Raw genomic sequence first — 47,169 nt, forward strand, 5'->3', positions numbered from 1 at the left:
ACCTCGCGCACCGCCCCGCCCGCCGCCCCGAAGACGATGCCCGGTAGGAGCGACGTGGCGCCCGCGCCCACCAGCGACGGATGGTTCACGTCCACCGTGAAGAAGTCCGCGGGCGACCCCGGCGAAAGGGTGCCCGTGCCCATCCCCAGGCTCCGCGCGCCCTGCACCGTGGCCATGTCGAAGAGCCGCGCCGCCAGTCCGTCCAGCGTTCCCGTTCCCGGGTCCAGCACCGCCCGGCGCAGCCGCACCAGCCGCAGGTGCTGCTCCAGTTGGCGGGCCTCGTCCAGCAGGTCCACCACCGTCTGGCTGTCCGAGCCGAAGCTCACGCGCGCCCCGGCCTTCACCAGCGCGTCCGCCGGCACGATGCCGTCCCCCAGGTTGCGCTCCGTGGACGGGCACGCGCACACCGTGGCCTGCGCGCGGCCCAGCAGCGCCACCTCGTCCTCCGTCAGGTGCACGCCGTGCACGGCCGTGAAGCGCGGCCCCAGGAGGCCCACGTCCGACACCAGCTCCACCGGGCGGCGGCCGTGCTCCGCGAGGCACGCCTCAATCTCCTTCGGCTGCTCCGCCACGTGCATGTGGATGGGCATGCCGGCGGGCGCGGCGCGGGCCACCTGCGTCAGCCAGTCCCGCGACACCGCGCGCACGCTGTGCGGCGCGAGCCCCACGTTCACTCGCGCGTCACCTCGCGTCGCGTGGGCCAGCGCCTCCGTGGTGGACAGGAACGTGTCCACGTCCGCGTCAATGAAGCGGCGCTGGCGCGGGTTGGCGGGCACGTTGAAGCCCGCGCGCGCGTAGCCCACCCGCAGCAGGCAGATGCGCAGCCCCACGTCCGTGGCCGCGCGGATGACCGCGTGCGCCAGCGCGTTGCGGTCCGCGTAGGGCGTCCCATCCGACTGGTGGTGGAGGTAGTGGAACTCGCCCACCGTGGTGATGCCCGCGAGCACCATCTCCAGGAACACCTGCCGGGAGGCGACGTGGATCTCCTCCGGCGTGAGCGCCTCCGCGGCGCGGTACATCGCCTCGCGCCAGGACCAGAAGTCGTCCTGCCCTCCGGCGGATGCCACGTATTCGGTTCGCCCGCGGATGAGCCGCTGGAACGCGTGCGAGTGGCCGTTGACGAGCCCCGGCAGCAGCGCCCGCCCCGCGAGCCGCTCCACGCGCGCCCCTTCAGGCACCGCGTCGAGGACCCTGCCATCCGCGCCCACCGCCAGCGCACGGCCTTCGTGGAAACGCCCTTCCGCGAAGAGGAAGTCGGGTTGGTAGACAGTGATGTCGCTCACGCGCGGCAGCGTATGCCAGTTCGCCGCGACGCGCGGTAGCGGCTTCAGGCGCCCATTTCGGCCGTGTCCATGAAGGAGGGCAGACGGCTCTCCGCCCAGGGACGGGTGCGCACCGCGTCGCGGATCCACGTGCCGTGGCGCCGCTCGTCCTCGCGGTGCTGGCGGATGAGGACCTTCACCTCCGGGGTCCACTCGAACTGGAGCGCCAGCTCATAGGCCCGGTCGAACAGCTCCTCGTTGCCGAGCATGGCCCACAGCGTGGCCTCCGTCCCCATCAGCCCCGTCATGGCCGTCAGGCCCTTCATCGCGGAGCCCTTCAGGTCCGGGCGCAGCGCCACCGGCTCGCCCCCGAAGTGGCGGATGAGCGTGTTGAGGTCCTGCACGTGGCGCAGGTGGTCCGCGCGGAAGCTGTTGAGGCGCTCGCGCACCAGGGCCGGCCCGATGCGCGCGATGGCGACGTCATACGCACCCACGGCGTCGGCATCGAGCTGAGCCAGGCTGTGCAGGCGAGCGACTTCGGACTTGTCGGCCATGGGTGCCTCCTCCAACCGGGCACGGTGAGTGCTCGGGCCCGAACAATGTGGGGATTCCTCCCCCTGAAACCAACCGCCTTGCCCCCTCTCATTCCCCTGCCGCACCCAGGGCAGGCGGACGGCCTGTGGCCCTTTCGCGGCGTGTGGCCGGAAAATAAGACTCGGGGTCCGGGGACCGCAGGGAGGCGCCTGCCCTCCTGCCCGCCCACCAACCGATGTGAGGAATTGCGCGCCCGCCCTCCTGTGCAGAGCGTTGGAGGGTGAAGAACTCAGAGACGCAGAAGCGGCTGCGCCGCTACCGGATGAAGCGCGACTTCCAGCTCACCTCCGAGCCGTCCCCGGACGTGGTGGCTCCCAGGTCGAACGCTCCCGTATTCGTCATCCACAAGCATGACGCCACGCGGCTGCACTACGACCTGCGGCTGGAGATTGGCGGCGTGCTGGTGAGCTGGGCCATCCCCAAGGGCCCCAGCCACGACCCGTCCGTGAAGCGGCTCGCGGTCCAGACGGAGGACCACCCGCGCTCCTACGCGGACTTCGAGGGCCACATCCCGGATGACCAGTACGGCGGCGGCGATTCGCTGCTCTGGGAGTCCGGCACCTTCGAGGTCGTGCCTCCTGGCGACGCCGAGGCGCAGCTGAAGCGCGGGCACCTGGAGGTCCTGCTGCACGGCGCGAAGCTCAAGGGGCGCTGGCACCTCATCCGCACGCGTCCGCGCGGCGGCAAGGCGCAGTGGCTCTTCTTCAAGGCGAAGGACGAATACGCCGACGCCGGCTACGACGTCACCGTGGAGCGCCCCGAGTCCGTGAAGAGCGGCCAGGTGGAGACGCAGGGCCCGCGCAAGCCCGGCGTGCTGCGAAACAAGAAGCCCGCGGCGCCCGTGCGAGCGGCGCCCAGGGCCCGTGTCCAGAAGACCGCGCGCAAGTCCGCGAAGGCGGCGCGTCCGCCAGCGACGCCGGAGAAGCTGCTGGAGCGCGTGTGGCCGCCCATGCTGGCGCGGCTGGCGGTGTCCGACGAGGTGCACGACGAGACGCACGCCTACGAGGTGAAATACGACGGCTTCCGCGCCGTGTGCGCCGTCACGCAGGGGAAGCTCGCCTTCCAGAGCCGCCGGGGCAACGACCTGGCGGGCCGCTTCGCCCGGCTCGCCGCCGCGCTTCGCGAGCTGACCACGAAGGACGTGGTGGTGGACGGAGAGATTGTCGCGCTGGATGCGAAGGGCCGCTCGCGCTTCCAGATTCTCCAGAACACGGAGGAGGGCGCGGAGCAGCGCTTCATCGTGTTCGACCTCTTGTGGCTGGACGGCGAGGACCTGCGCGAGCTTCCCTACGTGGAGCGCCGCGCGCGGCTGGAGAAGCTGATGGCCAGGGCGCAGCTGCCCTTGCAGCTCTCCGAGAAGGTGGACCTGCCGATGTCACGCGCGCTGCTGGAGGCGCGGCGCAAGGGGTGGGAGGGGCTCATCGCCAAGCGCAAGGACTCGCCCTACACGGGCTCGCGCTCCGGGGACTGGCTGAAGCTGAAGGTGGTCGCGGGCCAGGAGGTCGTCATCCTGGGCTACCTGCCCATCAAGAACGAGCGGGCACAGTCGGAGATTGGCGCGCTGCGCGTGGGCGTGCGGGGCAAGGACGGCTTCCACGACGTGGGCAAGGTGGGCACGGGCTACACGTCGAAGGACCGCCGCGAGCTGCGCTGGCTGCTGGACGCCACGCGCGTGAAGAAGCCCTCCGCCGTGGATGCCCCGAGGAGCGCGGACACCGTCTGGGTGAAGCCGAAGTACGTGGCCCAGGTGAACTTCACGGAGTGGACGAAGGACGGCCGCCTGCGCCACCCCGTGTACCAGGGCCTGCGCAACGACAAGGTGCCCAAGGAGGTCGTGCGGGAACATCCGGCCCCCATCGAGGGCGCCGCCAGCCGGGGCTCGCGCCGCGCGCCAGCCCAGGCCGCCGCCCGCACCGCGACCCAGAAGGCGTCCGCGGTGAAGACAGCGCGAGGCAAGGCCTCACGCGCGCCGGAGGTGGCCCTCACGCACGGCGACCGCGTGCTGTTCCCCGGCTCCGGCCTGACGAAGGCGGACGTGTTCGCGTACTACGAGCAGGTGGCGCCGCTGCTCTTGCCCGTGCTCGCGGACCGGCCGCTGTCCCACCAGCAGTGGCCGGCGGGCATCCAGGCCCCGGGCTTCTTCCGGCACGAGCTGTCCGGCATCCCGTCATGGATGCCTACGCTGCGCGTGCGTCACGAGGACAAGACGCTGCGCCATGTGAACGTGAAGGACACGTCCGCGCTCCTGTGGCTGGCCAACCAGTCCGCGCTCACGGTGCACATGTGGCTGTCCCACGCGCCCCGGCTGGCGCAGCCGGACTTCGTGGTGTTCGACCTGGACCCCGGCGAGGGCGGCTGGAAGGACGTGGTGAAGGTGGCCACCCTGCTGCACGCGCGCCTGGATGAGCTGGGCCTGAAGTCCTTCCCCAAGACGTCCGGCAAGCGCGGGCTGCACGTCCTGGTGCCGCTGGCACCGGGCCACACCTACGCGCGCACCCAGGCGTTCGCGGACGCAAGGGCGCGGGAGCTGGAGGAGGAGCTGGGCGACATCGCCACCACGGAGCGCTCCATCCGCGAGCGCGGAGGGCGGCTCTACATCGACGCGGGCCAGAACGCGCGCGGCAAGACGGTGGTGGCGCCCTACTCCCTGCGCGCCGTGGAGGGCGCGTCCTTCTCCGCGCCGCTCGAGTGGAGCGAGGTGAACGGCCGCCTGGACCCGCGCCGCTTCCGCCTGAAGACGCTGCAGAAGCGCCTGGACGCCGTGGGGGACCTGTTCGCCCCCGTGCTCCAGGTGAAGCAGGTGCTGCCGGACGAGTAGACGGGCGGCTGACGCGCCGCGCCCCGAGCGGAGTTTCCCCGAAGGGGCGGCGCGTGCTACCTCCCGCGCCGCCATGTCGTCCGTGACCGTCGTGACCCCGGCCGTGAAGCCCGCGCCGCGGTGGAAGGTGTCCCTGGCCTACGCCACCTGCTTCATCCTCTGGGGCTCCACCTGGGCCGCCGTGAAGGTGGGGCTGGAGGACCTGCCGCCCCTGCGCTTCGTAGGCACGCGCATGCTCGTCGCCGGGGTGGCGCTGCTGCCCTTCGCGCGCTCGCGCGGGACGGCGCTGGGGGGCGGCACCGGGTGGCGCATCGCGGGGCTGGGCGTGCTCCAGCTGGCGGTGCCCTTTGGCCTGCTCTTCGTGGCGCAGCAGTGGATTCCCTCCAGCTGGTCCGCGCTCCTCTTCTCCACGTTCCCCGTGTGGCTGCTGCTGGTGGGCCGCATTGTCCTGCCCGACCAGCCGCTCACCGGGCGGAAGCTCTTCGCCGCGGCGCTGGGCCTCACGGGCGTGGTGGCGCTCCAGCACCAGGAATTGGTGTCGCTCAGCTTCTCCGGGCAGGTGCTGCTGGGCTGCGCGATGACGCTGTTCGCGGCGTCGGTGGTGGCGGTGGCCAACGTGCTGGTGCGCCAGCACATGACGCACGTGCCGCCGCACCTGCTCACGCTGGTGCAGACGCTGAGCAGCGCGGCGCTGCTGCTGTCCGCGTCCGCGCTGCTGGAGTGGAACCAGCCCTCGCACTGGACGCCCAAGGCCATTGGCGCGCTCCTGTACCTGGCGCTGGGCGGGACGGTGCTCACCTACCAGTGCCTGTACTGGCTCCTGCCGCGCATCTCGCTGGCGGCGCTGGGCGCCATGGCGCTCCTGGACACGCTGGTGGCGGTGACGCTGGGCGTGGCGCTGCTGGGCGAGGCGCTCACGCCGTCGCTGCTGGCGGGCGGCGTGCTCATCCTCACGGCGGCGGCGCTCGCCAACCGCGGCGAGGCCCCGGAGGCGAAGGCACCTCCGGAAGCCCCACCCGCGGTGTGAATCAGAACGGCAGGGGCAGGGAGAACGCCGTGCCGTTCTGCGTGCCGGTGCGGTAGCTCCTGGGCGCGCCGATGACGGCCGTGGGCGGAGAGCCTCCAGAGCCGGGGACGACGGCGATGGACTGCCCCAGGTAGGAGCGCTCGGCGCCGTCGCCCACCACCAGCAGGAAGGGCGACAGCGGGCCCGTGGACTTCGCGCCGCCGGCGAAGAGGAACGCCGCGCCGTCGCCGTCCGAGGCCACCGACGCGTTGGGCGCGCCCACCCAGAGGTCCGGCACGCCGTCGCCGTTGAGGTCCTTGCCGCCCGCGAGCGACGTGCCGAAGCTCACAGCGCGCGAGCGATAGGTGAGGTTCAGCGGGGCCAGCGAGCCCACGTCCACCATCGTCTCGCCATCAGCGGGAGGGGTGAGCTTGGAGGTCTGGAGGAGCAGCACCGCCGGCTGGCTCACGCCCTCCACCAGGTAGTTGTTGGCGCTCACCGCGAGGAAGTCCCGCGAGTCGCCCAGGAACCTCCCCGCGCGCGTGGTGGCCACGCCCAGGTTCATCAGCGAGCGCGACACCTCCCCGTCGCCCGCGATGCGCACGGTGCCCCCCGTCGTGCGTCCCCCGCATCGCGTGCCGCCCGCGTCGTGACCGTAGACAATCACGATGCCCGAGTGCGTGCTGTCCGCGTAGCGCCACGCCACCTCCTCGCAGCCGTCCCCGTTGAGGTCGCCCACGGAGGCGATGGCGGAGGTCTGCGGCAGCGCGGTGTTGTTCCACTGCGCGGGCGGCCAGACGCTGGTCTTGTTGGGCCAGGAGTACGCGGGGTCACACGCCAGCGTGAGCTTCGCGAGCGACGCGTCCTCCGGCGCGCGGCCCAGGAACACGTCCATGCCGCGGTCGCGCAGCACGGCCACGTCCTGCTTGCCGTCGCCGTTGAAGTCGAAGCCGCCCACCACGCCCCGGCCGATGGTGGTGCGCTTGCACTTCGTGGCCGCCGCGTCTTCGCAGGTGTCGACCACGGAGGGCGCGAACACGCGGTATGCCGGCTTGAAGGTGCCGTCCGCCTGCCCCGCCGACACCAGCAGTCCGCCCAGCGACTGCGTGGCCGCCGTCATGCACGCGTTCTGCACATAGGGGTCCCGCTCCGTCGCGGCGGAGTTCGTCGCCGGGATGACGAGCCCCGTGGCGCTGGCCACCAGGTCCGGCCGGCCATCGCCGTTGAAGTCCGTGAACGCCACGTCCACGCCCACGTTGCGGCCGCCGTACCAGGGCGAGCTGGCGCCCTCTCCCGCCACGGTGGCCTTCCCGGGCTCCGCGGTGTCGAAGGTGTACGCGCGGCCCACGGTCATGTCCGCGCCGTCGTTGTTGGGACCCGGGCCGGAGAAGCCCGGCGAGCCCACCAGCGCCATCACGCGGCTGCCCAGCCGGGTCACCGCCACGGTCTCACCGAAGCGCTCCACGCTGGCCTTCGCCGTCACGGCCAGGCCGCTGCGCGACCAGTCCGCGAGCGTCGCACCGGCCTTCTGGAAGACGTCCACGCGGCCGGTGAACGCGCCCGTGTCGGACGACGCGCGGCCGGAGAAGCCCACCAGCACGGGGCCGGAAGGCAGGGGCCACGCCGCGAGGCCCGCGCCCAGCACCTCCGCCTTCGCCGCGCCGCCCAGCGCCGCGAGCGGCTTGTTCATCACCGTGTCCTTGGACAGGCCGGTGAGCGGGTACACCAGCACCTTGCCCGCGTTGCCCAGCGACGTCGTGCCCGCGGTCACCGTGGCATAGGGCGCGCCCAGGAGCAGCTCCGGCCCCGCCGTGCCGTCCACGTCCATCACCGCCCAGCTGCGCGTCGCGGTGATGCTGCGCGCGTCGCCGTAGAAGCGCGCGAACGCGTTCGCCAGCGGCACCGTCGGGGGGTTCACCGCCGCCGGGTCGGCCACCAGCTTCGCGCTGCGCAGGTCGAAGAGGTACGCGCCGCCCGCGTCCTGCTGCGACGCCACCCCGCCCGACGTGCGCAGGTCCGGCGCGTCCGCCCTGTCCGCCATCACGACGAGGAACGGGGGCCGGCCGCCCTCGCCGGGGACGGCGCCCAGGCGGAAGGTGCCCTCGTTGTTCATCGTCTCCACGGCGGTGTTGGACACCAGCACGTAGAGGTCCGCGGCGGAGCGGTAGCGGGCTCCCGTGTCGCGCGCGAAGTACACCGCCACGGCCATCTGCTGGCCGTTGGTGCTGCCGTCCGCGTTGTAGCGGGTCAGCCGGTGCAGCGCCGCCAGGTCCGGGCGGCCGTCGTCGTTGAGGTCCGCCACCACGAGCGCACGCCCCAGCTCCGTCGTGCTCCGCAGCGTGAACTTGCCGTCCTTGTCGATGTCCTGACCGCCCAGGCGCACCGCCGGCAGGTCCGGGACGGGCTGCCCCTTGGCGAGGATGAAGATGTCGATGACGCCGCGCCGGCTGATGCCGGAGATGGAGGACAGGTCTCCGCCGGGCGAGCCCACGAACAGGTCCATGTCCCCGTCGCCGTCCGCGTCCGCGATGGCCATGCCCGTGCCGAACCCGCCGCGTCCCAGGCCGGTGAGCGCGGGCCTGAGCAGCGCGGGCGCCTGGCCCGGCTTGAACGTGTAGAGGTACACCGCGCCCGAGTCACCGATGGTGACGTCCGCGCCCGGCGAGGACACCGCCAGGTCCGAGCGCCCGTCGCCGTCCAGGTCGCCCACGGCCAGCATGTCGCCGAAGAGCGCGCCCTCCGTCTCCCCCGTCAGCACCCAGGTGGGCTTGGAGGGCAGGCCGGAAGTGCTGCCCTTGTAGATGAACACCGCGCCGCCCGTGGGGCGCGACAGCTCGCTCTCGCGCTGGCCCACCGCCAGGTCATGGATGCCGTCGCCGTCGAAGTCCGCGGTCACCAGCGTGGCCACGTCCGACAGCTTGCCGTGCGCCAGCAGGGGCCGCGTCAGTTCGTCCAGCACGCGCACCGACACCGTGGCCACGTCCGGGGTGAAGACGTCCTTCGCCTCCAGCACGATGGTGCCGGTGGCCCCCGCCTCCACCACGATGCGGCCGTTCACGATGGAGCCGGGACCGGACTTCTTCGTCCACGTCACGCGGTCCGTGCCGCCCGCCGTGCCCAGCGGCGCGGAGGAGCCCGACGGCACGCCCAGGTACTGCGGGTCGCCCACCAGCTTCGCGGCCTTGCTCACGGTGTACTGGAGCAACTCCGTATCGCCGGACTTCGTGTCGCGCACGGTGACGACGTCCTGCGCCTCCACCTGCCCCGCCGTGTAGACGCCCGTGTCGGTGAGCGTGGCGCCGGAGCCGTTGGTGGTGAGCGTGAAGGCCGCCGTGCCCACCAGCCCTTCGAGGGCGATCTGGAAGGACGTGCCCGGCCGCAGCATCGCGCGCGCGGGCGCGACGCCGAAGCCCTTGATGACCTTCACGCGCACGCTGGTGGAGCCGCCGCACTGCTCGTCCACCACCGTCAGCGTGTCCTCGCCGGGCGTGGCGCCCGCGACGAAGCGGTTGCCGCGCATGTCGCCGGAGGAGCCGCCCGGCTCCGCGCGGAAGCTGTAGTGGCCGCTGCCGCCGCCCGCCGTCAGCGTGGCCACGCCTGCGGAGCGCACCGTCGTGGGCTCCGCCGACAGCGTCAGCGGGGCCAGGCCCTCGCAGGGGCCCACGTAGGGAAGCTGGTCGGCGGGCTTGAGCTCACCGTCACAGGCCAGGGTCAGCAGCGCGGCGAGGGGGGTCGCGCGGAGGAGACGTTTCATGGGGGTGCCTCGGAAGGGGGCGCCCGTCCTCCGCCGGGACGGGAGGAGGACGGGCGCATGCACTCAAAGGGAAGCAGTCGTGAAGCAGGGACTTCAGGGCCGCGCGCCGGACGACACCCAGCGCTGGATGAGGGCGATGCCCTGCTGATCCAACGGCCCGTCCGCGGGCATGCGCAGGTCGCGCACCGCCGCGTTGATGCTCTGGGCGTTGGACTTCCACAGCTCGTAGGTGTTCAGCGGCCGGCCCGGGCTGGTGGTGTGGCACTTGGCGCAGCGGGCCTCGTGGATGGGCCGGATGTCGCGCGCGTAGCTGGGGGTGGTGGTGAGCGGCTGGTAGACGAAGGGCAGCTGCCGCCGCGCCTCCGTGCCGTCCTCGAAGCGGGACACCACGCCCAGCGTGTGCCCGCCCGGCGTCAGGTTGGCGAAGGAGAACGCCCTGAGCGTCTCCCCGTCCGCCTCCAGCCCGCCGAAGCTGTACGAGGGCCCGGCCGCCTGGACCTCCTGGCCCTCCAGCTGGAAGTGGACGCTCTTGGGCGCGTTGCCCGGCGGCAGCTGGGCCTGGACCACCAGCCCGTCCTCCACCACCAGCATGCCCTGGTGCATGCCCGTCACGCGCGGCGCCGGCGTCTGGCTGATGGCCAGGGCCTTGTCGCCCACGCGAATCCACGCACAGCCGCTCTCGTCCGCGGCCAGCAGCGTCACCGGCCCGGAGGGCAGCCCCTCCGCGGAGCCCCACACCTTCGCGTCCGCGTCGTAGGTGAAGAGCCGGTCACCCGCGCGGGCCCAGAGGTAGCGCCCCGCGCCCAGCATTTGCTGGGGCTGGGACGGCAGCTCCACCGTGCTCCAGCCGTCCGTGTTCCGGCGCAGCAGGCGGGTGCTGGTGAGCACCCAGACCTCGCCCGGCGCGCCCGTGCCGGCGCCCAGCCCCGCGAGCGCCTGCACCGTCTCGCCGCCGGCGAGCGGCGCGTCCGTGCCGCGCACCTGGTAGACGCCCGGCGCGGACGCCACCACGACGTTGAGCTTGCCCTCGCGCGCGAACCACAGGCCCGCGAGGCCGTCCTCCGCGGGCGCGGCCGTCATCGTGGTGATGCCGGTGAGCGGCAGCCCGGACAGCTTCAGCGACGCGAGCACGCCGCCTTGAATCTGGAACAGGCCCGTGGGGTGGGCAATCCACGCGGCGCCGTCCGCCGTCTGCGCGGTGGCGACGATGCCGGTGCCCAGCACCTCCTGCCACAAGGGCTCGATGAGCCAGCCCTGATCCGCGAGGAACAGGCCCCGGTCCGTCTCCACCAGGGCGCTGTGCGGCCCCAGGCGGAAGGTGGCGCGCACGGCGCCCAGCTGTGCCTTGTTCCGCGGGTGGGCGGCGAGCGCCGCCTTGGTGCCGTCCAACCGCAGGCGCACGGCCTCACCGCCGGCGGTGGCGAAGATGCCGCCGCCGGACTGGTCCGCGAAGCCAGGCATCGCGGCCAGCGACTGCGCCGTGGTGACCTGGGTGGCCGTGAAGGATGCGGGCTTCGCCGGGTCACTGCCCGGCGGTGCGTCCTCGCCGCACGCGGAGAACAGCACCGCGGACAGGAGCAGGAGCGAGGGGGGGAGGAAACGCGCCACGGTGGGGGAACCATGGCGCTGCCGGGGACGCAGAAGGGAAGTGCTCATCAAGGTTCAGGCAAGGAGGAACCGCAGCGGGTCCACCCGCGTGATGCTGTAGTCCAGCTTCGCCGAGGCCAGCACCGTCGCGATGATGTGCTCGGGGAAGATGTTGGAACCGTTCGGGTCGTTGGCGCCGGTGCGCAGGTCCACCTGGCCCGGCGACATGCCGATGTCACCGCTGCGGCCCACCACCTGGTTGTGCTTGATGCCCGCGCCCATCAGCAGGCAGCTGTTGGACAGGTGGTGGTCGCGCCCGCCCGTGGCGTTGATGGTGGGCGTGCGAGCGAACTCGCTGAACACCAGGATGGTGGTGTGGTCCATGAAGTTGCCGCCGCCGGGGTGCGCGGTGGCGCGCAGGTCCGTCACCAGCAGGTTCAGCGCGTTGAAGCCCGCGCGCTGGTTGGTCGCGTGCGTCTGCTGCGTGCCGAAGTGGGTGTCCAGGCCGCCCGCCAGGTTGATGGACACGCACTGGCTGATGCCCTTCTTCAGGGCGGTGGCCACCATGGCGGCGCGGCCCGCGGCGCTGTTGTACGGGTAGGCCTGGTTGTTGAGCCCGTAGAAGTCGCGCACGGACTGGTTGGCCGCCAGCTGGAAGCGGAACGAGTCCGACAGCTTGTTCTCCATCACCGTCTGCATCTGGCCGCGGCTGCTCTCATACGCCGTGCCCACGCCCCGCGCGGTGAGCGCCTGCTCCTCGCAGGTGATGGGCTGGCCGTTGAGGTCGATGAGGCTCTTCTCGATTTCGCTGTCCAGCTGGCGCGCCGCGCTGGGCGGGTCCAGCGTGAGCACCAGGTCCGCCAGGCCGCTCACGCGCAGCGCGTTGGCGTAGCCGCCGTAGCGGTCGTTGTAGGACTCCACGCCCTGGGCGATGGACGGGATGGGCACCGTGGGCTTCATCTGGCCCACGATCTCCGTCGCGGTGGAGGACCCGCGCGCCGCGCTGCCGATGGGCATCTTCCCGGTGAGGAAGTAGCGGTAGCCCACCTCGTGGGTGAGCGTGCTCATGTTGATGCCGCGCACCACCGTCATCAGGTCGTAGTGGTCCGACAGGTTGGCCGCGCGCGGGTCGCCAATGGCCGGCCCGAACGCGATCTTCGACGGGCCCGCTCCCGCCCGCTCCTTGGGGATGACGGGGGTCTGCGCGAAGGCTGCGTCGGTGAGCAGGTTGTAGCCCGGCATGATGCGCGTCTCGGAGACGCGGTCGGCGGTGAAGACCGCCGGGTCCCGCGGGTCGAACGCGAGCAACTGGTCCCACCCGCCGCTGAAGTACACGAACACGAAGCAGCGGTCGGGCGCGGCCAGGTTCGTCGCCTGGGCCACGGCCTTGAAGGGGATGCCTCCCAGCAGCAGGGAGCCCATGAAGCCGGCTCCGGCCTTGAGGAAGGTGCGGCGCTCGGGGCTGCTCAGGTTTTCCTGGGGCGTCTTCTTCATCGCAGGCACCGTCAAGGTCAGTAGGTGATGAAGCGCGAGTCCGTCAGCATGGCGATGCACACCACCGCCAGCGCCTGGTCGCGCTTCTTGAGGGTCTCGGCCCGGGCGGCGGCCTTGCGGAAGAACGTCGCGTAGCGCGTGAGCTCCTCACCGGCCAGGGGCGCGCCCCAGAACCGGGTGGAGAGGTACACGAGCGTCTCACCCACCTGCGCGTCCGTGAGCTTCGTCAGGTCGCTCATGGGCGAGGGCAGCGTGCGGCCCAGGGTGCGCAGGGTGACGTCCGCCTGCGCGATGTCCTTCTGCGCCTGGGCGATGCAGACCTTGCGCGCGCCGTCGTCCAGGAAGCGGGCGAAGACGAGGTTGGGCTCGGTGTTCTCCGTGGTGATGAGCGCGTAGTCCGCGCGGCCCAGCGACTGGGCGCGCGACTCCAGCTCATCCCACTCCATGCCCACGGCGATGCGGATGGACTCCTTGAGCTGCGCGACGGTGAGGCGCCGGGGCGCGCGGCCCACGCTGCCGCCCTGGGCCTCCGGGTCCGGCAGGGGGTCGATCTGGTCGGTGTTCCCGTGCGGGTTGGGCACCGGGTCCAGCTGGGCGTCCAGCGGGACGGGCTTGGCGGGGACGTCCACGGAGCCCTGCGTGCAGCCCGTGGCGAGCGCGAGCAGCGCGGTCAACAGTAGGCGGCGCATCAGTCAATCCTCCGGTACGCGTCGGACATCACCACCTGCTCGATGAGGCCCTTGAGGCTGTGGTTGTTCTTGGCGAAGTCCTGCGACAGCGTCTGGAGGTACAGCCGCTGCTCCTCGGCGCTCATCGCGCGGCCCAGGAACTCGTTCCAGACGCGCTTGACGGTGCAGCGCTCCAGGTCGCCCGTCTCCATCATGCGCCGCACCAGCGTCTGCGGACCGCCCTCGATGTTCTTCTCCTCGTCCGCGCTGCGGTAGAGGTACGTCTTCAGGAGGCCCAGCGAGTTGGCGCCGTCGCCGTCGAAGGCCTGCATCACGTACTGGCTGCACTCGCCGCCGCAGCCGGTGTCACCGTTGAGCGCGCAGTCGCGGCACTTCACGTCCAGGCGGGGGAACTGCTCCGGGGACAGGAACAGCGCGGAGCGCTCCGCGTACCGGCCCCAGTGCGCGCCCGTGGGCTCGATGGTGGCGTGGCAGTAGTTGCAGCCGCAGCGCTTGGCCAGGTTGTTCTCGCGGTTGCAGGCGTCGTCCGGGGGCGGCAGGTTCGCGTCCGCGGCCGGGGCGAAGTGCTTGCAGAGGAACGCCTCGTAGAACTCGTTCACGCGGGCGCGCTGGGTGGGGAAGCGGTAGAGGAACGCCGGGGTGGTGAGCACGCCGGAGTGGGTGTTGTCGCGCGTGTACTCGTTCCACTGGGTGGTGCTGGCGTACGTGACGGCGGGCAGCGTGGCCGGGTCCGAGGGCGCCTTGATGCTGAAGACGCCCACGCCCTGGCGCTGGCGGTAGAACTCCGACAGCGGGCCGTTCACGAAGGAGCGGCGGGTGGTGAGGATGTTGAAGTAGGGCTCGTCGTTCCGCACCACGGCGTCCGTGATGTAGAGCGGCTCCTCGTTGAAGGCGGCGACGCGCGCGTTGTGCACGTCGGAGATTTCGCAGCGGCGCATCTTGTCGCCGCAGCCGCAGCTGCGGTCGCCATTGAAGCGCCCCGTCTCACAGGACTCGCCGGTGTAGGGGTTCACCGGGCGGTCCTGCGCCTCCACGGCGCACACCTTCACCGGCTCCGCGGTGGTGGACCAGTACGGCTGCACCGTGGTGGTGACGTAGCCCTCGCGCTGCACGCAGCCCTGCTGCGGCAGCCACGTGCCCTTGACGCCGTTGCGCTGCGCCATGGCGAAGCCGCAGCGGTTCAGGTTCAGGTTGCCGGTCCCCCCCGCCGGCTGCACCCAGGCGGTGATGACGCCCGTGGCCGGAGACGGCACCAGCACGTTGGTGGTGTTCTTGTTCGGGTCCGGCAGGCAGAGGTAGCCCACGGACCTGCCCGCGGTGCCGTTGTAGCGGTTGTCGCAGAAGTTCACGTACTTGCCGTACGTCGCGTTTGCCTTCAGCGCGTTGCAGTCCGCGAACTTCAGCTCCGGCTCCGTGGAGTTCACGTCCAGCTGGCGGCACTGGTAGTAGTTCGTGTCGTAGTCGTAGCTGACCGGCAGCGGAATGCCCTGCTCGTCGCGGCAGGCGGGCGCCGTGGAGTTGTCCTGGTGGGCGTCCTGCGGGTTCGCCTTGCAGCTGTCCTGGGCAATCTCCCCGTCACAGCGCTGGCTCTGGCCGCCGCGCAGGCTGTTGGAGTTGTTGCCCGCGAAGCTCAGCGGCGTGCCGGACACGCGGTAGTCGCCGTTGCCCTGCACGCTGCCGCTGATGTTGGAGCGGAGCAGCGCGCGGTGGAAGTTGCGCATCCGCTCATAGAAGGACTCGTCGCCCATCATCTTGCGGACGTCTTCCGCGGTGACGGAGCCCTTCGCCTGGAACGCCTTGTACTCCTCCATCGTCGGAGGACGTCCCAGCAAATCGAGAGAAAGCTGCCGGAGGTGCCGCTCCAGGGGAACTTTCGCCACAGGTGCGCACACCGCTTCCTCAGCGGCTGCGGGTAGGGCGAGCAGGAGGGCGGCGCTCGCCAGGGGGGCAAGGCAACGCACGCTGAACACGGGGAACCTCCGAGAGGGGGGGTCGGGGGTGACGCAGTGTCCAGGAGTATGAAGGAATTTCGGGTTTGTAATCCAGCTGACCTAACCGATTCCATTCAACCGACATATCGGTCCATGTAGGTCGGCACTCGAAGGCGCGGTTGCACCCGGGGCATGGCGCGGGCCACAAGGGGGCATGTCCAACGCCGCTTCCGGGCTGTCCCCGTCGTCTCCGTCCTCGCGCGACCGGTCGTTCTTCGTCGCGATCGGCGTGGTGTCCGCCGGTGCGCTGGCGCTCCTGGCGTGGCTGCTGCTCATCCGGCGCGGGAGCGCGGGCCTGGGCGTGGACCTGCGCTTCATGCCGGCGGTGAACGCGGGGCTCAACGCGACGGCGGCGGCGCTGCTGCTGGGCGGGTGGGTGGCCATCAAGCGCGGCGCGCGGCGGGTGCACCAGAACCTGATGGTGAGCGCGTTCAGCGCGTCCGCGCTGTTCCTGGTGGGCTACCTCGCCTACCACTACGTGCACGGGGACACGCGCTACGTGGGGGACTTCCGCGGGCTGTACCTGACGCTGCTGGCCAGCCACGTGCTCCTGTCCATGCCGGTGCTGCCGCTGGCGCTGGTGGCCTTCTACTTCTCCTGGCGGCAGGAGTTCACCCGGCACCGCAAGGTGACGCGGTGGCTGGCGCCCATCTGGCTCTACGTGTCGGTGACGGGCGTGGTGGTGTTCTTCATGCTGCGCGGCGGCGTGCCCGCGGTGCCCTGAAGGAGCACCGCGCCAGCCGCGCGCGTCACCGGCGCTTTCAGGGCGCGGTGTACTCGGGGCCGCCGGGCGCGGGGGCAGGCCCTGGCGTGGACGGAATGGGGCCCGCGGCGAGCGGGATGCCCCGGGGCAGGCGCACGGTGAAGGTGGAGCCCTGGCCCTCCACGCTCGCCACCGCGAGCGTGCCCCCGTGCAGCTCCACCATGCGGCGCGCGCTGGCCAGGCCCACGCCGCTGCCGGACACGTCCCGGGACACGTTGCGGCCGCGGTGGAAGCGCTCGAAGACGAAGGGCAGGTCCGCCGCCGGGATGCCGATGCCCTGGTCCGTCACGGCGAGCAGCACGAACTGCTGCCCGTCCCCCTCCTCCGCCATCAGGCGCACGGTGACGGTGGAGTCCGCGGCGCTGTACTTCACCGCGTTGCCCATCAGGTTCTCCAGCACGCGCTCCAGGGCGTGCGCATCCCACTCGCCGGTGAAGTCGCGCCCGTCCGGCGCATCCAGGACGAAGTGGTGGCGGGACGCGTTGGCCTCCAGCTCGCGCACCTTGCCGCGCACCATGGCCAGCAGGTCCAGGGGCGCGCGCATGAGCGGGCGCTCCTGGCCGCGCGTCACCTCCAGGAAGTGGTCGATGAGCTCCGCCATGCGGTGCGCCGCGCGCACGATGTGCCCCAGGCGCGTCTCCAGCGCGGGCGTCATCGCGGCGGTGGGAATCTGCCGGCGCAGCACCTGGGCGTTGAGCGTCATGATTTGGAGCGGGCCCTTGAGGTCGTGCGTCGCCAGCGAGAAGAGTTCGTCGCGCACGGCCAGGGCTTCGCGGGCGGCGGCCTCGGCGCGCTCGGCGCGCAGGCGGCGCTCCTCCAGCTCGCGCGTCATCTGCACCGTCTCCACCGCGGTGCGCAGGCTGCGGCGCAGGCGCTCCGGACTGAAGGCCTCCTTCACCAGGTAGTCCTGGGCCCCGGCCTTCATGGCATCCACCGCCACGCGCTCGTTGCCGCTGCCGGTGAGCACCACCACGGCGGGCACCTTGGGCAGCCCCAGCTCCGCGAGCTTCTGGAGCAGGCTGACGCCGTTCATGCCGGGCAGGTGGTAGTCGAGCAGCATCGCGTCCACCGCGTTGGCGGACAGGTACGCCAGCGCGTCCTCCGCGGAGGACACCGGCACCACCTCCCACTGATTGTCCGGGTCACGCGCAAGCGCGCGGCTGACCGCGAGGCGATCCGCCATGCCATCGTCGACCAGCAGCACGCGCAGGCTCATGCCTCCGACTCCTGGGCATGGGGCAGGCGCGCGGCACTGAACCAGAAGGCATGCAGCGCTTCGGCGGTGGCCTGCAGCTGGGGACCGACGTCCGGCTTGAAGAGGTAGCTGTTCGCGCCATCCGCGTAGGCGCCGTCCACGTCCCCCGCGTCCAGGGAGGAGGAGAAGATGATGACGGGAATGGAGCGCAGGTCCGCGTCCGCCTTCAGCCGGGAGAGGACCTCGCGCCCGCCGATGCCCGGCATGTGCAGGTCCAGGAGGATGAGGACCGGGCGCTCCGCGCTCGCGTACTCACCGCGCCGGTAGAGGTAGTCCAGGGCGCTCTCGCCGTCGCGCACGCGCACCACCGGCACGGGCAGCGGCAGACGCTTCGCGATGCGCATCAGCGCCTCCGCGTCCGGATCACTGTCCTCCACCAGCAGCAGCGGGTTCATCGTCGCGGCTCCTCGCCCAGCGTGAAATAGAAGGTGGAGCCCTGTCCCGGCGCGGAGTCCACCCAGAGCGCCCCACCGTGCAGCGACACCAGCCGGCGCGCGATGGCGAGGCCCGCCCCCGAGCCGCCGCCATAAGCCTGTGCGGGGTGCAGGCGGCGGAACAGCTCGAAGATGGCCTCGTGGAATTGCGGTGCGATGCCGATGCCCGGGTCCTTCACGTAGAGAAGGTAGGGCGCGCTGACGTGACGCGCCGCTGGCGGACGCGTTTCTCCCGGTCCCAGGAAGCCCACCTCCACCCAGCGCGGCTCGGCTGTCTGGTACTTGGCCGCGTTGCTGATGAGGTTGGCCCACACCTGACGGATGCGGACGGCGTCACACGCCACCGTGGGCAGGCGGCGAGGCAGGCGGACCTCCACCCTGCCCTCCTCCAGCCGCGCGCCCAGCGTCTTCAGCACGTCATCCACCAGCGCCTGGTGATCCGTCTCCTCCCACGACAGCTCCAGCCGGCCCAGGCGGCTGAATTCGAAGAGGTCGTCGAGCAGGCTGTGGGTGCGCTTCGCCAGCCAGGTCAGGGCCTCCAGCTGCGCGCGACCGTCCGCCCCCAGCGTGGCGCCGAAGTCCTCCTGGAGGAAGGAGCCGTACTGGAGGATGCCGCGCAGCGGTTCCTTGAGGTCGTGCGCCACCGTGCCACCGAACGCGTCCAGCTCCGCGTTGGAGCGGGCCAGCTCCCGCGACAGCCGGGCCAGCGCCTCCGCGTGCCGCAGCACCACGCCCACCAGCGCGCCCTTGAGCGCGCGCGCCGCCTCCAGGTCCTGCGCGGACCACGGCATGGAGGCGCCCCGCGTTTCCTCGCGCCACACGTCGAAGGACGCACGCGGGCGCAGCCGCTCATGGCCCGGCTCCGGGCGCACGGGCTTGTGCGGGTTGCCGGCCCACGCCACGGTGCGCGCCACCTCCGGGCGGAACCACAGCGCGTAGTGCGGCACGGAGGGGTCCAGGCGCACCGCCAGCAGGCCCGCGGCCACGTCCGCGCGCGAGGCCAGCGGCGGGTACACGTCTCCCAGCCGGTCCACGTAGAAGACCTCGTCCGGCAGCTCCCGCTCCGAGAGCCACGCCACCAGGGCGCGCACCTCCTCCTCGGCCGGCGTGGTGCCCAGCAGCAGCGGCGACGCCTCCGGACCCGCGCTCGCGCCCAGCACCAACGCCACGCCATGGGCGCCCGTGAGCTCCATCAACAGCGGAGCCTGGGCCTCCAGCGCCTTCGCGGGGCTGCGGTCCCCCAGGTTCGGCACCACCAGCATGTTGAGCAGCGACGCGCGGCGCGCCTGGGCGGCGGCCTCCAGACCGCGCTCCTCCGCGGCCAGCTGGAGCGACAGCAGCCGCGCCAGCACCTCGCACGCCTGGCGCCGCGCGGCGGACACCTTCCGGGGCGCCAGGTGGTGGCAGGCCATGAGCCCCCAGAGCTGTCCGTCCTTCAAGAGCGACACGCTGAAGGACGCGCCCACGCCCATGTTGCGCAGGTACTCCAGGTGGATCTCCGACACGCTGCGAAGCGCGGCGCCGGACAGGTCCAGCGGGCGCTGGGTGCCGGGCAGCACCGGAGGCACCAGCCCCACGGCCTTCGCGTTCACGTCCGCGATGAGGCGCACGGGGTGGCGCGTGTAGAGGGCGCGCGCCTGCACGGGGATGTCGCTCGCCGGGAAGTGCAGGCCCATGAAGGAGTCCACGCCCTCGCGCACGCTCTCCGCCACGACCTCGCCGTGGAAGTCCGCGTGGAAGCGGTAGACCATCACCCGGTCGTAGCCGATGACCTCCCGCACCGCGTCCGCGGCCTCCTGGAGCAGCGCGGCCGTGCCCTTCGCGCGCGCCAGCGGCGACACCAGCCGCTGCACCGCGCCCAGCGCGGTCTCCTCCGCGCCCACGTCGTCGTCCGCCAGCGGCTCCAGCTCCAGCACGCGCAGGCCGTCGCTGTCGTGCAGGAGCGCGGAGCAGCGCTGTCCGGACACCTCCACGGTGACGGGCCCCGGGCCCACGCCCGCCTCCACGCGCGCGAGCAGCCCGTGCGGCAGCACGCTGGCGAGGGGCTTGCCCAAAAGCGCGTCCGGCCCGGCGCCCAGCAGCGCGGCCGCGTTGGCGCTCACGACCGCGACGGCCTCCGTTTCCTTCTGGAACGCGACGAGCACGCCCCGGGGCTGGATGCCGCCCAGCAGGTGGATGGGCTCACGGTCACAGACGCTCAGGTCGGCATCAGAGACGGACGGGGACATCGTGCTCTCGCATCAGCCAGGCGGCGAAGGTGTCGAAGGTGTCGCGGGCGCCCTGCACGACGGCCGCGTCGAAGGACTCGGAGGCCGCCCGTCTGGACGCCTGCGTGAGGGCTTCACCGAAGGCGCGCCACATGGGCCCCACCTGGTCGCCGTAGGCCCGGAAGAAGGCGAAGACGCCCACGCCCGCGTCCGGACCGAAGTGACGCATCAGGTGGCGCAGGATGAGCTGGCCGCCCAGCGTGGAGCCCTCCAGCACGTACGCGCAGCCCAGCGCCTCCGCCAGCCCCGGCACCGCCGGCAGCGGGGACGCACGCGGCAGCCGCGCGAGCGAGCCCGTGTCGTGCCCCAGGGTGCGCAGGTCCGCCTCCAGCAGCGGCGTCTTCCAGCGCGCCTCCAGGTTCAGCGCCGGCTCCAGCGCCGACAGGGGCGCGGCGAGCAGCGCCTCCAGCGGCAGGTAGAGGCCGTAGAAGGCCTCCAGGTGGCTCTGGTAGTCCCCGGGCGTCAGGTGCGCGTCCATCAGACGCACCACGCCCTCCGTGCGCTCGTGGTGCGAGCGCGTCTCCGTCTTCAGCCGCTGCAGCAGTTCCAAGGTCTCTGGAGGATGGGAAGCGGCGCGTCGCGTGGAAAGAACCGATTGCGCTGAATGTTGGCCGTTCATCGCGGGCGACTGTTGGCTGCTCATCCCTCCACGCGGTGGAGGGGCGTACGCAGCGTGAGGTTTCACGGGGGGCCTGTTTCCCCGGCACCACTCCACGCGGTGATTCAACCCCCTGAATCACCCTGCCTTTACGGGCTGCGACACGCCGCGTTAGCCTGAATGCTCCACAGCTTGGCTTCCCGCGTCATCGCGGGAAAGGGGTCCCGACGATGCCGTTCACCCTCCCTCCGCGCTACGGGCTGTACGAGCCGGAGACCGAGCACGACGCCTGCGGAGTGGGGTTCGTGGCCCACATCCGGGGGCAGCGTTCGCGGGGCATCGTGGAGGACGCGCTGGAGCTGCTCAACCGGCTGAGCCACCGCGCCGCGGCAGGACGTGACCCGGAGACGGGCGACGGCGCCGGAATCCTGGTGCAGTTGCCCCATCGCTTCTTCAACCATGAAGCGCCAAGGCTGGGCTTCGAGCTGCCGCCGCGCCGCCAGTACGGCGTGGCCCAGGTGTTCCTGCCGCCGGAGCCGGAGGCACGCCGCGCGTGCGAGGCACTGTTCGAGGACGTGGTGGAGGAGGAGGGGCAGCGGCTGCTCGGCTGGCGTGACGTGCCGGTGGCGCCGACGGAGCTGGGGCCGCTCGCGCGCGAGGCGGCGCCGGTCATCCGGCAGCTCTTCATCGCGCGGCGGCGCGTGGTGCCCAGCGCCTTCGAGCGCAAGCTCTACCGCATCCGCAAGCTGGTGGAGAACCGGGTGCTGGCGCGCGGCGTGGATCCGCAGGGGCGCTTCCACGTGGCCAGCTGTTCGTCGGAGACGCTCATCTACAAGGGGCTGCTTCTGCCCCGGCAGCTGCCGCGCTTCTACGCGGACCTGCGGCACCCGGAGTTCGTCAGCGCGCTGGCGCTGGTGCACTCGCGCTTCTCCACCAACACCTTCCCCACGTGGGAGCTGGCGCAGCCGTTCCGCTTCATCGCGCACAACGGTGAAATCAATACACTGCGTGGCAACCGCAACTGGATGACGGCCCGGCGCGGGCTGCTCCAGACGGCGAAGCTGGGCGGGAGCCTGGAGCCGCTGTGGCCCATCATCGTCCCGGGCAAGAGCGACTCCGCGCAGTTCGACAACATGGTGGAGCTGCTCTACCTGGGCGGCCGCACCCTGCCCCACGCGATGATGATGATGATCCCGGAGGCGTGGGAGGCCCACAAGGAGATGGGCGACGAGCGCCGCGCCTTCTACGAGTACTCCGCGTCCCTGCTGGAGCCGTGGGACGGGCCCGCCGCCATCGCGTTCACGGACGGCCAGCTCATTGGCGCGACGTTGGACCGAAACGGCCTGCGCCCCGCGCGCTACCTGGTGACGGAGGACGACCGCATCATCCTGGCGTCGGAGACGGGCGTCATCGACGTGCCCCCGTCGCAGGTGCGCCGCAAGGGACGGCTGACGCCGGGCCGCATGCTGCTGGTGGACACGACGGAGGGGCGCATCCTGGAGGACGAGGAGGTGAAGCATGAAATCACCTCGCGCTGGCCCTACCGCCGCTGGCTCCAGCGCAACGTCTTCACCTTCGAGGACCTGCCCGCCGTCCCCGCGCCCGCGCGCGTGAAGGGCGAGGCGCTGTGGCGGCTGCAGCGCGCGTTCGGCTACACGGACGAGGACGTGCGCACCACGCTGGTCCCCATGGCGGAGACGGGCAAGGAGCCCACGGGCTCCATGGGCACGGACACGCCGCTGGCGGTGCTGAGCGACCAGGCCCCCACCCTCTTCAACTACTTCCACCAGCTCTTCGCGCAGGTGACCAACCCGCCCATCGACCCGCTGCGCGAGGCGCTGGTGATGACGCTGGCCACCGCGCTGGGCCCGGAGGGCAACACCTTCGAGGAGACGCCGGAGCAGTGCCACCGGCTGTCCCTGCCCGGCCCCATCCTCACCAACGGGCAGCTGGCGCGGCTGGCCAACCTGCGCGGCGACACGGGCCTCTTCGAGCCGCGTCCCCTGAGCCTGCTGTACCCGCACGCGGGCGGCGCGGCCACGGCGCTGGAGGTCGCGGTGGAGCGGCTGTGCACGGCGGCGGTGGACGCCGTCGACGCGGGCGCGAGCATCCTCGTGCTGAGCGACCGCGGCGTGGACTCCGCGCACGCGGCCATCCCGGCGCTGCTGGCCGTGTCCGCGGTGCACCAGCGACTGGTGCGCGACGGCACGCGCATGTACACGGGCATCGTGCTGGAGACGGCGGAGGCGCGCGAGGTGCACCACTTCGCGTGCCTGTTCGCCTACGGCGTGTCCGCGGTGAACCCGTACCTGGCGCTGGACACGTTGCGCGCGCTGGCGGACGCGGGCGAGCTGAAGACGGACGCGGACAAGGCGCAGGCCCAGTACCTCCATGGCCTGGAGGAGGGCCTGCTCAAGGTGATGTCCAAGATGGGCATCTCCACGCTCCAGTCGTATCGCGGCTCGCAGCTCTTCGAGGCGGTGGGCCTCCAGCGGAGCCTCATCGAGAAGCACTTCACCGGCACGTCGTCGCGCGTGGAGGGCGTGGGCCTTCCGGAGCTGGGCCGCGAGGTGGCGGAGCGGCACGCGCGCGGCTTCGGGCCCGGCGCGGATGGCGAGGAGGAACTGTTGCCGGTGGGCGGCCAGTTCCGCTGGCGCCGGCAGGGCGAGCGGCACAAGTGGAACCCCGCCACGGTGGCGAAGCTCCAGGAGGCGGTGCGGACGAACGACGCGGCCCGGTTCCAGGAGTACTCGAAGCTGGCGGACGACGAGACGCGCGAGCACAGCAACCTGCGCGGCCTGCTGGACGTGGTGACGGACGGCTGCACGCCGGTGCCGCTGGAGGAGGTGGAGCCCGCGCTGGAGCTGGCGCGGCGGTTCGTCACCGGCGCCATGTCCTTCGGCTCCATCAGCGCGGAGGCGCACGAGACGCTGGCCATCGCGATGAACCGGCTGGGCGGCCGGTCCAACAGCGGCGAGGGCGGCGAGGAGTCCCGCCGCTACACGAAGGACGCCAACGGGGATTCGCGCCGCAGCGCCATCAAGCAGGTGGCGAGCGCGCGCTTCGGCGTCACCGCGGAGTACCTGGTCAACGCGGACGAGCTTCAAATCAAGATGGCCCAGGGCGCCAAGCCCGGCGAGGGCGGCCAGCTGCCGGGCCACAAGGTGGACGAGCGCATCGCCCGCGTGCGCTGGAGCACGCCGGGCGTGACGCTCATCTCCCCGCCGCCGCACCACGACATCTACTCCATCGAGGACCTGGCGCAGCTCATCTACGACCTCCAGTCCGTCAACGCGAAGGCGCGCGTGAGCGTGAAGCTGGTGAGCGAGGTGGGCGTGGGCACCATCGCGGCGGGCGTGGCGAAGGCCGGCGCGGGCTGCGTGGTGGTGGCGGGCTACGAGGGCGGCACGGGCGCCTCTCCCCTCTCCAGCCTCCAGCACGCGGGCCTGCCGTGGGAGCTGGGGCTGGCGGAGACGCAGCAGGTGCTGGTGCACAACGGCCTGCGCTCGCGCATCCGCGTGCAGGTGGACGGCGGGCTTCGCACCGCGCGCGACGTGCTGGTGGCGGCGCTGCTGGGCGCGGAGGAGTTCGGCCTGGCCACGGCGAGCCTCGTGTCCGTGGGCTGCATCATGCTGCGCAAGTGCCACCTCAACACCTGCTCGGCGGGCATCGCCACGCAGGACCCGGCCTTGCGCGAGCGCTACCAGGGCACGCCCGAAAACGTCGTGAGCTTCTTCCTGCTGCTGGCGGAGGACCTGCGCCAGCACATGGCGAGGCTGGGCGCGCGCAGGCTGGAGGAGCTGGTGGGCCGGGTGGACCTGCTGCGCCAGCGCGCGGCGGTGGACCACTGGAAGGCGCGCAAGGTGGACCTGTCCGCGCTGCTCACCGCGCCGGCCGCGCCGGCCACCGAGCCGCGCCACTGCCAGACGCCGCACCGCAAGGACGTGTCGGACCACCTGGACCACGAGCTCTTGTCCAAGGCGCAGTCCGTGCTCGAGGGCGGGCCGCCCCTGCTGCTGGCCCTGCCGGTGGCGAACACGCACCGCGCGGTGGGCGCCATGCTGTCCGGCGAGATTGCCCGCCGCCACGGCGCGCAGGGACTGCCGGACGGAAAACTGCGCGTGAAGCTGAAGGGCTCCGCGGGCCAGAGCTTCGGCGCGTTCCTCGCGTCCGGGGTGACGCTGGAGCTGGAGGGCGACACCAACGACTACCTGGGCAAGGGGCTGTCCGGCGGACGCATCATCGTCTACCCGCCGGAGGGCAGCCGCTTCACGCCCGAGGAGAACGTGCTCGTGGGCAACACGGTGCTCTACGGCGCCACGGCCGGCGAGGTGTACCTGCGGGGCCTGGCGGGTGAGCGCTTCGCGGTGCGCAACAGCGGCGCGCAGGCGGTGGTGGAGGGCGTGGGCGACCACGGCTGCGAGTACATGACGGGCGGCGTGGTGGTGGTGCTGGGCCAGACGGGCCGCAACTTCGCGGCCGGCATGAGCGGCGGCACCGCGTACGTGCTGGACCGCGAGCGCTCCTTCCGCGGGCGCTGCAACCTGGAGATGGTGGAGCTGGAGTCCCTGGTGGACGAGTCCGAAATCTGGCTCGTGCACGGGATGATTGAGCGCCACCTGCACCACACCGGCAGCGCGCTGGCGCGGCGGGTCTTGGACAACTGGGAGCTGATGGTGCCGCAGTTCATGAAGGTGATGCCGTCCGACTACAAGCGGGTGCTCCAGGCCCGGCGCGCGGCCCGCAGGCCGCCACCGGCCACGAGCGTCCAGCAGCTCCACGTCGTCGGCGGGGGGACCTGAGCCATGGGCAAGCCCACGGGTTTCATGGAGTGGCAGCGCGTCCCCGCGCCCAAGCGGGACAAGGCGGAGCGCCTGGAGGACTGGCACGAGCTGCACCTGCCGCTGGCCGCGGACGAGGCGAAGCGGCAGGCGGGTCGCTGCATGGACTGCGGCATCCCCTTCTGCCACCAGGGCTGTCCCCTGGGGAACCTCATCCCGGACTTCAACGACGCGGTGTACCGGGGCCAGTGGAAGGAGGCGTACCAGGTGCTCAGCCGCACCAACACCTTCCCGGAGTTCACCGGACGGCTGTGCCCCGCGCCGTGCGAGGCCGCGTGCGTGCTGGCCATCGACCGGGACGCCGTCACCATCGAGCAGATGGAGAAGGAGATTTCCGAGCGCGCCTTCGCGGAGGGCTGGGTGAAGGCAAGGCCTCCGGCGCGGCGCACGGGCAAGCGCGTGGCGGTGGTGGGCTCCGGCCCCGCGGGCCTGGCGGCGGCGGCGCAGCTCAATGCCGCGGGGCACACCGTGACGGTGTACGAGAAGGACAGCCGCGCCGGAGGCCTGCTGCGCTACGGCATCCCGGACTTCAAGCTGGAGAAGGCGGTGCTGGACCGCCGCATCGCGCTGATGGAGGCGGAGGGCATCGTCTTCCGCACCGGTGAGGACGTGGCCGTGACGCCCGGCTGGCGCGCGCTGCGTGAGCAGTACGACGGCGTGGTGCTGGCCCTGGGCGCACGCAAGGCCCGCGAGCTGGACGTGCCGGGCCGCGAGCTGTCCGGCGTGATGCAGGCCATGGACTACCTGGAGCACCAGAACCGGGTGGTGACGGCGGGCGCTCCGCCGGACGCGCGGCTGGAAGCAGAGGGCAAGCGGGTCATCATCCTGGGCGGCGGCGACACGGGCTCGGACTGCCTGGGCACGGCGCTGCGCCAGGGCGCGCTGAACGTGATGCAGGTGGAGCTCTTCCCCGCGCCGCCGCAGGTGCGCGTGAAGGAGAACCCGTGGCCGCGCTGGCCGCTGGTGTTCCGCACGTCGTCCAGCCAGGAGGAGGGCGGCGAGCGCGCCTTCGCGATGATGACGAAGCGGCTGGAGGGCGAGGACGGCCAGCTGAAGCGGCTGCACGCGGTGAAGGTGGAGGTGCAGCGCGAGCCGGGCGGCGCGCCGAGGCTGGTGGAGGTGCCGGGCTCCGAGCAGGTGTTCGAGGTGGACCTGCTGGTGCTGGCCATGGGCTTCACCGGTCCGAACACGGACCGGCTGGCGGAGGAGCTGGGCGTGTCGCTGTCGCCGCGCGGCACGGTGCAGGTGGACGCGAGGTTCGCCACCTCCGCGCCGGGCGTGTACTGCGCGGGTGACGCCAGCCGGGGCGCGAGCCTCATCGTCTGGGCGCTCGCGGACGGCCGGGAGGCGGCGCGCGCGCTGGACACCTGGCTGTCCGGCACCGCCTCCGTGCTGCCCACGCGCGGCCAGGACTGCGCGTTCTGAAAAGCGAAACGGCACGGGGCCCCCTCCACCTGGAGAAGGAGCCCCGGCCGTCCCGGCCCTGCTGGCTTCAGTGGCTGCGGGCCGCGGGCGGCTGGAGGAAGTCGAGCGGCAGCTCCCGGAGCTGCGTCCTGAAGCCGGGTCGCAGCTCCAGCAGCTGCTTCACCACGCCCACGTCGCGGATGGGGCCCACCTTGAGCGCCGGCTCGGGAGCGCCAGGCGGCACGTCCAGGGGCACGCTCCCGGCGAGCGCCTCCATCCGGGACAGGTAGCCCGCGCCCAGGTCCATGAACCATCCGCACGTGGTGCAGCTGGCCAGAGCCTGGAGCCGCTGGTGCCGGCGCAGCAGATCCGCGAACGGCCACGACGTCACCTGAGCCCCGAACTGGGCATCCGGCACGACGTACATGAGGCCGCTGCCCCCACCGGTGAGGAACTTCGACAGCCGGGCCGGGATGCCGGACGTCGGGCTGACGTGCGTGAAGGCAAGGTTGTCCACGCCCGTGAAGTCATTGGTGCCCGTGTCCTTGAAGTGACAGCCATTGCAGGTGTTGGCGGAGAACTCCTTCCGCGCGCAGACCTCCGTGGCATCCGTGGGCACCGCGGTGAGGGCCTCCCAGTGGGTGGGCGGCGCCACCAGCGAGTTGGCGCCCAGGAAGGGCCTGCCATTGAGGGTGCGCGGCACGGCGAAGTGCGCGGTGCACCGGGTGGGCAAGGTCACCGGCTGCTCGACGCCGTTCTTGACGTAGGTGCGCACGAAGAAGTCGACGTCCGGGTCCTTCCGGAAGTCGTGGGTCGCGTCATCGGGGGTCAGCGCCATCGTGTGGACGCGCAGGCACCCATTGGAGGGCGTGTCCTTGCCGGTGGCGGGGTGCTGGTCCGCCAGCCGGAACTCCCGCAGCTCCCACGGGAAGCCCAGGGCCACCTCGTTGGTGCGGAGCTGGTTGAGCGCGTTCCCGTTGCCCTTCCCTGGAGCCCGGCCGTGCTGGACCACGCTCTCCGTCATCTGCTCCAGCATCGCCCGGTAGGCCACGTTGAAGTGGGTGTACGTGCCCAGCCAGGCCCACTGCCGCGCCCAGCCGATGACCGACCCGCACCCCTCGCCCGGCACGCCGTATTCGAAGATGGCGGTGAAGGGCTTGAGGTTGCAGGTCGCCTCCGTCCCGCCTCCCCAGGGGGAGGGGCGCGTCAGCCCGAAGAGGAACCGCAGCTCGCCCGGGTTGGACGGCCGGCCGGAGTCGCCCTCGTTGCCGGCCAGGTCGATGCGGTTGACGATGGACAGCAGCCGGAAGGGCGCGATGTCCAGGTTCAGCGGCTTGCTGAGCGTCACCTCCCAGCGGCCCGTGGAGGCGTTGAGCTGGAGGGACGAGGACGCGCCGCTGGCGGCGGCCCAGGGGACAATCACCTCGTCATACATCTTGCGGCGCGCGGGCACCGTGTCGCCGTTGGACTGGAAGTCATTGAGCCAGAGCGACAGCCAGTTCAGCACGAAGGCCTCGGGCCTGGAGCCGGACCCGTGGGCCATCTCCCGCATGAGGTGCGCGAAGGTCCACACGCCGCCCTTCGTCCCCGCGCCGGTGCACGGGTCCCATGTGCGCGCCGGGTCGAGCACCACGGCCGGGTCACGGATCAGCAGCGTGCGCTCCCATTGGGACTGGGTGGAGACTGGCACCATGGGGCAGTTCGTGAAGGGCATCAGCGCGCCCTGCCGGAAGGCGTCGGGGTTCACGGAGAGCCCCTCGTAGCGGGCGGCCGGGTGGCGGCCGTTGAACAGGATGGTCTCCCGGGTGGGCACCCCGAACTCACCCGAGGCCAGCCGCCGCTCGTTCTCCCTGCGGCGATCCAGCTCCGAGCCCGGGAGCTGCGCGAAGAGGGTGAAGAACTCGGGGCCGGGGCTCGCGGGGATGGCGCCCAGCCGGGCCAGGGTGTCGGAACGGAACAGGACCGTGGGCCTCGCCGGGTCCCCCATCACGCGCACCAGACTGTCCGCGAGCAACCGGTTGGCCGGGGGAGGCAGCTTCACGTGCACGGCCGTCGTCTCCCCCAGGTGCGTGGGCCGTTCCAACTGCTGGGCGAAGATTTCAGCGACCGACAGGCCCGGCACGAGGGGCAGCGTGTCCACGGGAATGACTCTGTTGCCCTGGGTCCCCCCCACGTCCTCCGTGACGTCCCGCACCGGTGGGGCCTGCGCGGGCGCGGGCTCCTTCGCGCAACCGCTGACCGCCAGCACGGCACCCAACACGGCGATTCTCAATTCCTTGCACTTCCGCAACATGCATTCCCCCACGGCGAAATCAGCCTTCGCTTTCGATGGCTGCGCGTTGTCTCAACGCCGCGGGCGCCGGTGCATGTCCAGACGTCCAGTCCATGACCGGGCGAAGTCAGCGCCCGGACAGGGACCTGCCCACGCGAATGATCAGCGAAGGCTCCGCCCATTCCCTTCCCGACAGGTCCTGGCCTCCCGGGGCCCACACGCTTGGGGCCCAACGCACCACGGGGCCCACCCGCGTGAAGCGAGGGGCCCCGTGACCACCGGCACGACCCGAGGGAAGGACGCTATGCGGGCACGGGCGCTGCCGGGGCGGCGTGCTCCGGAGCGGTGGCCGGCGGCGTGGGCGCGGCGAGCGCCGCGGTGGGGACCTCGCCCACGGTCTCTCCGTGCTGGCTCAGGTCCAGGCCCAGCTCCTCCTGCTCGCGGGTGACGCGCAGCGGGACGATGCGGTCGACAATCTTGTACAGGAGGTACGAGCCCACGAAGGAGAAGACGGAGACGACGGCCAGCGCCAGCAGGTGCATGAGGAAGGTGCGCGTGGTGCCGTAGAGCAGGCCCACGTCCTTGGCGAGCACGCCGGTGAGCACCATGCCCACGATGCCGCCCAGGCCGTGGCACGGGAAGACGTCGAGCGTGTCATCCAGCGCGGTGCGGCTCTTGAAGTGCACGGCGGCGTTGCTGACGAAGCTGGCGACGAGGCCCACCACGATGCTCTGTCCCACGGTGATGAAGCCCGCGGCGGGCGTGACGGCGACCAGGCCCACCACGGCGCCCACGCAGGCCCCCATGGCGCTGGGCTTGCGGCCGCGCAGCCAGTCGAAGGCGATCCACCCGAGCATCGCGGCGGCGGAAGCGGTGTTGGTGGTGGCGAAGGCCAGCGTGGCCAGCGACGAGGCGGACAGCGCGGAGCCCGCGTTGAAGCCGAACCAGCCGAACCACAGCATGCCCGTGCCGAGCATCACGAAGGGCACGTTGGCGGGAGCGTGCGTGGCATGCGTCAGGTGCACCTGGCGGCGGCCCAGCACGATGGCGCCCGCGAGCGCGGCGAGCCCCGCGGACATGTGCACCACGGTGCCGCCCGCGAAGTCGAGCACGCCCCACTGGCGCAGGAAGCCCTCCGGGTGCCACGTCCAGTGGGCGAGCGGCGCGTAGATGAAGACGCTGAAGAGCACCATGAAGAGCAGGTACGCCTTGAAGCGCACGCGCTCCGCGAACGCGCCGGTGATGAGCGCCGGGGTGATGATGGCGAACTTGAGCTGGAAGAGCGCGAAGAGCAGCAGCGGCACGGTGGGCGCCAGGTCCGGGTGCGTCTCACCGCCCACGCCGCTGAACATGAAGAAGGTGCGCGGATCACCGATGAGGCCGTGGAAGCTGTCGCCGAAGCACAGGCTGAAGCCCACCACGACCCACAGCACGCTGATGACGGCCATGGCGATGAAGCTCTGCATCAGCGTGGAGACCACGTTCTTCAGCCGCACCATGCCGCCGTAGAAGAACGACAGGCCGGGCGTCATCAGCAGCACCAGCGCCGTGGCGGTGAGCAGCCACGCCGTGTCCGCCGCGTTGATGGGACCGCCCTGCTTCACCTGCGCCGCCGGGGTCACCAGCAGGCCCGCCACCCCCACCGCCACCAGCAGGGCCACCGCCATCCACTTCTGCATCGCCGCACCTCTCCAGAGAGCTGACGCAATGCAGTGTAATCTCGAACTGAGCTAAATTCAATCCGCCGAGCCTTATATTCAGATGAAACAAGCATAAAAAACACAATATGGACCACAGGAACTCAGCTCCGGACGTTTCAGCAGCAAACATCAGGACGGGCGCCTGGTCACTACCTCCGGTCCAGGATGCGGCCCTGTCCGTCGATTGCGTAGACGGCGCCTCCATCCAGGATGGGCTCGCTCAAGCCGCAACGCGCTGGCTGCGGGGAGAACCAGACGAAGAACAGGTCGTCTCCCGATTGGAGGACATGGGTGTCGTAGGTGCTCCGCAGGGAAAGGCACCGCGCCATGCGCTTGTCGGGATCCTGGGTCTGGAGCTCCGAGCCAGGGGGCAGGAACTCGTTCATCGCGACTTCAAGGGCGGCCATCATGGGGCCCTCCAGGTGAACGCCCTCCTTGAACGAGTTCGGGAACACGACAGCGGCTGCCTCTTCGGGAGGCGCCCACGAGGCTTTCTTCACCTTGTGGTACCCGAACAGCGAACACCCGGTCAGTGTCATGCAGAGCAGGGCCATCCCCGCGAGCCTCATCATCGCGAAACCTCGCTGCGAGCGGCTACGGCAACCATGACTGCCCCTCGAACAGGTCGAAGCTGAAGTCCCCTGCCGTTCCAGAAGCCTTCCCGATGGGGATCCACCTACCAGCTCGCAGTGCCGACACGACCCGGGAGGAATAGTTGTAGTCGTACGCAAGGCATCCACCATTCCTGGGCCCGTAGAAGAGCAACAGCTCGTGCTCCCAGATACGCCCGGACCTGTCCACGAAGCGAGCAGAACCCCAGGGTGACCAGTCCGGCTCGTGGTTCGCGCCCATGTCCTCGCGTGAGAACTCCCAGTTGTGCGGGTGCGGATGCGCGGGCCCAAGAATGACAGGATCGCGGGTGCTGGCATCCCGGAGCGCCAGCGGAACCTTGCAATACTTCCTGCCTCCAGGCCCGTCCCCGCCCAGGTCAGAGAAGTAGCTGAGGAAGTAGGCCTCCACTTGAGGTGAGTAGTACCAGAGCGCGCAGTACTCCTTCCCCTGCCGGCCATGCAGGGTCGATGCGCCGGGCATCTGGATCATCCGCTCACAGGCAACCTGAGCCAGTTCCTCCCGCGTCTTGAACGGACCCGCCAGAGGCCCCTCGACCTCGTACATGCCATTGGCGAGCTGACGGACACGGATGTCCGGATGCGGCGCGGAACACCCCACCGCCACGAACAACACCATCCAGTACAGGTTCGTTGGCATCCCCGGTCCCAGGCAAGGTGACCGTGGATGCCTATCAAACCTCGTGCGTCTGGCTCCAGCGCAGGGGTCAGTTCACCTGCGCGAGTGGCCCATCGACTTCCGCGTCCTCGTTCTCCGGCGCGTCCTCCACCGCGTCCACGCCCTGCGGAATCCCGTCCACGTAGGTGACGACGTTGTTCGGCAGCGCGGCCACGCGCGGGCCTGGCGTCACCACGCCCGTGAGGTTCAGCGGATCCACGCCGGACAGCTGGATGCGCACGCCGGACGGAGGCGCGCGCCGCACCCCTCGCGCCATGTCCACGGCTTCTGGCAATGCGAACTGCTCGCCCACGAAGCCCGACACGAAGCGCCCACCTCGCAGCTCGCCCCGCGCCTCCATGCGCCGGTAGACGAGCAGCAGGTCGCGCCACGTGGGCGCCAGCGATTCGCGCATCACCAGGTCCCGCCAGACGATGCCGTAGCGCTGGAGGAACAGCTTCGCCAGCGACTCCGTCACCTCCTCCTGTGACTTCGGCTCCGACGGCGCCAGCAGGCTCCAGCGGCCCGGGCCACCCCGGTTGAGCAGCTTCTGCCGCTTGCGGTGCACCGGGCTCTGCAGGATGCGCAGGTTCTGCACCGCGTCCGCGGTGACGAGCCCCTTCGCCACCAGCTCCCACAGCGCGTCCTCCACCTCCGCCGGCAGCCGCCTCGCCCGCGTCACCAGGTCCTGGAAGAAGCACGCACCCCGCCGCTCCAGCACGCCCACCACGTCCTTCGCCGCCGCGCTCAGGTCCGGCGGCATCCACACGCCCCCGTCCGCCAGCACCGCGTGCGGACGCGCCGCCGCCAGCATCCACTCCAGGTCCTCGCGCAGCGTGAACGTCAACGGCGCGTTGCGCGTGGGCGACGACCGCTTCACCACCACCGGCTCCGGCGGATCCACCGGCGCACCCCGGCGCGGACCCGCGGGCTTCGGCGGATCCTTCAGCGTCACCCGCCCCCACGCCACCTCGCCCGCGTAGCACGCGCGCTCCATCAGGTCCGGCGTGTAGCCCCGCATGCGCGCGGGCAACAGGAAGCGCTCCCACGCGGACGCCGGCGCTTCGTACCCCTGGAGCAGCCGCACCGCCTTGAGCAGCCCCGTGGAGCCCCGCAGCGCGTCCACGTCCTCCAGGTGGTGCCACCGGAAGAGGAAGCGCATGAAGTCCTGCGGGCTCAGCGGCTCGATCTCGCGGCGCAGCCGCCCCACCGTCAGCCGGTGGATGCGCTGGAGCAACCGCCGGTCGCACCACTCCAGCACCGGGCTTCCGTCCGCGTCCCGGGGCACCGGCACGTCGTCCTGCGCGCGGAACTGGCCTCGCAGCACGCTGCCCTGGCTCTCCAGGTTGTGCAGCGCCAGGTTGATGTCGTCCGCGTCCAGCAGCGTCAGCCGCGCCAGCTCCGTCACCGTGGTGGGCCCCACCATCTCCATCCGCCCGCGCACCACCTGGAGCACCGCCGCGTCGCGCTCCACCGGCCGGTCGTACTCCAGCACCGGCAACACCGGCTGCGTCACGGCGTCCGGGAAGAGCGCGCGCACCGCGTTGCCCCGCTCCGCCGACACCAGGAACCGCCCGCCCTCGCGCTCCAGCCACGCCACGCGCCCCTGCTTGAACAGCCCCGCCTCCAGCCCTCGCGGCACCTCCGACGCTCGCACCAGCACGAACTGCAACAGCGCGTCGTGCAGCTCGTCCTCGTCGCGCATCGGCGGCGCGGCGTCCTCCACCACCTGCCGGATGGCGCTCGCGTCCAGCGCGCCGAACGCCGCCGCGTCCTCCGCCGGCATCGCGCGGCGCAGGGCCACGTTGCGCACGCGGCGCTCCTCTGCCGGCGCGTCGTCCAGGAAGGTGTAGGGCTGGCTGTTGATGAGCGCGTGCGCGAAGACGCTCGGCTCCGGCACGTCGCGCGCAACCAGCTGGATGCGCCCGTCCTTCATGCGCCGGAGCACCTCGCGCAGCCCGTCGACGTCCATCGCCTCGCGCAGACAGTCGTCCATCGTCTGCTTCACCAGCGGATGGTCCGGCAGCTCCACGTCCCCGCCGCCGTGGTTGTCCTGGCAGCCCACCTGCGCGGGGAACACCGCCGCCAGCAGGTCCTCGCTGCGCGCGCGCTGGAGGTTCGGCGCCACGCGCTTGCCCCCCATCATCCGGTGCAGCGTCAGCGCCCGCGACGCCACCCACCGGAAGCGCGTGCCGAAGATGGGCGCCTGGAGGATGGCCTGCACCAGCACCTCCTCCACGTTGTCCGGGTGCAGGAAGTCGAAGATGTCCGCCAGCGGGAACGAGTGCTGTTCCCCCAGGCTCAAGAGGATGCCGTCCTCCGTGGCCGCCGCCTGCAACTCGAAGTCGAACGAGCGGCAGAAGCGCTTGCGCAGCGCCATGCCCCACGCGCGGTTGATGCGGCTGCCGAACGGCGCGTGGATGATGAGCTGCATGCCGCCCGCTTCGTCGAAGAAGCGCTCGGCGACAATCTGCGTGTGGCTGGGCACCACGTCGCCCAGCATCTTCTTTCCCAGCCGCAGGTAGCCCATCAGCGCGTCCACCGCGGGCGGCGGCACGCGCAACAGCTTCTCCAGGAAGCCCGCCGGGTCGTCGTGGCGCAGGAGCTCCTCGCGCAGCCGGCCCACCTGGAGGCTCAGCTCGTCCGTGCGGCCCGGCGCCTCGCCGCGCCAGAAGGGCACGTTGGGCGGCGCGCCCTTCGCGTCCTCCACCATCACCGTGCTGCCCATGACGCGCTGGATGCGCCACGCGGTGCTGCCCAGCAGGAAGATGTCGCCGGGCGAGGACTCCACCGCGAAGTCCTCGTCCAGCGTGCCCACCACCTTGCCTTCCGGCTGCGCGGTGACGCTGAAGTTGAACGTGTCCGGGATGGCGCCGCCGTTGGTGAGCGCGGTGATGCGCACGCCCCGGCGCCCCTTGAGCCGCTGGTTCACCCGGTCGCGGTGCAGGTGGATGCTGCCCCGGCCGCGGCGCTCGGCCACGCCCTCCGACAGCATGTCCAGCACCTGCTGGTACTCCTCCCAGGTGAGGTCCTGGTACGGGTACGCGCGCTGGAAGATGCTGAAGAGCGCGCGCTCGTCCCATTCCTCGCACGCGCACGCGGCGACAATCTGCTGCGCCAGCACGTCCAGCGGCTTCTTCGGAATGCGGACCGCGTCCAGGTCGCCCTCGCGCACGGCGTTGAGGAGCGCGACGCACTCCACCAGCTCGTCGCGCGTCATGGCGAAGAGGATGCCCTTGGAGATGCCCGCCTTGTGGTGGCCGGCGCGGCCCACGCGCTGGAGCAGCACGGAGATGGCCTTGGTGGTGCCCAGCTGCACGACGAGGTCCACGTTGCCCACGTCGATGCCCAGCTCCAGCGACGCGGTGGCCACCATCACGCGCAGCTGGCCGGCCTTGAGGCGCTCTTCCGCGGACAGGCGCATCTCGCGGGACATGCTGCCGTGGTGCGCGGCCACCCACTGCTGGCCCAGGCGTTCACCCAGGTCGTGCGCCACGCGCTCGGACATCTTGCGCGTGTTGACGAAGACGAGCGTGGTGCGGTGCTCGCTGGCGAGCTGGATGAGCCGGTCATAGACCTGCCCCCACATGTCGTGGCTCGCGATGGAGGACAGCTCCGCGTCGGGAATCTCGACCTTGAGGTCCCACGGGCGCTGGTGGCCCACCTCCACGCGCTTGCACTCGGTGAGGGACGCGCCGGTGAGGAAGCCCGAGATGGCGTCCAGCGGCTTCTGCGTGGCGGACAGGCCCAGCAGCTGGGGGCGCACGTCCGTGAGGGCCTTGAGGCGCTCCATGGACAGCGCGAAGTGGCTGCCGCGCTTGTCGCGGGCGAGCGCGTGGATTTCATCCACGATGACCGTGCGCACGTGGCGCAGGGTGGCGCGGGCGCGGTCGGCGGTGAGGTAGAGGTAGAGGGACTCGGGCGTGGTGATGAGGATGTGCGGCGGGCGGCGCACCATCTGGGCGCGCTCGGCGGCGGGCGTGTCGCCGGTGCGCACCTGCACGCGCAGGTGCTGGGGCTCGTAGCCCTCCTCGCGAGCCATGGCCATCAGCTCCTCCAGCGGCTGGAGGAGGTTCTTCTGCACGTCGTTGCCCAGGGCCTTCAGGGGCGACACGTAGAGGACGCGGGTGTGGTCGGGCAGTGTGCTGTCGAGCGCCAGGCGGAACAGCGAGTCCAGCGCGGCGAGGAACGCCGTGAGCGTCTTGCCGCTGCCGGTGGGCGCGGCGATGAGCACGTCGTGGCCCGCGTGGATGAGCGGCCAGCCTTCAATCTGCGGGCGGGTGGGCTCGCCCAGGCGTGAAGCGAACCAGCGCCGCACCACCGGATGGAAGGCGGCGAGCGCCGGATGGGCCGCGGACTCGGACGCGAAGGCGAGGGCGATTTGAGGGGACATGGCGGGCTCCCGGAAGAGCCAGCCTGAACACAGGTACAGCGCGGCGTCAACGGATGGAGGGTGGCGCATCCGACCACTCAGGTCGGGGGATGTCGGAGGCCCCGCGTATACGCCTGCATCGCGACGGCTTCGTCTCCCCAGCAGGACGCAGGGCACCCAGGCAGACGGGGCTCTTCTGCCGCAGGGCGCCGCATTTCACAGTGCGACCTGACTCCGTGCATTGCCCTGGCGGCAGATTGAAAGCAGATGGAACGTCAGTCGATTTTGACTGAGGTTCCAAGGCAGTGCTCGAAGCCAATCTGAACCGCCGAGTCACACTCATGGACAAGAAGCATCCGGTCCTCGCAGAGGACAACTCGCCCTCCATCACCCAATGCGCTTCTACCAACTCCAACGTCCGGCCCCCTCCACTCCGAGACATTGGAGTGGCAGCCTCTCCGCCGAGCACGTCTGGAGCCTGCCCGGGGTGGAGTGCCCCACCTGCCATGAGACCTGGAGCGGCCAGTTCGCGCTTCCCAGCGTCGACCTGACCTCGCTGTCCGAACGCGACCTGTTGGTGGAGCCGCGTGTCGAGCCCTATCCGGAATACGAGCGTCTTGCGTCCCTCGTGCAGCCGCTTCTCCCGTCCGGTCTGCCTCCGGAACCCGGCATGCAGTTCGGCCCGCTTCGAGGCACGGCACTCGGATCCTTTGGCCCATTGAGCGCTCGTTACGGCTGGGAGGTGCTGGTCACGCAGGAAGCATTGCGGCACCTCCGGGCCATGGGGATCCGGGGGCTTGTTCCCATGCGCGCAGAGCTGCAGGGACTTGAAGCAGGGGTCGTCCTGTATGAGCTGGAGCTTCCCTTGCGCGGGCTTCTGCACAGCGAGGCCGTCTTGACAGGCCCCCCGTGCCCCACCTGCGGATGGCACGAGGTGCGGATCTCGCCCACGCCCTCTCTGGATGGGGATGCCCTTCCTCATGACGTGGACCTCTTCCGCCCCAAGAACGGATCCACGTACACCTTCGTCAACGAACGCTTCGTCGAGGCCATCGCAGCCCTGGGCCCGTCGGACGTGACGTTTCGCGAAGCCCAGGTGACGCCAGAGTCCCGCTCAGGCTCGGTTCACTGAGCTCCGCGCCGGACCGCGAAAGCCAGACCGTCCGGCCTTCCACCAACATCGATGTGCCCCGTGACCTCCAGCGTCTTCCCGCCTGCGGACGCGACGAAAGGTGGGTGCCGCCCGACCGGCTCCGCTGCGTCTCGTGGGCGACAGCGCGTGCGACCCGGGGGACAGATCCAGCCGTGCCGCACGCGCGCAAGATGATCGCAGGTGCCCACGCCGTACCGCCCATCTCCAGCCCTGCTCCAGGCCTCCGGCATGTCCTCGTCCTCCGCGTCGAACTTCGCGACCGAAGCGCTCAACCCCGATGGATTCCTCGTGCTGCGGCCTCAAGCGCCTGACGACTTCCTCTGTGAGTACGCCAACCCCGCCGCGCAGGCATTGCTGGGGGACGGCCTGGAGGGCACGGCGTTCCTCGCCACGCGGCGGACCTGGGCAGGACTGCGCTCGGCGTGGGGGATGACGCTGAGCACGGGCCTGCGCTCGGAACAGTGGATCCACGGGGACCCGGGCTCCGGGATGCACACGCTGCGCATCCGGGCCGCGCGCGCTCCAGAGGGACGGCTGTATGTGTGGCTGGACGACTCGTCCTCGCAGCCGCCCGTGGCGGCCCCGGAGCCCCTGCGTGACACGAGCGCCCTGTTCCAGGCGGTGATGCAGGGCTCCACTGACGCCATCTACACGAAGAACCTGGCGGGCCAGTACACGCGCATCAACGCGGCGGGAGCCCGGCTGATGGGGCGCACCATGGAGGAGGTGGTGGGCCACACCGACGCGGAGCTGTGGCCGGACGAGGCGCGCGCCAGCGTGGCCCACGACCGCGAGGTCATGGCCTTCCGCCGGACGTTCACCTACGAGGAGGCGCAATCCGGCCACCCGGGCCGAGTGTGGCTGTCCACCAAGGGCGTGTTGCTCGACGACCAGGGCCGGGTGTTTGGCCTGTTCGGCATCAGCCGCGACATCACCGAGCGCAAGCGGATGGAGGAGGCCCTGCACCACAACGAGGCGCGGCTCCAGCAAGCCCTGTCCGCCGCGTCCGCCACGCTGTTCGACCTGCGGATGCCCGAGGGGCTGCTGCGTTGGGGACCGGGCGCGGCGGCGCTCCTGGGACAGCCCTCGCTCCCCGCCGAGGAACCGCTGACGGCGCTGCTGGCGCGGCTGCACCCGGAGGACCGCATGACCGTGGCCGCGCGACTGGCCTCCCCTGCGCGGCCCGCGGTGAAGCTCGCGCTCGGCTTGCGCGTGGTGGGCGCGCGGGGCGAGGTGCGGCGGCTGACGCTCTGGGGCGAGGCCCGCGCCGGAGACGGGCAGGAAGCACGGCTCCTCGGCGTGCTGGTGGACATGACGCGGTGGTCGCTGGCACCGCCCTCCGAGGTGGCGGCTTGAGGAGGAAGCAGGACGCGCGACGGACTGAACTGGGGCACACTGCCCGCACCCGAAAAGGAGCCACACCATGAGCTGGGAAGAAGACCTGCAGGGCCGTGAGCCCCCGCCCTCGCTGGAGACGCTCATCGTCCCGCGCGTGCGCGACCTGGGCGACGGCTTCCACGTGCGCCGCGCCCTGCCCTCCGCGCGCCGCCGCATGGTCGGCCCCTTCATCTTCCTGGACCAGATGGGCCCCGCGGACTTCGACCCCGGCCGCGGACTGGACGTGCGCCCGCACCCGCACATCGGCCTGTCCACCGTCACCTATCTCTTCCAGGGCGAAATCCTCCACCGCGACTCGCTGGGCTTCGTGCAGCCCATCCGCCCCGGCGCCGTGAACTGGATGACCGCGGGCCAGGGCATCGCCCACTCGGAGCGCACTGGCCCGGAGACGCGCGCCGCCGGCGGCCGCCTCTTCGGCATCCAGGCCTGGGTGGCCCTGCCCAAGAAGCACGAAGAGGTCGCGCCCGCCTTCGTCCACCACCCCGCGGACACGCTCCCCATCATCGACGGAGAGGGCATCCACCTGACCGTCATCGCGGGCCAGGTGCACGGCGGCAAGTCCCCCGTGCGCGCCCACTCCGACCTCTTCTACGCGGACGCGAAGATGGAGGCGGGCTCACGGCTGAAGCTCTCCGCCGAGTACGAGGAGCGGGGCCTCTACCTCGTCGAGGGCACCGTCGAAGTGGAGGGCACCCGCTTCCAGCCCGGCGAACTGCTGGTGTTCAAGCCGGGCAGCGAGATCATCCTCAAGGCGGAGTCCTCCGCGCGGATGATGCTCCTGGGCGGCGAGCCCATGGACGGCCCGCGCTACCTCTTCTGGAACTTCGTGTCGTCCTCCCAGGAGCGCCTGGAGGCCGCCAAGGCGGACTGGAAGGAAGGCCGCTTCGCTGGCGTGCCGCAGGAGACGGAGTTCATCCCCCTGCCGCCGGATGATCCGCCCGCGCCCGTGCGCTACCCGTAGAGCCGGCGCACCGGCGCCAGCGTGCCCGCGGGCCGCTGCGACTTCGCCTGCGACCACGTCAGCCGGTACGTGGCCGCCGTCCCGTCGAAGGCGATGGGCTTCACCTCCGGGGAGCCCGCGCCCGACGCGCGCAGCGTCTCCGCGAGGAACCCGCAGGCGAAGAAGGGGTTGTCCGCCAGCACGTCCTTCACCCACAGGGTGGCGTCCTGCTGGGACAGCTCCTCCACCCGGACCTCGTTGAAGTTGTTGCCCGCGCGCAGGTTGTACGGCACGCGCTCCAGCGTCTTCTTGGGGCCCAGGTGGGTGACCAACTGCATGCTCGCCCGCCCCACGGACGTCTGCTGGAAGCCCTTGAGGTACCGGGCCCCCAGCTCCAGGTAGGCCGTCTCCAGGGGCTGGCCGGGGAAGACGTCCCGCGCGGCCACGTCCAGGAAGACCCGCCACTGATCCACCGAGTAGTGGGGACGCAGCGGCTCGGACAGGTTCAGGCCGGCGGCCTTCAGCTTCTGGCGGCCGTCACGTGTGAGGTACGGCCCCAGGACACGCACGAAGAGGGCTTCCACGCTCTGGGCGAAGATTTGCTTTTCGGATGGGACCATGCCCCCAGGGTGGAGGCGGCCCTGCGCATCCGGAAGGGTCGACGCAACGCTTCCGTCCACGAGTCGTCAAACCCGTAGCTTTTTCAGCCTCGGGGCAGCCGCACCGTGAAGGTCGTCCCCTGGGCTTCCGTGGAGCTCACCTGCACGGTGCCGCCGTGGGCCTTCACGAGCTGGTCGGTGATGTAGAGCCCCAGCCCCAGCCCCGCGGACGCGCCGCGCTCCCGGTCGCTGCGGCCGGCGCGGCGCCACGCGGCGAAGACGTGTGGCAGCTGCTCCGCCGGAATGGGCGTGCCCAGATTGTGCACCCGCACCACCGCCTCGGACGCCAGGCCCTCCGCGCTCACGCGCACGGGCGAATCCGGCGGGCTGAACTTGAGCGCGTTGGACACCAGGTTGGTCACCACCTGCTCCAGCCGGTCCGCGTCCCACGCGCCGCGCCCGTCGCCCCGCACGTCCAGCATCACCTCGCGGTGGGGCTGGCTGGCGCGTGACTCGTCCACCGCGCCGCGCACCACGTCGAACAGGTCGCACCGCGAGCGCACCACCGGCAGCCCCGCGCCCAGCCGGGCCCGGGCGAAGTCCAGCAACTGGCGGATCATCCGCTCCATGCGCTCCGCGCTGGTGAGGATTCTCTCGGTGAAGACGCGCTGGCGGTCGGACAGCTCGCCCTGGCGCTGGAGCTGCTGCGCGGACATGGACAGCGCGTTGAGCGGGTTGCGCAGGTCGTGGCCCAGGATGCCGATGAACTGCTCGCGGAAGTCCTCCGCGTTGCGCAGCTCCGTGACGTCCTGGCCGGTGGCGATGACCGCCTCCACCGCGCCCGTGGGGCCGGTGGCCGGCGACATCGTGTACTCGAAGTGCCGCGGGCCCAGGTCCGAGGACAGGGTGACGCGGCCGCGCTGCACCTGGCCCGTGCGCCGCGCCGCGTCCAGCGCCTTCGCATAGGACTCCAGCTGCGGATCCATCACGCGCAGGGCGTCCATGTTCCTGCCCGGCACGTGCACGTGGTGCGAGCCGCGCGACGCGGCCACCGCCTGGTTGGCGTAGATGAGCGTCCCGTCCCCGTCATAGAGCGCGATGGGGTCCGCCGCCGCGCCCATGGCCAGCTCCAGCAGGCGGCGCTGCTGCTGCACCTGGTCGGAGAGGACGCGCACCTCGCGCTCGGCGCGGCGCAGGCGCAGGAGCGCGTGCACCTGGGCCACCAGCTCCTCCGGATCCACCGGCGCCACGAGGTACGCGTCCGCGCCGTGCTCCAGCCCCTGCGCCCGGTCCGCGGGGCCCACCGCCTGCGCGGACAGGTGCAGCACCAGCGCGTTGCGCGTGCGCGGGGAGGCCTTCAAACGCCGGCACACCTCCAGGCCGCTCATGTCCGGCAGGCGGACATCCAGGATGACCAGGTCGGTCTGCTCGTCCGCGAGCTTCAGTGTCTCCGCGCCCGTGCCCGCTTCCAGGACCTGGAAGCCCGCCAGGGACAGCACGCGGGACGTGACGTAGCGGCTGGCCAGGTCGTCGTTGACGTTGAGGATGATGGGTGCGGAAGGCATGCGTGCTCGGTGAAGCCCTGGCCCTCCTTCGTAATGGTTGGCACCGGGCGCGCCAAGTGTCGCGCGTGAGAAAATGTCTTCTCCGGAGGAACAGCCAGGGGACCAGGCGCCCAGTGCCGCTCGCTGGACGACAGGGCAACTCCCGCCCTGCCGCATTTCGCGATAGGGATGAGTCCCATGCGCCCTCCCTGCCGCCCGCTCCCCGCTGATGGCCGCTTCCTCCAGGCCGTGGGGCCCACGCCGCTCGTGCCCGTGCGGCTGGACCCGGAAGGTCCCACCATCTGGTGCAAGCTGGAGTTCCTCAACCCCAGTGGGTCCACCAAGGACCGCATCGCCCGGTACATGCTGGAGAAGGCGTGGCGGCTGGGCGAACTGTGCCCGGGCGGCGACGTGGTGGAGGCGTCCAGCGGCTCCACCAGCATCGCGATGGCGCTGGCGAGCGCGCAGATGGGGTGCCGTTTCACGGCGGTGATGCCGGAGGGCGTGACGGAGGAGCGGCTCATCGCCATCCGCGCCTACGGCGGCGAGGTGGAGCTGGTGCCGCGCGCGGAGGGCATCCGGGGTGCCATCGCGCGGGCGGCGGCCCTGGCGAAGGAGCGCGGCGGCTACGCGCCCCGCCAGTTCGAGAATCCGGACAACGCGGAGGCACACCGCGTCTGGACGGGGCAGGAAATCCTGGCGCAGGTCCCGGGCGGGCTGGTGCACGGCGTGGTGAGCGGCGTGGGCACGGGCGGCACCATCGTGGGGCTGTTCCAGGCGTTCGCGGAAGCGGGCTGTCCGGTGACGCCCTTCGTGGCGCGTCCCATCGCGGGGCTGGGCTGCGACATTGAATGTTGCAGCTTCAGCGCGCGCGTGCCGGGTGTGGTGGACGGCCTGTCGAAGCTGTACCGCGAGGCGGACATGCCGGGCCGCGTGGAGCTGGACATCTCGGATGACCTGGCCATGCGCACCGCGCGGGCGCTCATCCGCCGGGGCTTCCCGGTGGGCCCGTCCTCCGGCCTCAACTACGCGGCGGCGGTGGAGGCGGCGAAGCAGCTGGGCCCGCAGGCCCAGGTGGTGACGGTGTTCCCGGACCGCATGGAGCGCTACTTCTCCACGGAGCTGGTGCAGCCCCGGCCCGCGCCCGCCGCCACGCCCAAGGCTGGCTGACGCCTCAGGTGCGCATGCGCACGCGCGTCTCGTGCACCGTGTCCGGAGGCGGAGCGGTGCGCTCGCGCTCCTGGGCGCGCATCAGGCGCAGGATGCTGGGCCCCAGGACGTCGATCTCCGTGGAGGCGTAGGCCTCCGTGCCGAAGCGGCGGATGGAGTCCGTCTGCTTCTCCAGGATGCGCACGTCCTGCCCGAAGATGTGCAGGCCCACCGGCAGCACGAAGGGCACCGCGGCCTTGAGCAGCCAGCGCGGCACGGGCAGCTTCACCGTCACCACCGCGTACACGAGCGTGTCCCAGTCACTCACCGGCGTCATGGCGGAGTTGACCAGGATGTGGCTCTTCTCCCCGATGCGGTACTCCACCTGCGCGATGGAGGGCATCAGGAAGCGGTCGAAGTGCTGCACCACCCCGCCGCCCGGCGCGAGCAGCCTCCCCACGAGCCCCTTGGGCGCGGGCTCGCCCAGGTACTCCGCCTCCACGCGGTCCGCGCTCCTGCGCACCACCACGTCGATTTCGTTCTTCTTCTCCGCGGTGCGGAACAGGCCGCCGTGGAGGAAGGCCGTGTGCGGCACATCCAGCGTGTTCTCCAGCACCGCGTGCAGCGACCCGGGCGCGCGCAGCACCCGGCGCACGGTGGTGTAGTCCGCCGCGTCCAGCAGCGGGAAGCGGAAGGGCTCCGTCGTGGGCTCCACGCCGGGCGTGGAGTAGACCCAGACGAAGCCGTCCTGCTCCCGCGTCGCGTGGGACGAGGCGCAGCGGGAGCGGGCCTCGGGCTCCCCCACCAGGCCGGGGATGAGCCGGCACTGGCCCCCGCTGTCGAAGCGCCAGCCGTGGTAGCCGCACTCCAGCTGTCCGTTCTTCACGCGCCCCAGGGACAGGGGCACGTTGCGGTGCGGGCAGCGGTCCACCAGGGCGCCGGGCTTGCCGCCCTCCCCCCGGAAGAGCACCAGGGGCGTGCCCTGCAGCGTGCGCGCGAGCGGGGTGGCCCCCAGCTCGCGCGACGTGCAGAGGATGAACCAGGAGTGGGGAAGCCGGACGACGGAGATGTGACTGGGGGACGCACCAGGGGCGCGTCCCTCCTCGCGGGCATTCATGCGCCCAGTCTAATGGGCCCGGGCCTCCGTGCACGCCCCCTTCAGGCGGGCAGGTCGGCGGCGCGCTGGGCGGCCTCCGGGTTGATGGGCTGGGGCATCACCCCGCCGCTCATCCTCCGGCAGGACTCCTCGCAGCGGCGGCACGCCTCCGCGCAGGCCTTCATCATCGCGTCGTTGCCCATCTGCTCGCAGAGGGTCGCGCAGGCGGCACACACCTCCGCGCAGGCGAAGCAGGTGCGCGAGTGCATGTCGGAGCCGCGCATGATGAAGCGCGCGCTCGTCTCGCAGATGTCCGCGCAGTCCATCAGCATCCGGAGGAGCTTCGGCTCGGCGTGCTTGCCTCCCCGCTTCAGACAGTCCGCCAGCGTCTCCATGCAGATGCGGTGACAGGCCATGCAGTTGTCGATGCACTCGCGCATCTCGTTGTTGCCGCGCATCACGTCGGCGTTCGCCATGAGGGCTTCCTTTCGGACCGTTGAACTTCGAGCCTCAGGGTGGGCACGCGCGGGACGGCCACCATCCCGCCCCGCGCGGCCGGCTGGCCGACAGCCCCGGACTAGAACTTCAGCCGCCGCAACCGCAGGGCGTTGCCGATGACGGATACGGACGAAAGGCTCATCGCCGCGCTCGCGAACAGCGGGCTCAGGAGCAGCCCGAGGACGGGGTACAGCACGCCCGCCGCCAGCGGCACGCCCAGCAGGTTGTAGACGAAGGCGAAGAAGAGGTTCTGCCGGATGTTGCGCAGCACGGCCTGGCTCAACCCGCGCGCCCGCGCGATGCCCCGCAGGTCGCCCTTCACCAGCGTCACGCCCGCGCTCTCCATGGCGATGTCCGTGCCCGTCCCCATGGCGATGCCCACGTCCGCCCGCGCCAGCGCCGGAGCGTCGTTCACGCCGTCGCCCGCCATGGCCACCACGCGCCCCCGGGCTTGCAGCGCCTTCACCGCGTCGCCCTTCGCGTCCGGCTGCACGCCGGCAATCACCTCCGTGATGCCCAGCCTGCGCGCCACCGCGTGCGCCGTCGTCGGGCTGTCGCCGGTGAGCATCACCACGCGCAGGCCCTCCGCCCTGAGCTGGGACAGGGCCTCCGGCGTGGATGGCTTCACCGGATCCTCCACGCCCAGGAGCCCCGCCGCGCGGCCGTCCACCGACACCAGGACCACCGTCTGGCCCTCCTGGCGCAGCGCCTCCGCGCGCTCCGTCAGGGACTCCACCTCCACGCCCAGGCTCCGCATCAGCGCCGCGTTGCCCAGCGCGATGTCGCGTCCCTCCACGCGGCCCCGGACGCCCTGCCCTGGCACGGACTGGAAGCCCTCCACTCCTCCGGGGGATACGCCCCGCTCCTTCGCGCCCGCGACCAGGGCGGTGGCCAGCGGGTGTTCGCTGCCGCGCTCCAGGCTCGCGGCCTGGCACAGGAGCACGGACGCGTCCACGCCCGGCACGGGCTCCACCGTCACGAGGCGCGGCTTGCCTTCCGTGAGCGTGCCCGTCTTGTCCACCACCAGCGTGTCCACCGCCGCCATCCGCTCCAGCGCCGCCGCGTCGCGGATGAGCACGCCCATGCGCGCGCCCTGCCCCGTCCCCACCATCACGGACATGGGCGTGGCCAGGCCCAGCGCGCACGGGCAGGCGATGATGAGCACCGCCACCGCGTTCACCAGCGCGTGCGCGAGCCTCGGCTCCGGTCCCCACACGGCCCAGACGACCGCGGTCACTCCCGCAACCGCGATGACCGCGGGCACGAAGATGCCGGCCACGCGGTCCGCCAGCCGCTGGATGGGCGCACGCGTGCGCTGCGCCTCGGCCACGCGCTGGACGATGCGCGACAGGAGCGTGTCCTGTCCCACGCGCTCCGCGCGCATCACCAGCGTCCCGGTGCCATTCACCGTGCCGCCCGTCACCTTCGCGCCGGGCCCCTTCTCCACCGGCATGGGCTCTCCGGTGACGAGCGACTCATCCACCGCGCTCGCGCCCTCCAGCACCTCGCCGTCCACCGGCACCTTCTCCCCGGGGCGCACGCGCAGGCGCCACCCCACGAGCACCTGGGACAGCGGCACGTCCTCCTCGTGGCCGTCGTCCGCGATGTGCCTCGCCATGGCGGGGGCCAGCGACAGGAGGGCCCGCAGCGCGCCGGACGTCGCGTGGCGGGCGCGCAGCTCCAGCACCTGCCCCAGCGCCACCAGCGTGAGGATGATGGCCGCGGCCTCGTAGTACACGGGCGCGGCGCCGCCGTGCCCCGTGCGCGCGCCTTGCGGCAACAGGTGCGGGAACAGCGTGGCCCCCACGCTGAAGACGTACGCCGCGCCCGCGCCCAGCGCGATGAGCGTGAACATGTTCAGGTGCCGGTTCCGCACCGACGCCCAACCCCGCTGGAAGAACGGCGCCCCCACCCACAGCACCACCGGCGTCGCCAGCACGAACTGCGCCCACACGAGCGCCAGGGGCGACAGCGTCAGCCGCACCGGCAACATGTCCGACATGCCCAGCAGCATCAGCGGCACGCTCAGCACCAGCCCCACCCAGAACCGCTGTGTCATCGAGCGCAGCTCGGGGTCTGGCGGTTCCTCCACCGTCACCGTGCGCGGCTCCAGCGCCATGCCGCACTTCGGGCAGGCGCCCGGCCCGTCGCTCACCACCTCCGGGTGCATCGGGCAGGTGTATTCGACGCGCGTCTGGAGGGCCGGCGGCGCTTCGGGCTCCAGCGCCATGCCGCACTTCGGGCAGGCCCCCGGCGCGTGCTCACGCACCTCCGGATCCATGGGGCACACGTAGACGGCGCCCGGCGCGGCGGGCGGTGGCGGGGTCCGGGGCTGGAGGAAGTGCCCGGGGTCCGCCTGGAAGCGCTGGCGGCACTTCGGGCCGCAGAAGAACCAGGTGTGGCC

General features: G+C 71.5%; 30 protein-coding genes. 9 read left to right on the top strand and 21 right to left on the bottom strand.

Features of this window, described 5'->3' with window-relative positions; all coding sequences use genetic code 11:
• Together hutF and D7W81_RS07625 are read right to left on the bottom strand one after the other, a co-directional pair.
• Positions 1 to 1,283 (bottom strand): formimidoylglutamate deiminase (hutF, locus tag D7W81_RS07620; protein ID WP_120554666.1); only part of this gene is annotated, 1,283 nt, incomplete at its 3' end.
• 44 nt (positions 1,284 to 1,327) lie between these two features.
• On the bottom strand, positions 1,328 to 1,816 hold the full coding sequence (locus tag D7W81_RS07625) for a ferritin-like domain-containing protein (RefSeq protein WP_120554667.1): 489 nt from the start codon (positions 1,814 to 1,816) through the stop codon (positions 1,328 to 1,330).
• Between the two features lie 260 nt (positions 1,817 to 2,076).
• On the opposite strand from D7W81_RS07625, the gene ligD reads away from it, so the two are divergent.
• On the top strand, positions 2,077 to 4,674 hold the full coding sequence (gene ligD / locus D7W81_RS07630; protein ID WP_208721207.1) for a DNA ligase D: 2,598 nt from the start codon (positions 2,077 to 2,079) through the stop codon (positions 4,672 to 4,674).
• 73 nt (positions 4,675 to 4,747) lie between these two features.
• On the top strand, positions 4,748 to 5,701 hold the full coding sequence (locus tag D7W81_RS07635; protein ID WP_120554668.1) for a DMT family transporter: 954 nt from the start codon (positions 4,748 to 4,750) through the stop codon (positions 5,699 to 5,701).
• Between the two features lies 1 nt (position 5,702).
• Here the strand turns inward: D7W81_RS07635 and D7W81_RS07640 are convergent, their stop codons facing one another.
• The 5 genes from D7W81_RS07640 to D7W81_RS07660 form a co-directional block, all read right to left on the bottom strand.
• On the bottom strand, positions 5,703 to 9,434 hold the full coding sequence (locus D7W81_RS07640; RefSeq protein ID WP_120554669.1) for an FG-GAP-like repeat-containing protein: 3,732 nt from the start codon (positions 9,432 to 9,434) through the stop codon (positions 5,703 to 5,705).
• Between the two features lie 93 nt (positions 9,435 to 9,527).
• Positions 9,528 to 11,042, bottom strand: a complete 1,515-nt coding sequence (locus D7W81_RS07645) for a hypothetical protein (protein ID WP_244227038.1) — start codon at positions 11,040 to 11,042, stop codon at positions 9,528 to 9,530.
• 54 nt (positions 11,043 to 11,096) lie between these two features.
• A complete protein-coding gene (locus D7W81_RS07650) occupies positions 11,097 to 12,515 on the bottom strand; it encodes a DUF1501 domain-containing protein (protein WP_120554670.1) in 1,419 nt (472 codons plus the stop codon).
• 17 nt (positions 12,516 to 12,532) lie between these two features.
• Positions 12,533 to 13,204, bottom strand: a complete 672-nt coding sequence (locus D7W81_RS07655) for a hypothetical protein (protein WP_120554671.1) — start codon at positions 13,202 to 13,204, stop codon at positions 12,533 to 12,535.
• The gene (locus tag D7W81_RS07660) at positions 13,204 to 15,015 is read right to left on the bottom strand and encodes a DUF1585 domain-containing protein (RefSeq protein WP_244227045.1); all 1,812 of its coding nucleotides are present in this window, start codon (positions 15,013 to 15,015) and stop codon (positions 13,204 to 13,206) included. The genes D7W81_RS07655 and D7W81_RS07660 overlap by 1 nt, the downstream gene beginning before the upstream one ends.
• A 334-nt stretch (positions 15,016 to 15,349) precedes the next feature.
• Here D7W81_RS07660 and D7W81_RS07665 point away from each other — a divergent pair, with 334 nt between their 5' ends.
• Entirely contained in the window at positions 15,350 to 15,919 is a 570-nt protein-coding gene (locus tag D7W81_RS07665) for a DUF420 domain-containing protein (protein ID WP_120554673.1), read from the top strand.
• Positions 15,920 to 15,956: 37 nt separating this feature from the next.
• Here D7W81_RS07665 and D7W81_RS07670 read toward each other — a convergent pair whose 3' ends face one another.
• From D7W81_RS07670 to D7W81_RS07685, 4 genes are read right to left on the bottom strand one after another with little or no spacing between them, the layout of a single operon-like run.
• Entirely contained in the window at positions 15,957 to 17,174 is a 1,218-nt protein-coding gene (locus D7W81_RS07670; RefSeq protein WP_120554674.1) for a hybrid sensor histidine kinase/response regulator, read from the bottom strand.
• Positions 17,171 to 17,608, bottom strand: a complete 438-nt coding sequence (locus tag D7W81_RS07675; protein WP_120554675.1) for a response regulator — start codon at positions 17,606 to 17,608, stop codon at positions 17,171 to 17,173. The genes D7W81_RS07670 and D7W81_RS07675 overlap by 4 nt, the downstream gene beginning before the upstream one ends.
• The gene (locus D7W81_RS07680) at positions 17,605 to 19,875 is read right to left on the bottom strand and encodes an ATP-binding protein (RefSeq protein WP_120554676.1); all 2,271 of its coding nucleotides are present in this window, start codon (positions 19,873 to 19,875) and stop codon (positions 17,605 to 17,607) included. The genes D7W81_RS07675 and D7W81_RS07680 overlap by 4 nt, the downstream gene beginning before the upstream one ends.
• A complete protein-coding gene (locus D7W81_RS07685) occupies positions 19,856 to 20,464 on the bottom strand; it encodes a biliverdin-producing heme oxygenase (RefSeq protein WP_244227040.1) in 609 nt (202 codons plus the stop codon). Before D7W81_RS07685 ends, D7W81_RS07680 begins: the two co-directional genes overlap by 20 nt.
• A gap of 278 nt (positions 20,465 to 20,742) precedes the next feature.
• On the opposite strand from D7W81_RS07685, the gene gltB reads away from it, so the two are divergent.
• Both gltB and D7W81_RS07695 read left to right on the top strand, forming a co-directional pair.
• Positions 20,743 to 25,314, top strand: coding sequence for a glutamate synthase large subunit (gene gltB / locus D7W81_RS07690; protein ID WP_120554677.1), 4,572 nt, complete (start codon positions 20,743 to 20,745; stop codon positions 25,312 to 25,314).
• A gap of 3 nt (positions 25,315 to 25,317) precedes the next feature.
• Positions 25,318 to 26,778 (top strand): glutamate synthase subunit beta, encoded by a 1,461-nt coding sequence (locus D7W81_RS07695; protein WP_120554678.1) that lies wholly within the window; start codon positions 25,318 to 25,320, stop codon positions 26,776 to 26,778.
• Between the two features lie 67 nt (positions 26,779 to 26,845).
• Here the strand turns inward: D7W81_RS07695 and D7W81_RS07700 are convergent, their stop codons facing one another.
• From D7W81_RS07700 to D7W81_RS07720, 5 genes are all read right to left on the bottom strand, one after another.
• The gene (locus D7W81_RS07700; RefSeq protein ID WP_120554679.1) at positions 26,846 to 29,050 is read right to left on the bottom strand and encodes a hypothetical protein; all 2,205 of its coding nucleotides are present in this window, start codon (positions 29,048 to 29,050) and stop codon (positions 26,846 to 26,848) included.
• A 281-nt stretch (positions 29,051 to 29,331) separates the two neighbouring features.
• On the bottom strand, positions 29,332 to 30,708 hold the full coding sequence (locus tag D7W81_RS07705; RefSeq protein WP_120554680.1) for an ammonium transporter: 1,377 nt from the start codon (positions 30,706 to 30,708) through the stop codon (positions 29,332 to 29,334).
• A 170-nt stretch (positions 30,709 to 30,878) separates the two neighbouring features.
• On the bottom strand, positions 30,879 to 31,283 hold the full coding sequence (locus tag D7W81_RS07710; RefSeq protein WP_244227042.1) for a hypothetical protein: 405 nt from the start codon (positions 31,281 to 31,283) through the stop codon (positions 30,879 to 30,881).
• A gap of 40 nt (positions 31,284 to 31,323) precedes the next feature.
• Positions 31,324 to 31,998 carry a hypothetical protein gene (locus D7W81_RS07715; protein ID WP_120554682.1) on the bottom strand — a complete coding sequence of 225 codons (675 nt, stop codon included), beginning with the start codon at positions 31,996 to 31,998 and terminating at the stop codon, positions 31,324 to 31,326.
• A gap of 67 nt (positions 31,999 to 32,065) precedes the next feature.
• The gene (locus D7W81_RS07720) at positions 32,066 to 36,409 is read right to left on the bottom strand and encodes a DEAD/DEAH box helicase (protein WP_120554696.1); all 4,344 of its coding nucleotides are present in this window, start codon (positions 36,407 to 36,409) and stop codon (positions 32,066 to 32,068) included.
• Between the two features lie 373 nt (positions 36,410 to 36,782).
• On the opposite strand from D7W81_RS07720, the gene sitI6 reads away from it, so the two are divergent.
• The 3 genes from sitI6 (at position 36,783) to D7W81_RS07740 (ending at position 39,900) form a co-directional block, all read left to right on the top strand.
• A complete protein-coding gene (gene sitI6, locus D7W81_RS07725) occupies positions 36,783 to 37,520 on the top strand; it encodes a SitI6 family double-CXXCG motif immunity protein (RefSeq protein ID WP_120554683.1) in 738 nt (245 codons plus the stop codon).
• A gap of 201 nt (positions 37,521 to 37,721) precedes the next feature.
• Positions 37,722 to 38,897: a PAS domain-containing protein gene (locus tag D7W81_RS07735; protein WP_244227044.1), complete on the top strand. Its 1,176-nt coding sequence runs from the start codon at positions 37,722 to 37,724 to the stop codon at positions 38,895 to 38,897.
• Positions 38,898 to 38,964: 67 nt separating this feature from the next.
• Positions 38,965 to 39,900, top strand: coding sequence for a pirin family protein (locus D7W81_RS07740; RefSeq protein ID WP_120554686.1), 936 nt, complete (start codon positions 38,965 to 38,967; stop codon positions 39,898 to 39,900).
• On the opposite strand, the gene D7W81_RS07745 is transcribed toward D7W81_RS07740, so the two are convergent.
• Positions 39,891 to 40,499, bottom strand: coding sequence for a DUF2378 family protein (locus D7W81_RS07745; RefSeq protein ID WP_120554687.1), 609 nt, complete (start codon positions 40,497 to 40,499; stop codon positions 39,891 to 39,893). The genes D7W81_RS07740 and D7W81_RS07745 overlap by 10 nt on opposite strands.
• An 83-nt stretch (positions 40,500 to 40,582) precedes the next feature.
• Entirely contained in the window at positions 40,583 to 42,043 is a 1,461-nt protein-coding gene (locus D7W81_RS07750; protein ID WP_120554688.1) for a sensor histidine kinase, read from the bottom strand.
• 177 nt (positions 42,044 to 42,220) lie between these two features.
• Here D7W81_RS07750 and D7W81_RS07755 point away from each other — a divergent pair, with 177 nt between their 5' ends.
• Complete coding sequence (locus tag D7W81_RS07755; RefSeq protein WP_120554689.1) at positions 42,221 to 43,192, top strand: PLP-dependent cysteine synthase family protein; 972 nt, start codon at positions 42,221 to 42,223, stop codon at positions 43,190 to 43,192.
• A 4-nt stretch (positions 43,193 to 43,196) separates the two neighbouring features.
• On the opposite strand, the gene D7W81_RS07760 is transcribed toward D7W81_RS07755, so the two are convergent.
• The 3 genes from D7W81_RS07760 to D7W81_RS07770 all read right to left on the bottom strand — a co-directional run.
• Positions 43,197 to 44,288, bottom strand: coding sequence for a Rieske 2Fe-2S domain-containing protein (locus tag D7W81_RS07760; RefSeq protein WP_120554690.1), 1,092 nt, complete (start codon positions 44,286 to 44,288; stop codon positions 43,197 to 43,199).
• Positions 44,289 to 44,329: 41 nt separating this feature from the next.
• Positions 44,330 to 44,743, bottom strand: a complete 414-nt coding sequence (locus D7W81_RS07765; RefSeq protein WP_120554691.1) for a four-helix bundle copper-binding protein — start codon at positions 44,741 to 44,743, stop codon at positions 44,330 to 44,332.
• A 101-nt stretch (positions 44,744 to 44,844) separates the two neighbouring features.
• Positions 44,845 to 47,169, bottom strand: a 2,325-nt coding sequence (locus D7W81_RS07770) for a heavy metal translocating P-type ATPase (protein WP_120554692.1), incomplete at its 5' end; no start/stop codon positions are given.

Source organism: Corallococcus aberystwythensis, from assembly GCF_003612165.1.
GTDB classification, from domain to species: Bacteria; Myxococcota; Myxococcia; order Myxococcales; family Myxococcaceae; genus Corallococcus; species Corallococcus aberystwythensis.

Coding starts and splice junctions, on each gene's coding strand:
- D7W81_RS07695 (WP_120554678.1), top strand. CDS start 25,318: ATGGGCAAGCCCACGGGTTTCATGGAGTGGCAGCGCGTCCCCGCGCCC.
- D7W81_RS07670 (WP_120554674.1), bottom strand. CDS start 17,174: ATGAGCCTGCGCGTGCTGCTGGTCGACGATGGCATGGCGGATCGCCTC.
- D7W81_RS07720 (WP_120554696.1), bottom strand. CDS start 36,409: ATGTCCCCTCAAATCGCCCTCGCCTTCGCGTCCGAGTCCGCGGCCCAT.
- D7W81_RS07740 (WP_120554686.1), top strand. CDS start 38,965: ATGAGCTGGGAAGAAGACCTGCAGGGCCGTGAGCCCCCGCCCTCGCTG.
- D7W81_RS07760 (WP_120554690.1), bottom strand. CDS start 44,288: ATGAATGCCCGCGAGGAGGGACGCGCCCCTGGTGCGTCCCCCAGTCAC.
- D7W81_RS07705 (WP_120554680.1), bottom strand. CDS start 30,708: ATGCAGAAGTGGATGGCGGTGGCCCTGCTGGTGGCGGTGGGGGTGGCG.
- D7W81_RS07640 (WP_120554669.1), bottom strand. CDS start 9,434: ATGAAACGTCTCCTCCGCGCGACCCCCCTCGCCGCGCTGCTGACCCTG.
- D7W81_RS07650 (WP_120554670.1), bottom strand. CDS start 12,515: ATGAAGAAGACGCCCCAGGAAAACCTGAGCAGCCCCGAGCGCCGCACC.
- D7W81_RS07665 (WP_120554673.1), top strand. CDS start 15,350: ATGTCCAACGCCGCTTCCGGGCTGTCCCCGTCGTCTCCGTCCTCGCGC.
- D7W81_RS07710 (WP_244227042.1), bottom strand. CDS start 31,283: ATGGCCCTGCTCTGCATGACACTGACCGGGTGTTCGCTGTTCGGGTAC.
- D7W81_RS07625 (WP_120554667.1), bottom strand. CDS start 1,816: ATGGCCGACAAGTCCGAAGTCGCTCGCCTGCACAGCCTGGCTCAGCTC.
- D7W81_RS07680 (WP_120554676.1), bottom strand. CDS start 19,875: ATGTCCCCGTCCGTCTCTGATGCCGACCTGAGCGTCTGTGACCGTGAG.
- D7W81_RS07750 (WP_120554688.1), bottom strand. CDS start 42,043: ATGCCTTCCGCACCCATCATCCTCAACGTCAACGACGACCTGGCCAGC.
- gltB (WP_120554677.1), top strand. CDS start 20,743: ATGCCGTTCACCCTCCCTCCGCGCTACGGGCTGTACGAGCCGGAGACC.
- D7W81_RS07755 (WP_120554689.1), top strand. CDS start 42,221: ATGCGCCCTCCCTGCCGCCCGCTCCCCGCTGATGGCCGCTTCCTCCAG.
- D7W81_RS07745 (WP_120554687.1), bottom strand. CDS start 40,499: ATGGTCCCATCCGAAAAGCAAATCTTCGCCCAGAGCGTGGAAGCCCTC.
- D7W81_RS07655 (WP_120554671.1), bottom strand. CDS start 13,204: ATGCGCCGCCTACTGTTGACCGCGCTGCTCGCGCTCGCCACGGGCTGC.
- D7W81_RS07675 (WP_120554675.1), bottom strand. CDS start 17,608: ATGAACCCGCTGCTGCTGGTGGAGGACAGTGATCCGGACGCGGAGGCG.
- sitI6 (WP_120554683.1), top strand. CDS start 36,783: ATGCGCTTCTACCAACTCCAACGTCCGGCCCCCTCCACTCCGAGACAT.
- D7W81_RS07700 (WP_120554679.1), bottom strand. CDS start 29,050: ATGTTGCGGAAGTGCAAGGAATTGAGAATCGCCGTGTTGGGTGCCGTG.
- D7W81_RS07660 (WP_244227045.1), bottom strand. CDS start 15,015: ATGGAGGAGTACAAGGCGTTCCAGGCGAAGGGCTCCGTCACCGCGGAA.
- D7W81_RS07715 (WP_120554682.1), bottom strand. CDS start 31,998: ATGCCAACGAACCTGTACTGGATGGTGTTGTTCGTGGCGGTGGGGTGT.
- D7W81_RS07635 (WP_120554668.1), top strand. CDS start 4,748: ATGTCGTCCGTGACCGTCGTGACCCCGGCCGTGAAGCCCGCGCCGCGG.
- D7W81_RS07765 (WP_120554691.1), bottom strand. CDS start 44,743: ATGGCGAACGCCGACGTGATGCGCGGCAACAACGAGATGCGCGAGTGC.